Genomic DNA, 57,671 nt, shown 5'->3' with positions numbered 1-57,671 from the left:
GGCTCGCGCAATAGTTCAAGGCCTGATCGCGCAGGCAGTGGCCTTCCTCCAGCAGCAAGAGGTTCTGGCTCCGGATGTCGTCCGGACAAACCCTTGCTCTCGGATCGACCTCATCAGAAGCCTGCCGGGCCAGCAGGAACCTGTCCGTGAAAAGCGATGCGCTGCACAGACCTGCTTCCGGGACGGGCAGGGCAACGATCATGGCATCCAGTTCCCCGGCCATGAGTTCACGGGTCAGGGGATCCGTGAGGGTCTCGCGGATGGTCAGGTCCAGTTGCGGATGGGCCCGGTTAAGGGCGGGCAGGATACGGGGCAGCAGATAGGGCGCGATGGATGGAATGATGCCAAGCCGAAGCGGACCGGACAGGGGGCTGGACAATTGGCGCGCGTAGTCTGCCAGGTCCCGGACGTCGGTGAGGATCTTGCGGGCGCGGCTGACAATTTCCTCGCCTTCCCGGGTCAGACGAACCGCATTGGGCTGCCGCTCGATCAGCTTGAGACCAAGCTCTGCTTCCAACTCCTTGATTTGCATGGACAAGGCAGGCTGGGATACGGCGACGGCTTCGGCCGCGCGGCGGAAATGCAGGTGTGTGGCGAGGGCTTCCAGATAGCGAAGCTGACGAAGTGAGATCATTCGATAAGAATAACTGATTGCACGTTCTGGTCAATACGATTGGATCTGATGGGGCGTCCCTGTCATGATCCTGCCGACGCCTGAAACGAGGAGGGGCCGGGCGCATCCGCCGGACGGGCAACAGCCACATAAGGTCCATATGGGCCTGCTAAAAAAGATCACTTGCAGATAACAGTTGGAGAGAAACGATGGACGCGAAACTCAAGGATGCCAACAAGGGCATGGGTGGTTGTCCGGTCATGCATGGCAGCATGACGGAAACCGGTACCAGCAACACCTCCTGGTGGCCCAAGGCCCTGAACCTCGACATTCTGCATCAGCATGACACCAAGTCGAACCCGCTCGGCGAAGACTTTGATTACCGCGAAGAGCTGAAGAAGCTCGATGTTGCCGCGCTGAAGGAAGACCTTAAGGCCCTCATGACGGACAGCCAGGAATGGTGGCCGGCAGACTGGGGTCATTACGGCGGTCTGATGATCCGTCTCTCCTGGCACTCGGCTGGTTCCTACCGTCTGGCCGATGGCCGTGGCGGCGGCGGCACGGGCAACATCCGGTTTGCTCCGCTGAACTCCTGGCCGGACAACGTCTCCCTCGACAAGGCCCGCCGTCTGCTGTGGCCGCTCAAGAAGAAGTACGGCAATGCCGTGTCCTGGGCCGACCTCATCCTGCTTGCCGGCACCATGGCTTATGAGAGCATGGGTCTGAAGACATTCGGCTTCTCCTTCGGCCGTGAAGACATCTGGCATCCGGAAAAGGACGTCTACTGGGGTGCTGAAAAGGAATGGCTTGCGCCGTCTGACAACCGCTACGAAGACGTTTCCAAGCCGGACACCATGGAGAACCCGCTGGCCGCTGTGCAGATGGGTCTGATCTATGTGAACCCGGAAGGCGTGAACGGCGTCTCCGATCCGCTGAAGACCGCTGGCCAGGTTCGCGAAACCTTTGCCCGCATGGCGATGAATGATGAAGAAACCGCCGCTCTGACCGTTGGTGGTCATACGGTCGGCAAGGCACATGGTGCCGGTGATCCGGGTACGCTCAGCGCCGAGCCGGAAGCTGACGACATTGCCAACCAGGGTCTGGGCTGGGTCAACCCGAACCAGAACGGCAAGGCAGCCAACGCCATCACCTCCGGTATCGAAGGCGCCTGGACAACCAACCCGACCGTCTTCGACGACGGTTACCTGGAACTGCTGTTCGGCTATGATTGGGAACTCACCAAGAGCCCGGCTGGAGCCACCCAGTGGCAGCCGGTGAACATCCGTGAAGAGCACATGCCGGTGGACGCCTCTGACCCGTCAAAGCGTGTGATGCCGATGATGACCGATGCTGACATGGCCATGAAGATGGACCCGGCTTACCGCGCCATCTGTGAAAAGTTCATGGCTGATCCGGCATATTTCCGCGACACCTTCGCCCGTGCATGGTTCAAGCTGACCCACCGCGACCTGGGCCCGCAGGTCCGCTACGTCGGTCCGGACGCTCCGAAGGAAGTCCTGATCTGGCAGGATCCGGTTCCCGCAGGTGAGAAGAACTACGACATCGGTGGTCTGAAGGCTGCAATCGCGGCTTCCGGTCTGTCCGTTGCCGAACTGGTTTCGACTGCCTGGGACAGCGCCCGTACCTACCGTGGTTCCGATATGCGCGGTGGTGCAAACGGTGCCCGTATCCGTCTTGCTCCGCAGAAGGATTGGGAAGGCAACGAGCCGGCACGTCTGGCAAAGGTCCTCGGCGTTCTTGAGCCGCTGGCAGCCAGGTTCGATGCGTCGGTTGCAGACACCATCGTGCTGGCAGGCAACGTCGGGATTGAGCTGGCCGCGGATGCTGCGGGCTTCGATTTGAGCGTTCCTTTCGAGCCGGGCCGCGGCGATGCGACAGACGAGATGACCGATGCTGCGAGCTTCGCCTCTCTCGAGCCGATCCACGACGGTTTCCGCAACTACGTGCAGAAGGACTATGTGGTCACTCCGGAAGAGCTGATGCTCGACCGTGCCCAGCTGATGGGTCTGACGGGTCCGGAAATGACCGTTTTGCTCGGTGGCATGCGTGTTCTGGGTGCCAACTACGGTGGGTCCAAGCATGGCGTGTTCACGGATCAGGAAGGGGCGCTGACCAACGACTTCTTCGTGGTCCTGACCGACATGGCCTACACCTGGAAGCCGACCGGCAAGAACACCTATGACATCTGTGACCGCAAGACCGGTGAAAAGGTCTACACGGCGACACGGGCTGATCTGGTGTTCGGGTCCAACTCGATCCTTCGTGCCTATGCCGAGGTCTATGCCCAGGACGACGGCTTCGACCGTTTCGTCAACGATTTCGTTGCCGCATGGGTGAAGGTGATGAACGCCGACCGGTTCGATATCGCCTGAAACACGGGTTGAAACGGGCCGGTTCGAACCGGCTCGATGACCGGAAATTGTTAATTTGACTTCAGAAAGGCGGCCTCTTGGTCGCCTTTTTGCTATCAAAACGTTCACTCTTAAGTATTTCCGCGTGTCTCAAAGATAATTTTTCAAATGCATGACGTTTCGTAAGTTCTACCTTTGCGGGTAATCTTTACCCTGCCTTGATGATGGTTCCCCCGAAAAATGATGGAAACGAATGGAAAAATACTCCGCGAAACATGAGGCTTGATCCGAAAAAGTTCAATTATTTCAGTTTGATAATTCTTTTCCGGATATGTCCAGAATCGGGTGTCTAAAGTTTGATATAAATTTGGGTTTATTCCGGTATTTTCCGTTTTTTCGATCTTTAATCTTGCCGGACATGATGCAGCGTCGCCCCCGTAATGAATCAGGTGCCGAAGCATGACCAAAGAGTTCAAGACCGAACTTGTCAATTTCCAGGAACTGGACGGATCCACCGGACAGTCCCGCAGCGCAGAACTTGCCCGGCACGTGGCCACTCTTTTTGCCTTCACTTCAGACCGCTGCTCCGATGAGCAGGTCCAGACCTATGACGGGGTGCTCTTGCGCCTGATCGGCATGGTGGAGGTCGAAGTGCGCCGTTATGTGGCTGAACAACTAGCCAGCCTCAAGCGCGGTCCGGGTGCGACCATCCGGTGCCTGGCTGAAGACGAGATTACAGTTGCCGGACCGATCCTGCGGGAGTCTCCGGTGCTGGGCGATGCGGAACTTCTGAGCATCGCCGAGAAGAGCGGCAGCAGCCATCTCTTTGCCATCGCACAGCGCGGCAGCCTGTCCTCGGGTGTGACGGATGTCCTGGTCGAGCGCGGCGATCTGCAGGTCAAGCGGCAGCTTGCCGGCAACGCGGGCGCAGTCTTTTCCGACGAGACCTTGATGCGGCTGATCGGCGAAGGGGCTGCCGATGCCACGATCCAGCTTTCTCTGAGCGACCGCGGTGATCTGGCCGAGCATCACATCCGCAAGCTTGTGAGCGTTGCGAGTGATGAGGTGCGCCGCAAGCTGCTGGGGCAAGGCGAGAAGCACGAGGCCGATCGTCTTGGCGATGTCAACGACGTGGTCGCCCAGCGGATTACCAATGAATATTGGTTGTCCCGCTATGATTTCGAGACCGCTTGCAAGCGCGTCCTGCTCCTGGGCAAGCGCGGCATGGTCAATGAGGCCACCTTGCGCCGTTTCGCTTCAGAGGATGCTTTTGCAGAAGCCGTTGCTGCTTTTGCCTGGATGGTTCGTTGCGGTGTGGAAGAGGCCAGCCACTGGATGGTCCGGGCCGATCCGGAGCCGTTCGTGATCGTGGCACGTGCCGCTGGTCTGTCGGCAATCACCGTTTCCAGCCTTCTGTCCGTTGGCCCGTGGCGCCAGCGGCTCACCCCGGAAGTCCGGAGCGAGGCCATGCGCACGTTTGAGCGTCTGAGCTCCGGGGAAGCCCGGCGGCGGATCGCCCACTGGAGTCATGTCGTTCTGAATTGACAATGGTCGTCATTTGCAAATCTTCAACTTGCGGCAGTCTACTAAGTGGGCTGCCGCTTTTGTTTTGCGATACATTGCGGCATGGGGGCTGCCGTGAGGCTGCCAGATCAGTTTCGTTTTGATGGGCAATCATCGGGGGGTATCGATGAGTAACCAGATGCATCTTGCGGCATTCGGCAGCATCCTTTCCATTTTTCACGGCCGCCTCAAGGGCGCAGATACGGGAGCAGACACGGGCGCACTGAAGCGGTCCGCTCATTTGCGTTTCTGCGGCATTCTTCTGGCAGCCCTTGTCGTTCTGGCAGGAATCGGGGCGTCTCACAGCCAGGCGCAGGGCATTCCGGGTCTCTTCTCCAAGATGGCGGCTAAGAGCGAGGCGCCTGCAACTGCAGCCACGCCAACTGAAGCGCCGGTTGCAGTCGCTGAAGCCGATATGGAGGAAATGACCGACCTTTATCTCGATCGCGGACTGGCGGCACGGGATGCGGCGCGCAATATCTTTGCAATCGCACCGGATCTTCCGGGGTCGGTCGGCGAGATGCTTCGTGCCAAGGGCGACAACGGCACGCTTGACTGGATCGGCACAACGCTGTTCGTGACGGCTATTGGCTTTGCAATTGGCGGCTTCTTCATGCGCCTGGTCGGCAAGTGGGGTCTGCGCCAGTTCGACAACCTATTGCGTCGGGACAACCGGCACAGGTCCGACCGGATTGCCTATCTCTTCCTTCGGGCCGTGGCGATGCTGATTTCCATCGTTGCCTTCGTTGTGGTCAGTGGCGCGGTTCTTCTGGCTCTGAGCCGTGGACCTGCGGTGGCCCATCAATCGGCCATGATCCTGCTGGGTGTGGCGGCGCTGTTCCTGGTTGTCCGGGTTGTCTATATGGGGCTCCTGTCTCCCTATGATGCGCGGGCCCGCATGGTGCGCCTGAGCGACCAGGAAGCAGGCTCGCTCTACCGCGCCCTGCTCTTCGGTACGGCAGTCACAGGGCTCTTCTTCGCTTTGACAACCTTGATGAGCCGGCTGGGACTGGAACCGGATGCGCTCAAGCTGACCCAGGTCGCCTCTGCCTTTGCCTGCTCCATGATCCTTGTGTGGATCGTCATTGCCTTCCGGTCGCCCGTCCGGGCCCTGATCGAAGGTGAAGCGGGCGCGCAAGCCCCCATGTGGCGCAGGCTGCTCGCCAAAGGCTGGCATTTCATTGCTGCCGGCTACTTCATCGCAGCTTTCCTGATCTCCTCGGTCCGCATTCTTCTGAGCCTGCCTTCGGCGACCGGACTGGTCATTGCACCGATCGAGGCTTTGCTGGTGACGGGGATTGCCTATGGGATCTTCGTGCTGATCATTGACCGGTTGCTTCTGCCCCGGCTGGATACGGAGCTGTCGGAGACCGGCATTGCGCAGGACATCCGCCGGGCGGAACAGACCGAGGGGGCGGATGAAGATCCGGCGGCGACGATCGCTCAGGCCCGCGCTCTTGCAGAGGACCGGGAAGCGCAGCGGGCGCCGTTCCGGAACTTGCTGGATCACGGAGCCGGTATTCTCGCCGGTTTTGTAGGTCTGGAAGTGCTTCTGAAGTCCTGGAGCGGGGCTGCCGGGAAGGAGAGCCTGCTTGAAGAGTTCTCCGATGTACTTCTGGTTGCGTTCCTTGGCTACATGGCCTACCGGGCCGTGGAAATTGCCATCGACCGGCACATCAATTCCTCTGAAAAGGGGGATGGGCACAATGACGAACAGGAAATCGGGGGCGCAGGTGAAAGCCGGATCGCTACACTTCTGCCCATCTTCCGCAACTTTCTGCTGATCACGATTGTCGTCATCGCCGGCATGGTCGCCCTGTCCCAGATGGGCGTGAACATCGGCCCCTTGTTCGCTGGTGCTGGTGTGGTTGGCCTGGCGGTTGGTTTTGGCGCCCAGACCCTGATCCGGGATATCTTCTCGGGTGCCTTCTACCTGATCGACGATGCCTTCCGGAAAGGGGAATACATCGACATCGGCCGGGCCAAGGGTGTGGTCGAGAAGATTTCCATCCGCTCCATGCAACTCCGTCATCACCGGGGAGCGCTGACCACGGTTCCCTTTGGCGAGATCCAACGGGTGGAGAATTACTCCCGTGACTGGGCGATCATGAAGCTTGCCTTCCGCGTGACCTATGACACGGATGTCGAGTTGATGCGCAAGATCGTGAAGAAGTTCGGCCAGCAGCTTCTGGACGATCCCTATTATGGCCCGATGTTCCTGCAGCCGCTCAAGTCGCAGGGCATCATGTCCATGGAGGATTCTGCCATGGTCGCGCGGGTGAAGTTCACAACACGTCCGGGCAAGCAGTTCGAGCTGCGCAAGGTGGTTTATGCCGGTCTTCAGGATCTGTTTGAAAAGAACGGCATCAAGTTCGCGCATCGTCAGGTCACGGTGCGCGTTGCCGATGTTGATGGTGCTTTGACGCCTGAGCAGCGGGCTGCCGCTGGTGGAGCTGCGGTGCGGGCGATTGAAGAGGAAGAAGCCAATCCACAGGCGTAGAGCGAAACCCAATAGATGAGCCAAAGGGCGCGGAATGCTTTGAGACAGATCCGTGCCCTTTGCTTTTGGGGATTCAGGTTCAAGATTCACGCACTTCCACAGCCAACTAGCAGACAACCTTTCAGGCGTTTGCGGCTTGTGTTTTGTCGATGTGTCGTATAAAGATATCTTTATATCGACATTGATGGTTCATCTTTATGGCTGACGAACTCAAGCTCTCCGTTGACGATACCCTCGCTGCCCTCCGGGCGGTGGGTGAATCAACGCGTTTGCGGCTCATTGCCCTGCTCTCTGAAAGCGAGCTGACCGTGAAGGATGCGACTGCGATCCTCGGTCAGAGCCAGCCGCGCATTTCCCGCCATCTGAAGCTTCTGGCCGAGGCCGGATTGATCCTGCGGTTTCCAGAAGGTTCCTGGGTCTATTACCGCCTGGCTGATGGTCCTGCTGCCGATGCGGCGCGGGATCTGATCTGCCGGATCTCCAAGGACGATCCAGTTCTGACCGGCGACCGGGAACGGTTCCAGGCAATCCGCAAGGCCAAGGCTGAGGAGGCTGCCGCTTACTTTGCCGCAAAGGCCAAAACCTGGGACACGGAACGGTCGCTGCATGCTGCCGACAGTGATGTCGAAAAGGCGCTTCTGGCCGCACTGGGCGACAAGCCCTTCCAGAGCTTCCTGGATCTCGGCACCGGCACGGGCCGTCTGCTGGAGTTGCTCTCCAGCCGGTACACCTCGGCGCTGGGCATCGATGCGTCCCATGACATGCTTTCTGTCGCCAGGGCCAACCTGGCCCGCAGCGGTCTCTCCAATGCGCAGGTGCGTCATGGGGATATCTATGCGCTGAATGTTCCGCCCCGTTCCTTTGACGTGGTGGCAGTACATCAGGTGCTCCACTTCCTGGACGATCCCGCCCGCGCTCTGGCGGAGGCTGCAAGAGCTCTGCGCCCGGGTGGACGCTTGCTGATCATCGACTTTGCTCCGCACGAGCTGGAGTTCCTGCGTGAAACCCACGCCCACCGCCGTCTGGGCTTCGGCCATGACCAGATGCGCCGCTGGGTGGAAGCGTTGGACCTCGAAATGGAGCAGGTTACTGACCTTGCTCCGCAAACCGACAATGACACCAAATTGACCGTGACACTCTGGCTTGCCCGCGACCCGCGTATCGTGACGGATCTGCCGCTTGCCAATACTACCCGAGAGGTTGCCTGACCATGTCCGACGCTCACGCTTCGCGCCGTTCCCGCGAAACAGAAGCCGCGCCGATTAACGCCTCCTTCGAGTTCTTCCCGCCGAAGACCGACAAGATGGCCGAAACGCTGTGGGCAACCGTCGAACGGCTCGCGCCGCTGCGCCCGTCTTTCGTCTCCGTGACCTATGGCGCGGGTGGTTCGACCCGCGAGCGTACCCACAAGACCGTAGACCGGATCCTGAAGGAAACCGATCTTGCCCCGGCTGCGCACCTCACCTGCGTCGGTTCGCCGCGCGAGGAAGTCGATGCGATCATCCGTGACTATTGGGAGATGGGCGTCCGTCATATCGTCGCCCTGCGCGGCGATCCGCTGGAAGGCATCGGCGAGCCCTACCGCCCGCATCCGGAAGGCTATGCCTATGCCTCCGATCTTGTGGCCGGCATCAAGAAGATCGGCAATTTCGATGTTTGCGTGTCCGGCTATCCGGAGCGGCATCCCGAAAGCGCCGGCTGGGACATCGAGATCGAGAACCTGAAGCGCAAGGTGGATGCCGGGGCCGACCGGATCATCACCCAGTATTTCTTCGACAATGACCTGTTCGATGAATACCGGGAACGCCTCGCCAAGGCGGCGATCACCATTCCGGTGGTGCCGGGCATTCTGCCGATTCAGAATTTCGAGCAGACCGTCCAGTTCTCCACCAAATGCGGTACCAGCATTCCGGACTGGCTTGCCCGCCGTTTCTCGGGCCTGACCGAGGACGCCGAGACGCGCAAGCTGGTCGGTGCGGCTGTTGCTTGCGAGCAGGTAATGGATCTGGTCGACAAGGGAATTTCCGACTTCCATTTCTACACCATGAATCGTGCCGATCTGACCTATGCCCTGTGCCGCATGCTCGGCATGGGGGGCGACAGCTCCGAACAGCAAGCTGCCTGAGACCGGACCCGGAAGGACTGAAAAGTGAAAAAGAACGACGCTTTCGCCCTGCTTGAAGTGGCTGCAGCCTCCAGGATTCTGGTCCTGGACGGGGCGATGGGAACCGAGATCCAGCAGCGCAAGTTCAGCGAAGCGGATTACCGCGGCGCCCGCTTTGCCGACTGGCCGAGTGATGTGAAGGGCAACAACGACCTTCTGAGCCTGACGCAGCCCGATGCGATCCGCGCCATCCACGTGGACTATCTGGAAGCCGGCGCGGACATCATCGAGACCAACACCTTCTCGTCGACCACGATCGCTCAGGCCGACTACGGCATGGAAGCTCTGGCCTATGAGCTGAACGAGGTCAGTGCGCGGCTTGCCCGTGAAGCCTGCGATCAGGTGAGCGCAAAGGATCCGTCCCGGCCGCGGTTCGTGGCTGGCGCTCTCGGGCCGACCAATCGCACCGCGTCCATTTCGCCGGACGTGAACAACCCGGGCTTCCGGGCCGTGTCCTTCGATGACCTGCGCATTGCCTATGCGGAGGCCGTTCGTGGCCTGATCGCTGGCGGTGCGGACATCATCCTTGTCGAGACCATCTTCGATACGCTGAACGCAAAGGCGGCATTGTTCGCCATTGACGAGGTCTTCGAGGAAGTCGGGCTTCAACTGCCGGTGATGATTTCCGGCACGATCACCGATCTGTCCGGCCGCACGCTGTCCGGCCAGACGCCGGAAGCGTTCTGGAACTCGGTTCGTCACGCTCAGCCGCTCACCATCGGCCTCAACTGTGCGCTTGGCGCCAAGGAAATGCGGGCTCACGTGGACGAGCTTGGCCGTGTCGCGAACACGCTTGTCTGCGCCTATCCGAACGCGGGTCTGCCGAACGAGTTCGGCGAGTATGACGAGAGCCCGGCTCACATGGCGGGCCTCCTTGCAGAGTTCGCGGATGCGGGCCTTGTCAACGTGGTCGGCGGCTGCTGCGGCACCACGCCTGCCCATATCAAGGCCATTGCCGAAGTGGTTGCTGACAAGGCGCCGCGCGTCATCCCGGATGTGCCGCGCCATATGCGCCTGTCTGGTCTGGAGCCCTTCGTCGTCACGCCGGAAGTCAATTTCGTCAACGTCGGCGAACGCACAAACGTGACAGGCTCGGCCCGGTTCCGCAAGCTGATCCGTGAAGGCGAATATGCGACGGCGCTGGAAGTTGCGCGCGATCAGGTCGAGAACGGCGCGCAGATCATCGACGTCAACATGGATGAAGGGCTTCTGGATTCGGAAGCCGCCATGGTCACGTTCCTGAACCTGATGGCGGCCGAACCGGATATCGCCCGGGTTCCTGTCATGATCGACAGCTCGAAGTGGACCGTCATCGAAGCCGGCCTGAAGTGCATTCAGGGCAAGGGCGTGGTGAACTCCATCTCGCTGAAGGAAGGCGAAGAGGCCTTTATCGCCCAGGCCAAGCTGGTGCGCCGCTATGGTGCCGCTGTCGTGGTCATGGCCTTTGACGAGACCGGTCAGGCAGACACCTACGAGCGCAAGATCCAGATCTGCGAGCGCTCCTACAAGGTCCTGACCGAGAAGGTCGGGCTGGCGCCGGAAGACATCATCTTCGATCCGAACATCTTTGCGGTGGCAACGGGCATCGAGGAACACAACAACTACGGCAACGACTTCATCGAGGCGACAGGCTGGATCCGCGAGAACCTGCCGCATGCGCATGTGTCGGGCGGCGTGTCGAACCTCTCGTTCTCCTTCCGGGGCAACGAAGGGGTGCGCGAAGCCATGCACTCCGTGTTCCTCTACCACGCCATCAAGCGTGGCATGGACATGGGAATCGTCAATGCCGGTCAGCTGGCGGTCTATGACAAGCTGGAGCCGGAACTGCGCGAGCTGTGCGAGGACGTCGTCCTCAACCGTTCACCGGAAGCAACGGACCGTCTTCTGGAAGCTGCCGAGCGCTGGAAAGGCGAGGGCGGCAAGAAGAAGGAAGCCGACCTGACCTGGCGCACCCTGCCGGTCGCAAAACGGCTTGAGCATGCGCTGGTCAACGGGATCGACGATTACGTTGTCGAGGATACGGAAGAAGCTCGCCAGAGCGTTGTCCGTCCGCTGCACGTCATTGAAGGTCCGCTGATGGACGGCATGAACGTGGTTGGTGATCTGTTCGGCTCGGGCAAGATGTTCCTGCCGCAGGTGGTGAAGTCTGCCCGCGTCATGAAAAAGGCCGTGGCTCACCTGATGCCCTTCATGGAGAAGGAAAAGGAAGAGCAGGGCCTCACCGGCGTTTCCTCCGCAGGCAAGATCCTGATGGCAACGGTGAAGGGCGATGTGCACGATATCGGCAAGAACATCGTGGGCGTCGTTCTCCAGTGCAACAACTTCGAGGTCATCGATCTCGGGGTGATGGTGCCTGCCACGAAGATCCTGGAAGTTGCCAAGCAGGAGAAGGTCGACATCATCGGCCTCAGCGGTCTCATCACGCCGTCTCTGGACGAGATGTGCCATGTGGCGGCCGAGCTGGAGCGCGAGGGATTGGATGTTCCGCTGCTGATCGGCGGGGCAACGACAAGCCGCGTCCATACGGCGGTAAAGATCCACCCGAACTACGACCGGGGCCAGGCCATCTATGTGACCGACGCCGGCCGTGCCGTTGGTGTGGCGTCCCGTCTGATGAGCGAAGGTGGCCGTGCTCCCTATTATGCAGAGGTCCGGGACGAATATGCCCAGATCGCCGAGGAGCATGCCCGCAGCCGTGGAGCCTCCCAGCGCGTGACCATCGAGGCGGCCCGGGCGAACAGCCTGAAGCCGGACTTCAAGGCCCATCCGCCGGTCAAGCCGTCGTTCCTTGGAACCCGGGTGTTTGACAATTTCCCGCTGGAAGAGCTGGTCCCGGTCATCGACTGGACACCGTTCTTCTCGACCTGGGAAATCAAGGGCCGTTATCCGGAAGTTCTGACAGACAACCGTTATGGTCCGGCGGCCAAGGCGCTCTACGATGACGCCCGCCGGATGCTGGACGAGATCGTTGAAAAGAAGCTTCTGACTGCACGCGGCGTGGCAGGTTTCTGGCCTGCAGCCGGGCGCGGGGATGATGTCGTGCTCTACACGGACGAAAGCCGCACCACCGAGCGGACCGTTCTGCATGGCCTGCGCCAGCAGATGAGCCGCACGGCAGGCGGCCGCGCCAACGTGGCGCTCGGTGACTTCGTCGCCCCTGTGGGCAGTGGCATTGCCGACTGGATTGGCGGTTTCGCAGTGACGGCTGGTCATGGTGAGGAAGAACTGGCGGCCCGTTACGCCAAGGCAGGGGATGACTACAACAAGATCCTCAGCCAGGCTCTGGCGGATCGCTTGGCCGAAGCCTTTGCCGAAAAGCTGCATCAGATCGTCCGCAAGGAACTCTGGGGCTATGTGCCTGGCGAGACCCTCAGCAATGAGGAGCTGATTGCCGAGAAGTATCAGGGCATCCGTCCGGCTCCGGGGTATCCGGCCCAGCCGGACCACACGGAGAAGCGGACCCTGTTCGATCTGCTTGATGCGGAAAAGGCAACTGGCATCGAGTTGACCGAGAGCTACGCCATGTGGCCGGGATCTGCCGTCTCCGGTCTGTATTTCTCCCATCCCGAGAGCCACTATTTCGGGGTCGGCAAGATCGAACGGGACCAGGTCGAGGATTATGCGGCTCGCAAGGGCTGGGACGTCGCCCTGGCCGAACGCTGGCTGGCTCCGATCCTCAACTACGATCCGCGTCGCCTTCAGGCTGCCGAGTAACCTCAGCCATCTTGGCTGATATCCGAAAACAAATGCCCCGCAGACCTATGGTTCTGCGGGGTTTTTGTTTGTGCGGGGGGTCAGCGGCCATCCGGTCCGATCGCGATAAAAGCGAAGCTGCGATTCGTGTGATCGCCGCCGGCACCGCCCACAATGGCTGTGGCGCCGTTTTGGTTCAGATAGGGGAAGACCACATTGTCCAGCGGGCTTTGGTTCAGGTTGCCCCAGAGAACCTGCGATCCGGTAATCGCAGGCATGCCTTCGAAGTCGTCGTTGAACTGGATCTGATACGTTCCCGCGGACTGGTTCACGACGTTGAAATTGTAGCCGGTACCGTTGCCCGTGCTGCCGGAGAGGATCGTTCCGTCAGCTTTGACGACACCCCAGATAATCGTAGACATGTTCACTTTCCCTTTTGGAAGTTGGTGACTTCCTTGGGACGTGGCATCGGTGGAAGTGTGAAACGAGAAGAGCGGGCGCACAAACAAAATCCCCGCCTTGCGAGAGCGGGGATCAGAAACACGTATTTTTATTTGGTGAACCTCCGGCTTCCACACTGGCCGGATGGTTGAACTCTTAACCGGCATCCGCTGCTGCGACCCAGTCGGATGCACCTGTCCTGCCCGAATACCTGCCTGGGCAGTTTCACCTTCCTTTAGACGACCCCCAGCACGATGGCTGCGAGGAATGCAAAGGCGGCGAAAAAGGCAATCATGTTCAGGTTGCGCGTCAAAGTCATGTTGGCCTCCCGATTACCTTCAAGTTTGCAGGACGGATTTTAGGCGAGCAGGCGGCCAATCCGAAGCAAAAAAGTTGCTGCAATGCGAAGGGCTGGGGATTGCCTTCATCCTGCTGCCTGACTTCAGGAGAAAAAAGATCCGTTCTCTCAAAGGCCTGGCCGGATTAACGATTATTGTAGCTTTGCGCGTGTTTCGAATTGTCGCAGCTTGAGGCTGTGGCGGCGGGAAAACGGGAAAGTCTTTGACGTCGTTGCGTAAGCTCTTGTCCGCCTTCGCTTATTCGGAATAACCCCAATGGAACCTGGCACGTGCGCAGTAGTAAGTTGTTAATGACGGCTCCCTCATAATTCCGGGGCGGGAGGCCGGAGTGTCGGGGGTGGTGGATGCATAGCCTGTCAAGCTTGTCAGAGCTGGCAAAGGATAGAAGTGTGACGGGGCGCAAGACGCTCGTGACGGCGCTGTCTGACTTGTTTGTCTCAACCGACCCCGAACATGCCGAACAGATGAGCATTCTTGTCGGCGATATCATCATGCAGGTCATGGATGAGCTGGAAGAGGAGACCCGCATCTCTTTGGCTTTGAAGATGTGCCATCATCCTGCGGCCCCACATGATCTGATGGCGCGTCTGGCCAATGACTGTTTTCCCGTGGCCGAAGCGGTCCTGCGCAATTCCGATGTCCTGGATACGACTGACCTTGAAGGCATCGCCCGGTCCTGTTCCATGGAGCATCTGGAAGCAATTGCCTCCCGCCGCAAGGTCGAGGAGGCTGTCACGGGCATCCTGGTGGACCGGGGAGATGAAGTGGTTCTGACCACCGTTGCCAGCAACAACGGCGCGCAGATGGCCAATGAAACCTTTGACCGGCTCGTCAGCATGGTGAAGACCTATCCGCGGCTGCAGAATGCGCTGATCAGGCGCAGCAACCTGCCGCAGACGGCAGTGCGCATTCTGGCCGGACTGCTGACGGAGGAAATGGCCGAGCGGGTCCAATCCATGGGCGGCGACAGTGAGTTGACACGGGCACTTGCGGAGCGGGCAGTCGATACGGTCAAGGAACGCGCCGCGAAGCTGGAAGCCAGCCGCAAGGAAGCCATGGCTTTCATTCAGAAGGTCGTGGATGGCGCGGTGTCTCTGGATGAGGGTATCCGCCACTTCATCCGCAACGATGGATTGGCCGAGCTGGGAATTCTGTTGGCCAAGGTGAGCCATCTTCCCATGGCCAGCGTGTCCCAGCTGATCTATGGCAAGTCGGAAAAGACCCTGATTGTCGTCTGTAAGGCCACTGGGGTTTCCGATGAGGGCTTCAAGAACATTCTGACCGTCCGGGCACGGAAGGTGGGATTGACCGGTCAGGAAGTGGCCGAGGCGATCAAGCGCTACAAGAACTTCTCCAAGGAGAAGGCCGTCGAGGCGCTCGATGCGATCCGGGCAAAGACGGAGCCAAAGGAAGAAGTCCACGAGGAATTGCCACCGGAAAAGGAAGGCGTCTTCCGCAGATCCTTGCCGAAAAAACCCAAGCCTGTGGCCGTCTAGACCTTCAAGTTTTGCAGGGTCCTGTCAGCGTCCTGCCCGAGAAGCCGGCTCAGTCTCACCCTCTCTGCAGACTTGCGGTCATTGCCGCGGCGGACATCAGGAAGCCTCCGCCGATCCTGTTGATGGCCTTCATCAGTGATGGGCTGCGCAGCCTTTCACCAATCGCCGACGCGGCATAGGCATAGACTGCAGCATTCAGGATCCCGAGGACCACGAAGGTCGACCCCAGCAGCAACAGCTGAGGAGCGACAGGGGCTTGCTGGGAAATAAAATGCGGCAGGAAGGCCATGAAAAAGATGATGCCCTTCGGGTTCAGGGCGGTCACCACATAGGCATGCAGGAAAATCTTGCGGGCGGGTGCTTCTTCGACCACGCCTGCGGTCAGTCCGTCCGATCGGCTGCGCCACATCTTCAGACCGATCCAGAAGAGATAGGCTGCCCCCACCCATTTCAGCAGGGTGAAAAGGAAGGCGGAGGTTGCCAGAATAGCCCCCAGACCCAGAAGGGAGGCTGTTGCCGCAGTCGCATCCCCGAGACCAACGCCCAGAACGCAGGCGGCTGCGGACTTCTTTCCATGGGAAAGCGCGTAGCTGATCACCAGCAGAATCGTTGGCCCGGGAATGGCCAGCAGCACAAGTGTTGCAACCACATAGGCGCCAAAGAGTTCCATAGACATGAGCATTGTGTCGCGTGTCCTGAGAGCTGATCCGTTTCGGGGGCACCGATCGTCGAGATGAGCGGAAAACCGAAAGGGAAGTTAGCCCATGAAGACCTTCCTGCGTCAACGCCCGGATGCAAGCTTGAACCGCAGTCATTCTTCTCGAAAGAGGGATCTGCTCGTGCAAGCCGGACTGGTATCCCTCGTGTTCCTGAACGGGATGACGGTGGTGCCGGAGGAAAGCCTCGCCGCCAAGGGGTCTGTCACTTCGTTTCCTTCGGCCGTTCGGGAACTGGTGAAGCCATTGGAAGAGCTGCTTTCACCGGAGGACAAGAAGAGGCGGCCGGTCCGGCGCCGGAAGGCGGCTCCCTTTCCCCAGGCCAAACCGCTTACGATGAAGGATGTTGAACCTGTTCCGCTGGAAAAGCCGGAAGGCAAGGAACCAGTGCCCGCGCCTGTTGTTCCGGCCCCTCAGCCAGAAGACATGGCAAAGGAATTGGCCAAGCCTGAGGCGGCTCCCTTGTCTGACGCAGTGGAAAAGACCCGGGAAATGGACGAGGAGCAGGCTGTGCCCCCGTCCGAACCGGCGCTTGCCGTTCGTCCTGAGGCGAAACCTGAACCTGCTGCGCCCACAAAGTCTGTTTCCCCAGCATCTTTGGAGCCTTCTCAGGCTGCTGAAGCCGCCCCGGAGGAGCCAGCCGGTCCGAAAGAGGCCTGCAAGATCGACTGGGCGGAGTTTGAGCCCAAACTTCCGGTCGAAGGGGAAGGGGAGTGCGGATTCGAAGATGCAGTTCAGCTTTCAAGCCTGCAGCTCACGCCTGAAGCCAGCTTTTCGCCTCAGCCGACGGTGACTTGCGCCTTGGGGGAGAAGGTTGCCGAGTGGCTTGCCAAGGATGTCGCGCCGCTGTCCAAGACCCTGCTTGGAGAGGATCTGGTCAGGATCCAGACCGGTCCGGGCTATTCATGCCGCCTGCGCAACAACGGCAAGACCGGCAAGATCTCCGAACATGCCCGTGGCAATGCGCTGGACATTGCCGGTTTCGTGCTCTCGTCCGGGGAAACCGTGACGGTTGCGGACGACTGGGACAAGAACGCGATTGAAGCGGAGCCGAAGGCGCGGTTCTTGCGGGCGGTGCATACGGCGGCCTGCCAGCGGTTCACCACGGTTCTCGGGCCGGAGGCGGATGTGCATCACAAAAGCCATCTCCATGTCGATATCGGCTGCCACGGCAAGAGTTGCACTTATCTGATCTGTCAGTAGTGCAGCCTTTCGTGGCTGGGCGCGCAACAGCGCGAGGGGCCGCGGCAGCGGCCCCTCTTGATGGCTGGGAGGGCGGTGGCCAGTTCGGCTGACCTGAAGCACTCAGGGGCAGTCCAGCGCATCGGCTGTGCCAGTGGGGATTACTGGCCCGGTTACTGGCAGAAACGCTGCTCACCCTGGTAGGTGGTGAAAGTGCCGGTCGACGGGTTGAACGAACGGTAGCGGTCCGAGCAGTACTGGTACCAGGCCGGGCTCCACGGCTGCAGGCCGGAGGAAACGGTGCCCGGGTAAGGTGCTGGCGGATAGTAGGACGGTGCGGGCGCAGCGCGGCTCGGCTGGTTCATAGATCCGAGCAGGATTGCGCCAGCTGCCAGACCGATCACGCCGGCTGCCACGGCAGCACCTGCATTGTTGTTGTGACGGCGGTGGTTGTCATGACGCGGCGGGCGCGGGTTGTGGTTCCAGCCGTGGCGGGGGCCGTCGTTCCAGCCGTGACGCGGGCCGGCTTCGGCCAGGTTCAGGCCGGACATCAGCAGGGTGCCGGACAGGATGGCCGTCAGAATGCGCTTGGAAAAGGTCATATCCAGTCTCCATCTCTCTTGCGGCTGGCTTGGTCTAGCCTTCGGTTTGAGCCGCCTGGCGCAGGGCGCCGTGTTTCGATGACTGGACTATGCCACTGGCGGACTGAACCGGTTCTGAGACCCTCGTTCATCTGGCGTTCATGTTCGCAAATGGCCCGAAACTGGCGGGAAAGCTTTGTTTTCTGCCTGTCCCTATCGTAAAAGAGGCACGGAGAGACACTACGGGCAGGCGCGGCCCGTTCAGAAAGCCTGCAGAATCTGCAGGCCGGGAAGTGACGAATGACGACCACAGAGAGTTCTCCTGCCAGTGAGAAGCCCCGCAAGGAGGTTCTGCGTCCCCTGGATGACGAGGCGCGCAGACTGGCGCGAGGGCTGATCCGCAGCGCCAGGTTCGGGGCGCTGGCTGCCCTTGAGCCAGACACCGGTCACCCGATGGCAAGCCGGGTTGCCCTGGCGCCCGACATGGACGGTACGCCCTATATCCTGATCTCGACGCTTTCGGGTCATACTGCGGCCCTGAGCGCAGATGCCCGTTGCTCGCTGCTGCTTGGTGAACCGGGCAAGGGGGACCCGCTGGCCCATCCTCGCATCACTCTCATGTGTCATGCGGAAAAGGTGGAACGGGGCACGCCGGATCATGACCGGATGCGCCGGCGCTATCTTGCGCGTCACCCGAAGGCAGAGCTCTATGTGGATTTTCCGGACTTCGCCTTCTTCAGGCTGAAGCTGGAGCGGGCAAGCCTCAATGGCGGATTCGGCAAGGCCTTTGTTCTGGAGCAGGGCGACCTCGTGCTCGAGGAAGCGCTTTGCGCAGCCTTTTCGGAGCGGGAGACCGGTGTTGTCGATCACATGAACTCAGATCACAGCGATGCGGTTTCTCTCTATGCGGAAAGACTTGCGAAGGCGGGGAAGGGAGCCTGGAAGCTCGTGTCGGTGGATCCGGAAGGCATCGATCTCAAGGCTGCAGATGACATGGCGCGGATCTGGTTTGACCAACCGCTCGCCAGCCCGGATCAGCTGAGGTCAGAGCTTGTGCGTCTTGTCGGGATCGCGCGGGAAAAGGCAGAAACTGCCCAGGCCAGCTAAAACTGCCAGTCGTCATGTTGGCTCAGGCGCCAGCCGGATGCACCTCACAGGTGCGCGGCTGGCGTTTTGCTGTCTGGAGCGTGGATCACGGAAGAGTGACCGGAACGGGCCTTAAAAGGGGCATGGTCTTCCTGATCTTCAAAAGTGCATCTGGCAGGCCGCAGTGCCTATTCATTGGTACACGCTGGGATGGTTTTTCATTCGCGTGTGCAATTTTAAAATCACACCCAAATGTAAACATGTGCTGGACTGTGGGTTATCTTTGTCGGGCTTGGTGGAGTGTATAAGTAATTCTTTGTATTAACTTGTACGAATACGATATAGTATGTATTCCTTATCATTTTAATACGTGAATATACGTATTAAAATTATGAAATTTCTCGTATTATGACTGATAATGGCCCTCCGAATATTTTCATCTAAATCACTTATTAAATTTTGATGGCGTATCTACGGGTGACCTTATTCGGTATGGCACCTGGGGGACGCGATGTTTGGTGTGAGTGGCATTGGTAAGAAGAACAGTTTGATCCTTGAGGCGTTCAGCAGGTCTCAGGCGATGATCGAGTTCAAGCTCGATGGAACCATTGTCGATGCAAACTCGAATTTTCTTGACCTTCTCGGATATAAAATTTCGGAAGTGAAAGGTAAGCATCACCGTATCTTCGTTGATCAGGCGACATCTACCTCGGATCGCTACAAGAGTTTCTGGAGAAACCTTGAGAAGGGCGAGTATCAGAGTGGCGAATTCATGCGTGTGGCGAAGGATGGCAGCGAGGTCTGGATCCAGGCTTGCTACAATCCGATCCTCGACAAGGCAGGTAAAGCCATCGGCGTGGTCAAGATCGCGAGCGACATTACTGCCGCTAAGCGTGTCTCTTCTGATCATGCCGGGCAGGTTGCTGCAATCAACAAGTCGCAGGCCGTCATTCATTTTGACCTGGATGGCTCTATTCTGGATGCGAACGAAAACTTCCTGTCGGCGCTTGGCTATGATCTGGAAGAGGTCAAGGGCAAACATCACAAGATCTTCGTGACGAAGGATTACGCCAACTCCGCAGAATACCAGGCCTTCTGGAGCCAGCTGCGGCAGGGCAAGTTCCAGTCCGGTGAATACGAGCGTATCGGCAAGGATGGCGGCTCTGTCTGGATCCAGGCGACTTACAATCCGATCCTGGATGCGGCCGGCCGGCCTTTCAAGGTCGTCAAGTTCGCCACGGATGTTTCGCCGCGCGTCAGGGAGCGCAAGCGCCGGCTGAAGGTGCAGTCTGAAATCAACGCGGATCTGGGCGAGATCAGCCAGGCGCTGGAAAATGCGGGTCTGCAGGCAGAGAACTCAGCAGCCACCTCTATCCAGACAGCTTCCAGCGTGCAGACTGTGGCTGCCGCGGCCGAGGAACTGGTGTCTTCGATTCATGAGATCAGCCGCCAGGTGCAGGTCGCGCTGGAGATTTCCCAGTCCGCAGTTGGTGAAGCTTCCCAATCGACGACGATCATGGCGGGGCTGGCAGAAGATGCGAAGACCATCGGCAGCGTCATCGAGCTGATCGACAGCATTGCAAGTCAGACCAACCTTCTGGCGCTCAATGCAACGATTGAAGCTGCCCGTGCTGGCGAGGCAGGCAAAGGCTTCGCGGTCGTGGCTTCCGAGGTCAAGAACCTGGCCTCCCAGACCAGCAAGGCGACCGAGGAAATCTCTGCGCAGGTTGTCTCCGTGCAAGGGACGACGGAGCAGGCGGTGAAGTCGATCGAAGCGGTGATGGAGATCATTGGCCGGATCAGCGACATCTCGGCCAGCATTGCCTCTGCCGTCGAGCAGCAGTCCATGGTGTCCAACGAGATTTCCTCGAACATGCAGATGGCGGCTTCTGGCGTTGAAATGGTCAGCAGCAACATTCAGGCAATCTCCGCTTCAACAGCGCAGATCGATGCTTCTGCCCGCAAGGTCCGCGACGCATCGGCATCGATCCTCTAGGGCGTTCAGCGCAGACACTCAGAGTTCCCAGACCAAAAGGCGGCGTTTTGCAGAACGCCGCCTTTTGTATTTTGAAATGCTCTCAAAAAAGCTCCGGCAAAGAGACCTTGCCGGAGCTTGAGTTGGTCTTGGGAGCTTAAAAGTCTCAGGCGGCCCGGATGTTCAGCAGGAAGGCATCCAGCTGGGAATTGAGCATGTCGCTCTGACTGGCGAGGCTTGCGACGGTTGCCCGAAGTTCCTCGGAAGCCGCGCTTGCCGAGCTTGCGCCCATGCTGACATCCTTGATGTTTTCCGAGATGTTCGTGCTGCCGCTTGCCACTTCCGTCACGTTCCGGGAAATTTCGCTGGTCACTGCCGTCTGTTCTTCAACGGCGGCGGAAATTCCTGCGATCTGCTGGTCCATTTGTGAAATGGCTTCCATCACCTTCAGCATGGCGTTGCGGGTGTAGTTTGATCCGGCCTGCAGCTCTTCCACCTGGTTCCTGATGTCCTCGGTTGCCTTGGCGGTCTGGGTTGCCAGAGCCTTGACTTCGGAGGCCACGACAGCAAAGCCCTTGCCAGCCTCGCCTGCGCGGGCTGCCTCGATGGTGGCATTGAGCGCAAGCAGGTTGGTCTGGCCGGCAATGTCATTGATCAGACTGACCACATCATCGATCCGCTGGGCAGCGCTGGTGAGGTTCTCGACCGTCTCGGTGGAGGCGCGGGCCTGGTCGGATGTGGAGTTGGTTATCGTCAGGGCGTCGGTGACCTGGCGGCTGATTTCCTGAATGGAGGAATTCAGCTCCTCTGCAGCGCCTGCGACTGACTGGATGCTGACGGAGGATTGCTCGGCAGCGGCTGCCACCGTGTTGGCCCTATCGGACGTCTGGACCGAGTTGGCGGCAATTCCGGCAGCTGTCTGTTCCAGATCCCGCACGGCGTCTGCGACGCTGTCGGAGACAGACTTCACCGTCCGCTCCAGTTCATCCGCCAGTCTGAGGGTCGCATCGCGTTTTTCCTGTTCGATGCGTTGCTCTTCCTCGATGGCTTCCTGGCGCAGGCGTTCGATCTCGATCAGGGTGATCTTGAACTTCTCATAGGCATCTGCAACGAGGCCGATTTCGTCCCTGGACTTGATGTTCAGCTCGATCGTCATGTCACCGGCGGTCAGCCTGCCAAGGGCAGTGGCGACCGATTGCAGCGGCTGGGATATCTTGATCCGGGCAAACAGCCAGGCTCCGGCCGCGCCGATCAGGATCGACAGGATGGAAATGATCATCAGGTTCCGGGTGCCGGCGATTTCATGCTCTTCGGCAGACCTGGCGGCATTGGCGGTAAAGGCATCCAGTTCTGTTGCCATGTCGGTCAGGGATTTGGCGAAACGCTTTTCTTCCTCAACGAGCATTTCGGCAAGTTGGGACGCGCCATCGGCCTTGCCGTCATTGATGACCTCAATGATCTCACGTATGTGCGTATCAAAGGAGACATAATCGGTCTCGATGGCCTTCAGCCTTTCCAGGGTCAGCCGGATTTCTTCCCGTTCTTCTGCTATCGTTGAATGTCTCAGCGCCTCCGCAGCGATCTCTTCACTTTCCTTCAGTTCGGATTTCACTGTTCCTGTCAGCTCGACAATCCGGTCTTCCAGTTGTTTGAGACGTTCATCGGTCACCTCCACTTGAATGCCGCCCAGGCGGAGCATGCGTTCCAGGAGAATGGACTGCTCAAGCTGGTGGGCAGTGACCGCATTGACGTTTTTTGTCAGGGGAATGTCGTTCTCGGCAATGGAGGTCAGCTCTGTGCCGATGTCTTTCATGGTCAGGATGCCGATAGTGGCGACGGTGATGGTCGCAAGGCAGACAAAACCAACCAGACCCAAGATTTTGGTTGAAACAGAATTCAGGGTGGCGGACACCATCGAAAGGCCCTCTTTGGACGCTGTTGTTGCATCCAGTTAAGCCTGCTCATATTTACAACCGATAAACATTCATCGCTGTAATCGGGTGCAGTTTGGTTTGTTTTTAATTAATTCTATTGAATGTAAATTGAATAAAATAAGCTCTTGCAGAAGGTTCCAAGAAAAGACTGTCATAAATGACGAGTTATTTTTTTAGGGTCTTTCTATGCGCTTTCAAGAAGTGCGGGTCTCTGGGGCGGGGGTTGGCTGTGCCGGTCTTGATTTCTGCCAAATAGAGCGGCTGAGTGGAAATAAAATATATTTATTATCTATCAATTCGATGCCGCAAAATGCCATCACGCCAACTGGCCGGAGCGGATTGCGGGTAATACCAACCTCAAGAAATAGCGACCTATTTGATGGCCTCAGCCGGGTTCCCGGCTAGGCGCGGTGCGCCGCCCGATGCCGGGCATCGGGCAAGCAGCGTAACGACGTCCGGGGAGCCGGAAGTGGCCACCGGAGGCCGTGTTTTCGAACCGCCCGGGCTACGTCGCGTTCCTTGGAAGATGCACCGCATCTCCCTGCGAAACGCTTCTTGCCGGACAATCCGAAAACGCGGTCAAATAGGTCGCTATTTCTTCAGGTTGGTATAAATCCAGTCCATCTCCCTCGTTCTGCTTGAGGTTCTATGTTCGTGATCGGCGGGCGCAAAAGAAAACCCCCAGCCAGGACAAATGCTGGCTGAGGGGAGCTGTTGTGGCATGGGCCGTCAAGATGAGGGGCGACTATTCGGTGCCCTGGATCGCGGCCAGAACCCACTCGCCGCCATTGACGCGCTTGAAGGTCCAAAGCTCTGTGCTTTCCTGCGGTTCCGTCAGGCTGCCGGACAGGAGCTGGCCATTTGCCCGGTCGACGACCGCATCCACGGCCGAATACCGCATGGCGACGGTGGCATAGTCTTCCTGACCTTCACTCCAGGCTTCGGAAACGTCGCCTTCAAGCAGCTTGACGTCGGTCACCGTGTTGCGCTTGCCGGTCGAGGCAAGCTCGCCAAGCTCTTCGGCAAGGAAGGACATGGCTTCCGGCGTTGCCAGCTTGCGCAGGGCTGCATAGTCCTCGCGGCTGTAAGCATCCTGGACTTCCGCCAGCATTTCCTCGAACCGGTCCAAATCGGCCGGTTCCACGGAAATCGGCATCTCGGCCGGTGTCTGCTGCTGGCTGGCTGCGGCCTGGCTGTTGCCGCCGCCAAAACCGAAGATATTGTTCTGTTGGGTACCAGCGGAGGGAGCCTGCTGGAACGGGTTGGCGGAGCCCGATGCCTGATTGGCGTGGCCCGCCGCCTGGGGCTGCTGGCGCGAGCGGAAGTAGCGCAGGGCCAGCGACACGATGAGGCCGATGACAAGCATCTGCACGATCATGCCGAGGAAACCGGCTGCGCCACCAAATCCGCCGCCGAACATCATGCCCAGAAGGCCGCCCATGAGCAGGCCTCCCATGAGGGCGCCGCCAAATCCGCCGAAAAGGCCGCGGCTCTGCTGGGCCGCACCTGCAGCGGGCGTGCCTGCTGCCGGCTTGGTGGTCTGCTGGGGTGTCATGGTCCGCTGAATGGGAGCGGCCTGTCCCGGGGTCGTCTTGGTCGGCGCGGGAGCGGAAAAGGTCTTCATCCCGCGGCTGCCAAAGCCGCTGGATCCCGCGCGGCGGGCCTCCGCAAAATCGGCAGCTGCGAACAGCGTTGCCAGGCCAAGAATGAAAACGGCTGTCGTCTTGCGCAAAGAGCGGGCGGCAGCAGGCATCGGGAACTCCTCCTAAAAGCCCCGGCGGGGCAGGTCGATGCCGATGTGGGGATTTGAAGGAAAAAATGCCAGAGGTGGAGACGGAAAAAGGACGTGACTTCATCCGCCTTCACAGGGAAGAAAATTTTAGTAAGGCGGTCGAGGTGAGATAATTGAGTAGATATTCCCTATAATTATTAGGGATCCAGTTAAAATTCCCAATATATTCCAGTGATTGAATTTTGAGTTCTTTCTGTAGGCTTCACTGTCGTTTTTATTTATTCTGTTGACTGTCACAACAGCGGGTAAAAATCCAAGAGAAGCTGTTAGCGTAAGCCCGAGGACTAAGATGGCTTCAATTTTTGTCATTCTGAAGTCAATGAATATAGGAAAGAATATAGCAAACGCAAAGTACGCCGCTCCAACTATGCCCATTGTGCGGGGAAGCTTTGCGTCATCTTCGGAAGCGTGTTTTTGGGCGGTGTTAAAGGCGGGGTATAGCCAGAATACAGAGAACATCATTCTCCATGCGGGAGATATTTTTTTATCGGTGTTCTTTCTTTCCCAATTCCAGAATTTCAGCGTCCAGAAAAGTGTATAAATATTGAATGTAAATAAACTCAATATCAAAAACTTGAATATACTCACGGGGAAATACGTAGCTTGATCCCTGTATTCCTTGTCTTTCCTTAGGCCGTACCTGAGGCCCATGAACAGGAATAGAGCAATTGTACAGTAAAGAGCAAAAGTGATTACCCGTTCGATATTTCTCGCATTTGCCATGCGAGAATCAATCTCATCATCAATTTCATACTCAAAGCGTCCATCTTGGCCTTTCGAGTACGTGTTCTTGAAATCGAAGTTTAGATAAGCTGCGTCGGAGAAAGTGTTTCTGTCTGCGAGATATGATCTTGCGTTGGATGCGGGTATGTCGTTTCCGTTTTTATCGAGTGTCCATATTACGTGGAGATTTGCTCCAGATTCCAATGTTTCACGCTTAAAATCAAAAGCCTCATTAGAAATGGTCACGGTTTCTGGTGGCTGGAACCCGTTCACGACATCGATCATCTTTATTTCATGAATGTATGAGCCTTTGTTTCCAATGTATATTGGGGACCGTCTGTCAGTCGTGTTGGGTCTGGGTAGTTCCGACGAGAGACTCGTTGCGCCGACGTTGAAATCAGTCAATAGGTCTGGCTCTTCGAATGCTTCAAAAGGGAGTGAGTAATACTCGAAAGTTGTAATCCGATTTTGATCTCTGTCATCGACGACGCGAAATGGTCGCGTGTCCATGATGCCTGGATAGAGCTTTTCATAATATTCGCGGAACGATCTTCTGATCTCACGTTCACCACTTGCAGCAACCTCGTACCGGAAGTGGTCAGCGCTCCGCCCGGATAATGTAGTGGTGACTTCTAGCTTGATAGGCTTGGTGGTCTTCCTGGGGGGGAACGTAAAGATTTCAGATGAAGACGATTTGAGGTTTGACGGGCCGTTGTGGGGGACTGCCTCCAAACCATTTGCCGAACCATCGATCACAAGTGCGTAAGCATAGTTAGGGAGGGGAATGGCTTGCCCGCGCCCACCCTGATGTGATTGTGTCGGGTCAAGCCAAAAGATGTCTGAACCAATCGAAGCTTTGACTATCGCATGATTGAATACTCCAGGGGCCGGAAGGCGGTCGGGTAGGCCCTTACCATCTCTGGAGTGAACAAGTGCTACGTGAGACTCGATTCCCATCTCCTTTAGGATAGATACAAGCAACAGAGCTTTATCTTTGCAATCACCATAGCCGCTTTGAATTACTTGCTCAGGTGAGCGCGGGATGTAACCGCCAGCTCCCATCGCGAGGCTCATGTACCGGATCTCGTCCTGCACAAGCCTTAGAGCCTCAGTGATCCTATCCGTTGGGTCAGAGAAGTTGAGCTCGATCTTAGAGATCTTATCTGCATAGGCAGGTACGTGGACTTCAGACGGTTGATAGTAGTCTTCAAGAGTTGAGGAGATTTCCGCCCAACTTTGCCAAGTCGAAAACTCAAAGAATCCGAATTGCGGGAACTCACTGGGAGCATCCTGCTCGAATGGAACAGCGGGAGAATTTTCTCGTTGCCAGTCGTAGGTTCTAAAACCTGCCTCGTCGACCACGCTACTTCCTTCAGGAAGCTTGGTCGTTCTGAACTGCGCTTCTAGGTCGGTTGGGATGGAGACAGAGAAATGTTGCCTCCCGACGGGAACAGAAAAAGCGCCATTGAGTGCGGTCGCGAAGTCATTGCGGAAAACGGGGTCTGTCGAGATCGTGCTGTACTCGAAATCAACCTCATCCCCAATCTTTAGATTTTTCAGATTGATTAGTGCCGTAATTCTTCCGTCTATGACGCCTTTGGTGAGATCATTTTCGCGTCGTATGAGATCGAAATCGGTGGAGTTGGTGACTTCTTCCCAGGTATTGTCATGCTTGATCTTGATCGAATGGATTTGTATTTTTTGAAAGCTTGGATCAAACTCTATCGATATTTGGCCGGCTGCTTCCAACCCGCTCCGGTCTATGACCTTCTGAACACTTCTTTCGTAACTGATGCTGTTGGAAGGCTGCCAACGGATCTGGCTATCAAGAACCAAATCATAAACACCGTCCCGTGCTTCGGTGAGGAGATCCGGAGACGCCTCTTCGATATCGATTGAGGTGACCCAGCTTGGGCGTTCTACTTTGCTGATGTCTTGAGCTTGAGTGATTTCACTTGAAATGAGCAGCAGTGCAGGAACTACGAAACAAAACGCATTGATCGTTTTCATGGAAAATCCAGAACGAGCGACTGGCGAGGCGTAGGATCAACGCCAATCCAGGAGCAGAAAAATGATATGGGTTACAGAGATTTAGTTCACTGTTTCGGATGTTTGCTGAGACTAGATGCTGATTGCAATGCTCGCAACTCTGCAACTTGACGGGATCTAACCGTATGAGTTGTCTTACACAAAAAAATACCCCCGGAAGCGATTGGCCTCCGGAGGTGTTCTAAATACTTCGCTCTTTTCAGTTTTACGCCTTGCCCCAGCCGCCAGCGGTCGGGGTGATGACGGTGACGGCTTCGCCAGCTTCCAGGATGGTCTGGTCGCAGCCTTCCAGAACTTCCACCCGGCCATCCAGGCGGCGCACTTCCGTGCGGCCCAGTTCCCCGTCAGAGCCACCGTCCAGCCCGCGCGGAGGTAGGGTGCGGTGGGAGGCGAGAATGGCGCAGTCCATCTTTTCCAGGAACCGAAGCGTGCGCTTGGTGCCGTCGCCTGCGTGCCATTTGCCCTTGCCGCCCGAACCCTTGCGGATGTGGAAGTCCTCGAGCAGGACGGGGAAGCGGAATTCCAGCACTTCCGGATCGGTCAGGCGGGAATTGGTCATGTGAACATGAACGCCGTCAGTGCCGTTGAAACCGGGACCGGCGGGTGAGCCGGAGCAGATGGTCTCGTAATACTGATAGGTGTCGTTGCCGAAGGTCAGGTTGTTCATCGTGCCCTGGCTGTTCGACATGGCACCTAAGGCTCCGAACAGCGCGTTGGTGACGTGCTGGGAGGTTTCCACGTTGCCAGCCACCACGGCCGCCGGATAGGACGGGCGCAGCATGCAGTCATCCGGCAGGATCACGTTGATCGGCTTCAGGCAGCCCGCGTTCATCGGGATGTGGCCATCCACCATGACACGGAAGCAGTAGAGCACGGCCGCCCGGGTCACCGGTTCGGGGGCGTTGAAGTTGTTCGGCTTCACTCCACTGGTGCCGGTGAAGTCGACCGTTGCCTCGCGCTTGTCCTTGTCGACCGTGATCTTCACCTTGATGATGGAGCCCTGGTCGGTCGGATATTCGAAGGAGCTGTCGGTCAGGGCGGAAATCACCCGGCGGACGCTTTCTTCCGCATTGTCCTGCACATGGTTCATGTAGGCCTGCACCACGTCCAGCCCGAAATGGCTGACCATCTTGCGCAGTTCCTGAATGCCCTTCTCGTTGGCCGCAATCTGGGCCTTGAGGTCGGCGACATTCTGGTGCGGGTTGCGGGCCGGATATTTGTGGTCCGTCAGGAGGTGCACCAGCTCTGCCTCGCAGAAGCGGCCCTCATCGACGATCTTGAAATTGTCGAAGAGAACGCCTTCCTCGTCCACGGTCGTGGCGCGCGGGGTCATGGAACCCGGAGCCGACCCGCCGACATCCGCATGGTGACCGCGGGAGGCTGCCCAGAACAGGATCTCCTTGCCCTGATCATCGAACAGGGGCGAGACCACGGTGATGTCCGGCAGGTGGGTGCCGCCGTTATAGGGAGCGTTCAGGGCGAAGACATCGCCCGGTTTGATCCTGCCCTCGTTCAGCTTGATCACGGTTTCCACGGACCGGTCCATGGAGCCAAGGTGCACCGGCATATGCGGCGCATTGGCCACCAGCGCACCGTCAGCGTCAAAGACCGCGCAGGAGAAGTCCAGACGCTCCTTGATGTTGACTGAATAGGCCGTGTTCTGCAGCGTCACGCCCATCTGCTCGGCGATGGACATGAAGAGGTTGTTGAACACCTCCAGCATGACAGGATCGGCATGGGTGCCGATGGCTTCTGCGCGCTTCAGGGGCACAACGCGATTCAGGATCACGTGGTCCTTGGCGTTGATCTCCGCCTGCCATCCGGCTTCCACCGCAATGGTCGCGTGGGGCTCGATGATGAGGGCCGGGCCCATCAGCCTCATGCCGGGCTTGAGGTCGCGGCGCAGATAGACGCCGGCATCATGCCATTCGCCATCGGAATAGAACCGGGACCGGGTGGCAGGTGCTGCCCCGTCCTGAGAAAGGCTCAGATCCGGTTCCGCGATACCTGCGCCGCCGCCGAAGGTTTCCACTTCCAGCGCTTCGACCACCACTGGCTTTTCTTCATAGGCAAAGCCGAACTGCTTCTTGTGGGCGTCCTCGAAGGCTGCCCGCATTTCCTTCGTGCCAGCCAGAAGCACCGGCAAGGGCGTGTCCGTGCCGTCATAGCGAAGATGGGCGGTTGCGCGGGTCTCGCGGCCATCGGCCTTGATGCCCTGGGCTTCCAGTTCCGCTTCGGTAACCGTTGCCAGTTCGCCGCGCAGCTTGTCCAGTTCCGGCAGCAGGCTGTCTTCCAGCCGTTTGATCACCGCCTGCTGGCGGTTGGCGCGGATGTCGGCGAGGCCCATGCCATAAGCCGACAGAATGCCGGAGAAGGGGTGCAGGATGACAGTCTTCATGCCGAGGCTGTCGGCAACCCGGCAGCCGGCTTGACCACCTGCGCCGCCAAAACAGGTCAGGGCGTAGCCGGTGACATCATAACCGCGCTGGACCGAGATCTTCTTGATGGCATTGGCCATGTTCTCGACGGCGATCTTGAGGAAGCCGTCGGCGACATCTTCCGGCTTGCGGCCGTCGCCGATCTTCTCGGCCATCTCGGCAAAAGCGGAGGTGACAGCCTCTGCGTCCAACGGCTCATCCCGGTTCGGGCCGAAGATCTTCGGGAAGAATTCAGGAGCCAGCTTGCCGGTCATCAGGTTGGCATCGGTGACGGTCAGCGGGCCGCCACGGCGGTAGCAGGCCGGTCCCGGATTGGCGCCGGCGCTGTCCGGACCGACCTGGAAGCGGCCAGCCGTGTAATGCAGGATGGAGCCGCCTCCGGCAGCCACCGTGTGGATCATCATCATCGGCGCGCGCATGCGCACACCGGCGACTTCCGTCTCGAAGGCGCGCTCGTAATTGCCGTCATAATGGCAGACGTCCGTGGACGTGCCGCCCATGTCGAAGCCGATGATCCGCTCGAAACCGGCCATGCGGGAGGTCTCGACCGCACCAACCACGCCGCCGGCCGGACCGGACAGGATCGCATCCTTGCCCTGGAACAGGTCCGCTGCGGTCAGACCGCCATTGGACTGCATGAACATCAGGCGCGGGCCTTCGCCCAACTCTTCCTGAACCTGGCGCACATAACGGCGCAGGATCGGCGAAAGATAGGCGTCCACAACCGTCGTGTCGCCGCGCCCGACCAGCTTCATCAGCGGTGAGACTTCGTGAGAAATGGAAATCTGCGGGAAGCCGATCTCGCGGGCGATCTGCGCCAGGGCCACTTCATGGTCCGGATAGGCGTAGGCATGCATCAGGACGATGGCGATGGAGCGGATGCCATCGTCAAAGGCTGCCTGCAAAAGCTTGCGGGCTCCATCCTTGTCCAGCGGCAACTCGATAGTGCCGTCAGCCTGAACCCGCTCGGAAATCTCATAGACGGACTCATAGAGAAGCTCCGGCTTGATGATTTCCTTTGCGAAAATGTCCGGGCGGGCCTGATAGCCGATCTCCAGAGCATCGCGGAAGCCGCGGGTGATGAAGAGAGCGGTGCGTTCGCCCTTGCGTTCCAGCAAGGCGTTGGTCGCAACCGTGGTGCCCATCTTGACCGTGGCGATCTCCTGCGAGGGGATCGGCGCGCCGGTCGCGACGCCCATCAGTTCGCGGATGCCCTGAATGGCAGCGTCCCGATAGGCTTCCGGGTTTTCTGAGAGGACCTTGTGCGGGTGGATGGTGCCGTCAGGTGCGCGGCCAACGATATCGGTAAACGTGCCGCCACGGTCGATCCAGAAATCCCACTTCGCGTTCATTTCGTCAGGTCCCTCTTTCGGATTTTTCCTTCCGCGATCACCGCTTTTTGCGAGCTGGAAGAGGCTCTGGGTGCCGCGATTTCAGAAATGCTAGCGCGTTGCTGATAAAATGTCGATAAAATATCAACGTTCATTGTTGCTGATTTTTTCAGCCTCGAATTTCAGGAGTGTCAGACCGCTGGTTCCCCAGCCGAACCCGCGCCATCGGCCGGTTTCGTGATAGGCAGCGGGCACCGCATCGATCATGTCCTGCATCTCGGTCTTGCCGGAGTGACAGATGAGCAGCCAGACCTCCGGTTGATCAAAGGCGGCCGCAAGGTCTCCGGCCGTGGCTACGAGAACCGGCTGGGCCTGATCCTTCAGGTAATAGGCAAGGGCGGGCAAGGCGAAGGGTTTGTGCAGCAGGATGGGGGCGTCTTTCCCGCGGTCCTTCAGGTATGTCTCGGCGATGGAGCGCCACTCGGGTCTTATCTTGTCCCTCAAGGCGTGATTTAGCGGTCCGGCTGTCCACACGAGCATGACCGACAGCAGCGCGAGTGCTCCACAGCGGCTCAGCAGTCTTTCTGCCCCCGCGCTTGCCAGCAGAAGAAGGACAGGAAAGGCCGCGATCAGGTAGCGGTCGAAGAGAATGGGTCTGAGGGTGACGGAGATCAGATAGGCGATGACCCAGGGCGCAAGGGCGAAGCCAGCCAGCACGAGGGCGGACGAATTCGCACGTTTTCTGGCTGTGCCGGGCAAAAGGAGGGCAAGGGCGGCAAGGACAACTAGGATGAGGAAGGCATATTCGGACCCGGTTATCTCCCGCACCATGACGGTCAGGAAATTGAGGTCCGGATAGGCAATCCAGAAACCGCCATCCACCACGTGCCTGGCACGGGCAAGAAGCACGGCCAGCCAGGGCAGGAAGGCAGCGCCTGCCAGTGCGGTCGCTATCAGTGCCAGGAGGAGAGACCGGTTGTCTCGCCGCTCCCCGGTGCTGCGCAACAGGTTGAATCCCACAAGCAGAACAAGCACCGCGCCCGCCCCGGCGATAGAGAAGGGCGCATAGGCGTGGCTGTAGAGGAACAGCACTCCGCCGAGCGTTGCCAGACCGGCATTCCTTGTCTGGGGCGCATGCGGGGATGCTGTCAGGAGGCGGGCGATACCCAGGAGATAGAGCAGGCCTGTTGCCGCGAAGACCGAATACATGCGTGCTTCGGTGGAATACCAGACGTGAAATGGAGACAGGGCGAGAAGCGTAGCTGCCAGCAGGCCCGCAGTGCGCGAGAAGACCGTCTTGCCGAGAAGATAGACCAGCCAGACGGCCAATAATCCGCAGAGGGCAGAGGGCAGACGCAAGGCTATCTCGCTGTCGCCACCCAGCTTCATGGTGGCCCAGAGCATCAGGTTGTGAAGTGGCGGATAATTGTCGCCGGCAACCTGCGCAAGGAGGCCAGTCAGCGTGCCCTTGGACTGAGACCACGAGACGGCCTCGTCGTACCACAAGCTGGTGCGGTCGAGGTAAGGGAGCCGCAAGGCTGCGGCCAGAAGGAGAATGCCCCCAATCGCCCACGTCCAAAGCTGCTCGCGCCGGCTCCCCGGAGAGAGTTTCGGCGCGAGGGTGTCATGGCTCATTCGTTGATCCTCCCGCAACGGGAGGGAGATTGGCAGGTGTTCCCATCTCTGGCAAATGAATGCAGCCGGAAATGGTTCCCTCATTCAGCGGATCAGGAGCGGCATTTCCTGGACACCTGTCCAGCTGATGTGTCCCTTTTCATCCTTCCGGATCGGGGGGAAATGCCCGGGCACAATGACCTTGCCCCGCCGCAGAACCTCCTGAATGGAGGCAGCTCCCCGTTTGTGCGGATCGATTTCAAGATCCGGAATGCCGGTGCTGGCCTCGCGCGCGGTCTTCAGCGCATCGGCAGCCAGAACGACCGGTCCCTCATCACAGGCAAGTTCAAGCGAGACATGGCCCGGGCTGTGTCCCGGCGTCGGGAACAGGGTCACGCCGGGCAGTACATCCGCCTCTCCTTCCACCAGCTGGACATTGCGCTTGTCCAGAAGGTCGCCAAGGAACACCGGCGTGACGAGATCATGAGCGAAGGGGGCGTGAAGATAGTCCCGCTCATCCCGGCTCATGAGGATAGGTGCGTCCGGAAAGAGATCCATGTTCAGAACATGGTCGAAGTGGCCATGAGAGAAGATCAGCAGATCAATGTCGCCCGGCGTCAGGCCGCGAGCGGCGAGTGCTTCCAGAAGCAGACGCCGGGTGACCCCGTGGCCGCAGTCGAAAAGCGCCCGCTTGCCTCCGCTGGTGACCAGCACGATGGACGAGATGCCGAAGAACCCGCCCTGAAAGGCGAGGCTGGAGCCTTCGACGAGAATATCAAAGCTGGGAGCAGGGGTTTTGGAGGACATGAAGGGGCCTGTCTGACCGGGAAAAGGGGCGGGGTGAAATCGATGCTGACAATTTACCGATAAATTGTTGCTGTTTCCGATTTCTGCGGTTAGCTTAATTTATGTCCGTGACTTTCCATTGAGCAAGGTGCGGTCCAATGAGGGCAAAAATGCCCCACCCACATGAGGAGAACAGCATGCTGCAGTTTCGTAGATTTTCCGCGGCTGGCAAAGCCCTTGCCATGTCCGCAGCCTTTGGCCTTGCATCGCTCAGCGCGGTGAATGCCGCAGAGTGGAACATGGCGACGCCCTATGGCGACAGCAACTTCCACACCCAGAACATCATTAAGTTTGCCGATGAGATCAAGGAAAAGACCGGTGGCTCCCTGACGATTCAGGTCCACTCCGCCGGTTCCCTGCTCAAGCACCCGGAAATCAAGAACGGTGTGCGCAAGGGCGTCGTGCCGATGGGCGAGATCCTGATCTCCCGTCTGTCCAACGAAGACCCGGTCTTCGCCGTGGACTCGGTTCCCTTCATGGCGAACTCCTATGACGCGTCCTGGAAGCTCTATCAGGCGTCCAAGCCGGTGATGGAAAAGAAGCTGGCCGAACAGGGTCTGCAGTTGCTCTACACGGTGCCGTGGCCGCCGCAGGGCATCTACACCAAGAAGGACGTCAACACGATTGACGACCTCAAGGGCCTGCGTTTCCGCGCCTACAATGCGTCGACCGAGCGTCTTGCCCAACTCGCCGGCGGCATTCCGACCCAGGTTGAAGTGCCGGATCTGCCGACCGCTTTCTCCACCGGCCGCGTCGAAGCCATGATCACGTCTCCGTCCACCGGTGCTGACACCAAGGCATGGGACTATCTGGATCACTACTATGACACCCAGGCCTGGCTGCCGAAGAACATGGTCATCGTCAACAAGGAGGCCTTCGACGGCTTGAGCGAAGACGAAAAGGCCGCTGTTCTTGCTGCTGCTGCAGATGCGGAGACCCGAGGCTGGGAAGCATCCAAGGCTGAAACCGCCGACAAGACCAAGGTGCTGGAAGACAATGGCATCAAGGTCGCCGCTCCTTCCGAAGCTCTTCAGGCTTCCATGAAGGAAATCGGTGCGACCATGGTCAAGGAATGGCAGGAAACTGCCGGTGAAGATGGCGCAGCCATCGTCGAGGCTTTCAACAAGTAAGCCTTGCATGGTTCGGGCCGTTCCGAGGGGACGGCCCGTTTTCACAATCGCGGCACCGGAGACGCCACCGATGCGAAGATTTTTGAACGTGCTTTACAAGAGCGCGGGAGCCTTGGCTGCTGTCTGCCTTGTTTTGATTGCCCTGATGGTCATCGTCCAGGTGTTCGGCCGGATCTACGATGGTCTGCTCGGGCTGCTCGGGTATCCGCCGTACGGGTTTCTCGTCCCCTCGCTGGCTGAAATCGCGGGCTTCCTGCTGGTCGGTGCTTCCTTTCTGGCTCTGGCCTCGACACTGCGTCTCGGCGACCATATCCGCGTGACGATCCTGTTGCAGCAGGTGCCCAAGCGGCTTGCCCATGTGCTGGAAGCCTGGTGCCTGCTCGTCGCTCTCGGGATCATCGGCTATTTCGCCTGGCAATCCGGTCTTCAGGCCAGCGACAGCTACGTCTATCACGAGGTCTCCTTCGGGATCATTCCTGTGCCCCTGTGGATTCCCCAGGCCGTCATGACGTTCGGCCTCGCAGTGTTCGCGGTGTCCATTCTGGACGATCTCTGCCGTGTCCTCTTTGGCGGCAAGGCGAGCTATCAGACCGCAAACCGCGCTGATGCCATTGAAGGAGTGGAGTGATGGATCTGTCTCTCGTCGCCTTCCTGCTCGGCATTGGCATGCTGGCAGCACTGGCCACCGGCATCTGGGTGGGTGTTGCTCTCTTTGCAGTCGCTCTCAGCGCCATGATGCTGCTGGTCTCCGCCCCCACCGGCACCGTGCTTGCCACGACCGTCTGGGGTGCATCGAACTCCTGGGACCTGACGGCCCTGCCGATGTTCATCTGGATGGGGGAAATCCTGTTCCGGTCCAAGCTGTCCGAGGACATGTTTGCAGGTCTCTCTCCCTGGATGCGGAACATTCCGGGCCGTTTGCTGCATGTGAACATTCTGGGCTGCGGCATCTTTGCGGCCGTGTCCGGATCGTCCGCGGCCACGACTGCCACGATCGGGAAGATGTCCCTGCCGGAGCTCAAGCGCCGCGGCTATGACGAGCGCATGGCCATCGGAACCCTTGCCGGGTCCGGGACGCTGGGGCTCCTGATCCCTCCGTCGATCATTCTGATCGTCTATGGTGCGGCAACCGAACAGTCCATCGCGCGGCTGTTCATTGCCGGAGTGCTTCCGGGCATCCTGCTGGCCTGTCTGTTCATGGGCTATGTCATGGTCTGGGCGCTGATCAACCGGGACAAGATGCCGGAAGCCGAGGAGCCCGTGCCGTTCATGGAGCGCCTGCGGGCAACACGGCGCCTGTTCCCGATCATTGGCCTGATTGCCGGTGTCATCGGGTCGATCTATGCCGGTCTTGCCGCTCCGACGGAAGCGGCGGCCATCGGCGTGCTCCTGTCCTTGCTCCTGTCCTGGGCAAGCGGAACCCTGACACGCAAGAACTTCATCGACGCCCTGATGGGGGCAACGCGCACCTCTTGCATGATCGCCTTCATCCTGGCGGGTGCTGCCTTCCTGACGGTCGCCATGGGTTTCACCGGCATTCCGCGTGAACTTGCCACCTGGATCGGCACTCTGGGCCTTTCGCCCCTGCAGCTTCTGGCGGCTTTGACCGTGTTCTTCGTGGTGCTCGGCTGTTTCCTCGACGGGATTTCCGTCGTGGTTCTGACCACCTCGGTGATCCTGCCGATGGTTCAGCAGGCCGGGTTGGATCTGATCTGGTTCGGCATCTATCTGGTGCTGGTCGTGGAGATGAGCCAGATCACGCCGCCGGTCGGATTCAACCTCTTCGTGCTTCAGGGCATGACAGGCCACAACATCTTCAAGGTGGCCTGGATGGCGATGCCGTTCTTCCTGCTGATGATCCTGGCCACGGTCCTGATCGTCCTGTTCCCGGAACTGGCGCTGTGGTTGCCACAGACGATGCTTTCAGGGTAAGCGGGCTTTGGGCAGGCGCGTCATGCGCCTGCCCTTTTTGATAGAGAAACGCGAAATGCCGGAGAGACAGCGGTCATGCCGCTGACTTGAACCTGGCGGGTCAGGAGAGGTCATGTCGGACGAGGGATCTGAGAACAGTCACGCTGGTGCCCGCTCGATTGGCCCTGTCGTGTCCGCCGCGCATCTGGCCAGCGGTGCCATGCCGGCGCTGTCCGAACTCGAATTTGCCGTCACCATGATGGTGAATGCCTATTCCCGCTGGATGGTCCGTTGCATGGCCGCGACGGGAACGGCGGGCCTCAGCCCACTGGATGTGCAGGTGCTCCACTCGGTCAACCACCGGGGACGGGCCAAGACCCTGGCCGACATTTGCCTCGTCCTGAACATCGAGGACACGCACACCGTCTCCTATGCGCTGAAGAAGCTGGACAAGGCGGGCCTGATCCGCTCAGGCCGCCAGGGCAAGGAGAAGACGGTCTCGATCACCAAGGACGGGGAGGAGGCCTGTGTGGAATACCGCCGCCTTCGCGAAGCCCTCCTGGTCGAGCCGATGAAGGCGCTGGGCCTTGATGAGCGGGAGCTGTCGCGTCTCGCTGCGACCTTGCGGCTTGTTTCCGGCAATTACGATCAGGCAGCCCGCGCCGCAGCCGCCATGTAAATCTCTTCCGCTTTCAGAGTGCAGCCGGTCTTGCGAAAATGCTGCTTTATTATTTAAAGATTTCTTGTAATGTCGAATTATGAATGAAGCTCACGCCATAGAAGCCCTGTCTGCGCTGGCGCAGGCTGACCGGCTTGCCGCTTTCCGTCTTCTGGTCCAGGCCGGTCCGGAAGGGCTGGCAGCTGGCGAGCTGGCCGAGAGGCTGACGGTTGCGCCAGCGCGCATGTCATTTCACCTCGCTGCCCTGGAACGGGCCGGTCTGATCGGCAAGCAGAGGGATGGGCGGAAGATCATTTATTCGGCCCATGTCGATGCGATGCAGGGGCTGATCGGATTTCTTCTGGAAGACTGTTGTCAGGGCAATCCTGCCCGGTGCGGTCTGCCAGAGCTGGAGTTGCCAAGAGGAACGAAACCGATGTCTGTCACCATCTATCATAATCCCGCATGCGGCACGTCCCGCAACACGCTCGCCATGATCGAGGCTGCTGGCGAGATGCCGGAAGTCATTGAATACCTGAAGACCCCGCCAAGCCGTGATGAACTGGCAAGTCTGATCCTGCGCATGGGCATCTCCCCGCGCGATCTCCTGCGCCAGAAGGGAACGCCTTATGAGGAGCTGGGTCTTGGGGAAGACACGTTCTCTGATGACCAGCTGATCGACTTCATGATGGAGCATCCCATCCTGATCAACCGGCCAATCGTCGTGACGGACAAGGGCGTTGCCCTGTGCCGTCCCTCGGAAAAGGTTCTGGAGCTGCTGCCGGAAGGCGCATTGGCCGAATTCGTCAAGGAGGATGGTGAAGTCGTTCGCGGGGCGAAGGGCGACTGATGGCGGAGGTTGAAAAGCCGGACGCGCAAGCGTTTCCAGCGCTGGAAGAGAGCTGTTTCCATCCTCTGGATGAGGAGCAGCTCTTGGCAAGGCATGAATTCAGCCATCCGCCACGGGTTCTGCTGCTCTATGGGTCGGTGCGCGAACGCTCCTATAGCCGGTTCCTGACACAGGAGGCTGCCCGCCTGCTGGAGAGGTTCGGGGCGCAGACGAGGATCTTTGATCCCTCTGGCCTGCCTCTGCCCGATGATGCGCCGGTGGATCATCCCAAGGTCGCCGAGCTGCGGGATCTGGTGGCTTGGTCAGAGGCTCAGGTCTGGTGCTCGCCCGAGCGCCATGGTGCGATGACCGGCATCATGAAGGCGCAGATCGACTGGATTCCGCTCAGTCTTGGCTCCATCCGCCCCAGTCAGGGCAAGGTGCTGGCTGTGATGCAGGTCTCCGGGGGTTCCCAGTCCTTCAACGCTGTCAATCAGATGCGGGTGCTGGGACGCTGGATGCGGATGGTCACCATTCCCAACCAGTCGTCGGTTCCCAAGGCCTTTCTCGAATTCACCGAGGAAGGCCGGATGAAACCGTCACCCCTCTACGACCGGGTGGTGGATGTGATGGAAGAACTCATCAAATTTACGGTGCTGCTGCGCGGGCGGACCGATTATCTGGTCGACCGTTATTCCGAGCGGAAGGAAAGCGCGGAGGAATTGTCGCGCCGGGTCAACCAGAGCGCGGCAACCTGATCCAACGCTCTGAAATCATTTAAATCTCTCGGTGGGCCCTGACGGAAGTTTCAGGGCCCTTCTTGTTTGAGCGTGTCTGGAAAAAGGTGTGTGCAAGCATCCTTGCAGATCAGGGCTGCAATTGCGAAAGTAATTTATGGTTGTGTTCCCGAGGGTTATTAAAGCTTGAGCGGGAAAATCTTTTAAGGAATAGTGAATTTTCACAGCGTCCAGTTTCAGGATCGGGACGTTGAAAACGCACAAATATTCCTGGGGGACCTCCGTTATGACACCAACGCATTCCATAGAAGATCAATTCTATCGCTCGCTCTACACAACGGCGGAAACAGCCTATCTCGCGGCTGGGAAGTCCGTTGCAGAGCAGGACCTGCCCGACGTCGTCGAGGCAATTCTCGAACGGCGCGTCGCCGGAGAGGGCGGCTTGTCTGCGGCCGAGGCGGCAAGTCTGCTGAGGCTGGTGCGCGATGCGCCCGATGCAAGGCTCCGGGATCTGGTAGTGAAAGCTGCCCGGAAGGTGCGGCATGCCAGTTTTGGTGATGGCGTGGCGACCATGGTGCCGATCGAAGTCACGTCCTTCTGTTCCAGCACCTGCCGGTTCTGTGGCTGGAGAGCGGACAACAAGGACATGATCCGGCTTGCCATCACCGAGAGTGCAATTCGCGAGCAGGCGCAGATCCTGGCCCGCAAAGGCTTCTCTCATTTCGAGATTGCCGGGGGAGATGATCTCAAGTTCCTGAAAGAGAACCTCCATTCTCTGGTCCGGAACCTCAAGACGGAGACAAGCGCCGTCAATCCGGATGCGCGGGTCTCTCTCTGCCTCGTGCCCATGCATGAGCCGCATTACCGGAAACTGCGGGCGGATGGCCTCGATTGCGTGCTTACCTGGCAGGAGACCTACAAGGAGGATCTCTACAATCATCACATTCCGTCCGGCCCGAAGGCTTCCGGGATTGATCTGGACCTGAAACTGCAGAAGCGGACCGGTGAGAGCATCGGCTGGCTGCATCGGATGCAGTCCCAGGAAATGGCGGTCCGGGCAGGGCTTCAGGTTGGGCTTGGGGTCATGATCGGCCTCGCCGAGATTGCCGAAGCTGACATTCTCTCCGTGGTCCTGCATGGCCAGAAGCTGATCGAGACCTATCCGGATCAGATCGAGCCTCTGATCATCGGCATGCCGACCTGGAACCCGATCACCACGGAAGCCTTCGACAATGGCAAGACCGAGCGGCCGCCGTTCGATGCCGCCAGCAATTTCGAATTTGTGGCGGCGGTCTACCTGCTTTCCTTCCCCAACCGTATGGCCTGGGTTTTCGCCAATGGCCGCGTCAGCCCGGAAATTCAGACCAACTGTGTCGAGAACGCCGCCTTTTTCACGTCGACCCTCGTGCAGATCGCACCGGGCGCCTATCTCGGCCTGGATGGAAAGCCAGTCCCGCGGGCCATGTTTGACCGGGTCCGGGGACTGCCGGAGGGCGAGTTGAACCAGGAGGACGTTCTCTCCGGTGAGCAGTTCGTCCACTATTACGACTCTCACGAGAATTTTGTTGCCCGGTTTGAAGGACGCGGCCTGTCCGTCGTGTCCGATCAAAGCATGCTGCGGTCGCAGGTCCCAGCCGTTCCCGCAAGTCTTGCACTTGCCTGAACCTTACTCCGCCGGACCGGGGCGCCCTCGAGCGGTCCGGTCCGGCGTATAGACAAGACAATCAGCTTTTGGTGGCCGTGAAATCATGAAGCAGGCACTTGTAGTGGGCGGCGGCATTGGCGGGCTGGCGGCAGCGCTTTCCCTCAGCCGGGAAGGCATTCAGTGCCGGATCCTGGAGCGCAATTCATCCCTTGGAGTGGGGGGGACCGGATTGACGCTGTGGCCGAATGCACTCCGGCGGCTGGACCGGCTTGGGCTGCTGGAAAAGATCCTGGCTCATGCCAGTCCCCTGAAAAGCGGCGAGATCTATGATGGACAGAACCGTCTTTTGTCCCGCGTCAATCTTGCCGCGATTGAAGAGCAGTCCGGGCTGCCCCTGATCTGCGTCCGGCGCACGGACCTCTATTCGGTTCTCCTGTCTGCATTGGAAAACGTCGACATCAGCACGGGGGCGATCTGCACCGGATATGAACCGCGCGGTGCGAAGGTGGCCGCGCTTATGGACGGTGGAGAGGAAATCGAGACGGATCTTCTGGTCGCAGCTGACGGCATCCGCTCCAGAATCCGGTCGCAGATGCTGCGGGAAGACCCGCTTGTCTATGCGGGCTGGATGACGTGGCGCGGCGTTGCCGAACTGCCGGAGGGAACATTTCCTGCCGGGCTTTACCGGGAGTTCTTTGGCCGTGGCAGCCGTTTCGGTATTTTCGCGATCAAGAACGATCTCGTCTACTGGTACGGGACACGGAACGGGCCTCACGATGACCGGGCGCCGGTGGATCCTGCGCACAAGCAGGAAGCGCTGAGCTGGTTTGGCGGTTGGCCGGCGCCTGCCCGTATCGTTATCGATGCGACGAAGCCTGAGGATCTTGTCCGGACCGGTGTGTTCGACACGCGGCCTTTGCCACGCTGGTGTGACGGGCCAGTGCTTCTGCTGGGGGATGCCGCTCACCCGATGACCCCGGATCTGGGGCAGGGGGCTTGTCAGGCGCTGGAAGATGCCTTGAGCCTGGGAGAATGCCTTCAGCGTTCCGGCAGCATTCCGGTCGCCCTTGCCTCCTATGAAAAGCTGGGCGGGGAACGAACCGGGCCATTGGTTGCCCGGTCCCGCAGGGTGGGGCGGATGCGCCAGTGGCATCATCCCCTTCTGGCAACCTTCCGGAACACGCTTATGAGCACCATTCCCCCGGGCATGCTGCTCAAATTGTTCAATACCCGCTGAGCTGGAGACGTCGCAGGTGTGGATCTTGAAGCCCTTGCTTTGGCCCGGCAGCGCGGAGCGCCTTGTGAAGCCGCAAGCCGGCAGGATCGAGCAACGGTCCAACTGGACCAGCCTTCAGATGGAGGCTCGGCCGGATATTGAACCGCCTGGATGTGGCTATGCGCTGGAAATCCTCACCGGGTCGAAGTCTGAGCCGCTGGGGCTTTCCTCCAATCATGGCCATGCCTGGATCCGGCTCTGGCAGGAGGATGGGCGCTATGCCAGTCTTGGCTTCTATCCGGATGAAAGCACGGGCATTGATCCGGAGCGGGTGCCGGGGCTCCGGTATCCGGGCATGCTACTGTCGCCGGACAAATACGACCGGGTTGGCTGGCCGGGACAGAGCACGGTCATTCCCCTGAGCCGCGAGCGGTTCGAGGCGCTAGTCGCCTGGATCGAGCACCTGCAGGCCGGACGTCAGAAGGGCGCTCTGGTGTTCGATATGGTCGACCGCAACTGCGCCGGTTTCGTTGTCGAGGCCGCAGCACAAGCCGGGGTGAAAGCCAGGGCCGATCAGCCCATCCTGGCCTTTCTGCCTGCCTGGATGCATTTACCGCCGGGGCTTACGGGTTGGATACGGCCAGTGCGGAGGCTTTTCTACCGTCTGGGATTGGCGGTCTTCGGCGGATTCTCCACGGTGAACTGGTACTGGAGCCGGGGGGAGGGCGGGGACCTAATCCGCTGCCAAGTGTCCGGACAAAAGCCGCTCTTCGAAACTGTCCGGGACCTCTTTTCGAAAAAGGTGCCTTTCAACCACGTTCTGGCGCTGCAGCAGTGGCAGAAGCGGCAGGCCGGCACCCATCCGATTCACCTTCGCACGGAACGACCGGCTCCTGAACACCGCTTGAGCACGGCAGATGGCAAGGCGATGGGGGAGGCCGGATGAACAGCAGCGCCGATTACCTGGCCCTTTGCCTCTTTGTCTTTCCATTGATGTTCAGTCCGGGGCCCAGCAATCTCCTGAGCGCAGCCGCCGCTTCCCGTTTCGGAGTGCTCGGAACAGTTCCCTTCGTGATCGGAATGGATCTGATGGTCCTCTTGCCTGCGCTTGCGGTGGGCTATGGATTGGTCAACCTCCTGGCACTCAATCCAGATGTTCTCATGGTGCTGCAGCTGGCGGGCATCGCCTTCATTCTCTTTCTGGCGGTCAGCTTCTGGAGGGCGGAGCCGGAGGAGGCGAAAGCGAGCCTGCAGCATTCTCCGGGGCTGGTTCATGGGGCGATCGTGCAATTCGCCAATATCAAGGGCCTGGTGTTGCTGCTCCTGGTCTACTCGCAGTTTCTGGATAGTCAGACAGTGGATGGGCAGACGGTTCTGGCCATCAGTCTGGCTCTCACCGCCCTCAGCCTCGTCTCGCATTTTTCCTGGGCCTTCTTTGGCGACCTTCTGGCCCGTTGCGCCAACACGGTTCCGGCCATCCGCCTGCAAAACCGGATCTATGCGGTTCTTCTGTGCCTCACGTCCCTCTGGATCCTGCTGAAAGGTTTGGGCTGACATGTACCGGACTGCCGCCTTTTTCTGTTTCGCATGTGCCATCAGCTATCTGGCGACAGGAGCGTTTTTTCTGCTGGATCCGTCTGCGCACTATCCGGCAGGGTCAGACACCTATTGGCAGGAACTGGCGAAAGGTCCCCTGGCGCGGCAAGGCTTTCTGTTCTCGTTCGGCCTTGCTGGCCTCTGTGCCCTGGGTGTGATCCCGCCGGTCCGAAGGTTTCTGGATCTTGATGAGCGGCATTTGGCATACTGGGGCTGTACTGTTGGCATGCTCGGATATGCGGTGACGTCCATCACTTATCTCCGCCTCCTTGGGGGAGAAGCGAAGCGGGCAGAGGTGGTCGCCTCTGGTGATGCGCTCACCTCGAAAATCATCCAGTCCTTCTCGTTGAGCCTGGATACCCAGGGCTGGCTGATCTTCGGCTGCGTTGGGCTGTTTCTGCTGTTGGTGAACCTGCATAGCCTCAGAACGGGTAGATTGCCGAAGCTGCTTTGCGTGTTGGGCCTGGCCTGTTCAGGGCTTTATTTTGCGGCTTTCGCAGGATTGTTTTTTGCCGTTCCCGACCTGACGACACTTGCTGCGGCTGCCGGAGGGGTTGTGCTCGGCCCTGTCTGGTGGATCTGGCTCGGGGCCTGTCTGTTTCGCTCCGAGCCTTAGATCAAACTGCCGCGCTGCTTGACTTGACGACGGGGACGGTTGCTTCCAAGTCCCGCGAAACAGCTTCGGCCTGTTTGCGCAGACGGCTTTCCTGGTGGTTCCGCACGCTGTCCGGCTTGCCGAAATAGTAGCCCTGGACCAGATGGCAGCCGGCCGCGCGCAGCAGGGTGACCTGGTTTTCGGTTTCCACGCCTTCTGCCGTGATCAGCACGTCGAGAGACCGGCCAAGACCAATGATCGAGGTAACGATCGCGTCGGTGCTTGTGTCATCGCCGAGGTTCTGGATGAAAGCCTTGTCGATCTTGATTTTGTCGAATGGAAAGCGGCTCAGGTAGCTCAGGGAAGAGTAGCCGGTTCCGAAGTCGTCCATGGCGATGGCGACACCCATGTTACGGATGGCCTTGAGCGTCTCCACCACCGCATCGGTGTTGGCGATCAGCAGGCTTTCGGTAATTTCGATTTCCAACCGTTCCGGCTTCAGGCCGCTTGCCCGAAGGGCGTTGGCGACCTTGCGCTCCGTGATGCCGGGTTTGAACTGGGCGGCCGACACGTTCACGGCAACCTTGAGGGTGTTGTCCTCCCAGTTGGCGGCTTCCTGACAGGCCCGGTTCAGAACCCAATCGCCAATATCCTCGATCAGGCCGCAGTCTTCTGCGACCGGAATGAAAAGATCCGGCGGGATCCGGCCCTTGACCGGATGCTCCCAGCGGATCAGAGCCTCATAGCCGGTCAGGCGGTTGTCCTTGAGCGCATATTGCGGCTGGAACAGAACGTCGAACTGATCGAGACGCAGGGCCTTTGCCAGGCCTTCCTCAATCTCCTTGCGGTGCTGGGCGTCGGCATCCATTTCGGCGGTGTACCAGGAGAAGGTCGAGCGGCCGGAATGCTTGGACCGGTAAAGGGCAAGGTCGGCGCAATGAAGCACGCGGGAAGAGCGCCAGTTGCCGTCGCTTGCCCGGGCAATGCCGATGGAGAGGGAAATCTTGATTTCCTTGCCATCGACCACGCAGGGCGCCTTGGTGGCAGAGATCATGTCCGTTGCCAGCTTGGTCAGGCGGGCAACATCCGCGACGGACTGGAACATGACCGCGAACTCATCGCCGGACAAGCGGGACACAAGATGATCACTAAAGACGGAGCGTAGCCGGTCGGCGATCACCTGAAGGAAGATGTCGCCCGTCGCGTGCCCATAGGTGTCGTTGATTTCCTTGAACTTGTCGACGTCGATCAGCATCACCCCCATGTTGGTCGCCTTGGCATGGGTGATGCGCAGAGCTTCCGTCAGGCGGGCATTGAAGACCGCTCGGTTGGGTAGCCCGGTCAGGGCGTCGTGATGGGCCAGGAACTCGATATCCCGGTTCTTCTTCACCTGGTCGTGGAAACGCAGCCAGAGGAGCAGACCTGCCATCAGGAAGGAGACGATGCTTAGGGCCGAGAGGACGAGGGTCGCAACATTGGCGATCACCTCGAGATCGGCGATGCGCAGATCATGGTCGAGGCCCACCAGGAGGGCGCCCTTGGGCTTGCCGTCTACCAGGTTGGGGATCACGACGACGGAATGGGTCTGCAGCTTGCCGGTATTGCTCAGCTTGACGGTCGTATAGGGCTTTCCGGCCGTGTCGAGCTTTGCCAGTGCCAGATAGAGATCCTGCCAGGGAACGCCGACTGAGCGCGCAAAACGGGTGAGTTGGCGGTTCAACGGGCTCCCTACGGTGAAATCCGTGTCCTTGACCACCGTGTAGGCGAGCGAAGTCGATGGCGACAACAGCTTTTCCAAAACTTCCGTCAGTTCGGCAGATAGAGTCTTGGGGGCTGCTTCATCTGAATTGGGGTCGGTCCCAGTCAGGCGCATGCCAAAGCTGTCAACAGTCGGTTCGGGCTCAGCAAAGAGGTCCTGGAACTCGAGGATCTGGTTCGTTGTCAGCAGGGTTGGCTGAACTTGCTCGAGAGATTGCTCGAGACTGCGGACCAGAAGCCAATGGCTGAAAACCCGGTTGGCTGCATAGACGCAAAGGGCCAATGCCAAGGCCAGCCCCAAGGTGGAGAGGCCGAAGACAAGATTGTGGCGGGCACGCGATGCAATCATACAGGGATAGCTTTTCTACAGTCTCTTTATCAGGACTTCTGTGTAGCTGAGATAGGTTTCGCCATAGTGAATCTGATCGATGAGAACGTAGCGTCATCTGAAACAGTGGATGGGTCTGTGGACGACTGGGACAAACGGTCCTGCGCCCCCGTGACGCGGCGCTTTTTCTTTTCATCATGTGCGTCAGCCGATAGAACTTGAATGAGATTGACGAGAATCGAGGATCCGCATTTTGGCTGGATTATCCTCTTATTGAACAAGGCCTTGGCTTTCGAGCAGGCCGTATGGGGTCTGGTTTGGGAGTTTGGTCGAGCCTCGCGAGCATCGTAGCGGCGATCGGGTCCGGGGGCGTTCAGCTCGTCGACCGGCTGGTGCAGCTCGTGCTGACGCGTCCGGAGGGCACGAGTTCCGTTGGCTTCACTGTCGCGATGATTGCCTTGTCCGCCAAGATGGCCAAGGCCGATGGCGTGGTGACCACGGACGAGATTCTGGCGTTCCGGGAACTGTTTGAGGTTCCGGAAGGAGAAGAGCGCAACGTTTCCCGCTTGTTCAATCTGGCCAAGGAAGACGTTGCCGGCTTCGACGTCTATGCGCGCAAGCTTGCCGATCTCTTTCCCTATGACACCAAGACCCTGAACGACATTCTCGATGGCCTGTTCCATATCGCCAAGGCGGATGGGGTGCTCCACGAGAGCGAGATTTCGTTCCTGGCCGAAGTTGCGAAAATCTTCGGACTGGATGAGCGCGAGTTTCAGCGCATGCTTGCCCGTCATGCCAGGGGCGGAACTGATCCTTATGCCGTGATCGGATTGGCGCCGGAGGCCACCAGCGAGGAGCTGAAGGCCCAGTACCGCAAGGAAGTGCGCGAAACGCATCCGGACCGGCTGATCGCTCGTGGTGTGCCGGAAGAATTTGTGCGCATCGCAAATGACAGGCTGGCTGCCCTGAATGCAGCCTGGGCGCAGATCTGCGCGGAAAGAGGACTATGAGCGTCACGACCGATACCGGGGTGAAGGCCCGGGTGCATCCTTCCCCCAATCATGGCGAGCGTCCGGAAGGCGTGCCGATCGATACGGTGGTGCTTCATTATACCGGCATGCAGGATGCGGAGAGTGCCTTGCGCCGCCTGTGCGATCCGCGTGCGGAGGTCTCTGCCCACTATCTGGTCTATGAGGATGGCTCCATCCTGCAATGTGTGCCTGAGGCCCGGCGCGCCTGGCATGCCGGAAAGAGCTTCTGGAAGGGCGAGACGGACCTGAACTCCCGTTCCATCGGGATCGAGATCGTCAATCCGGGACATGAGTTCGGCTATCGTCCCTTTCCGGCAGTCCAGATCAATGCGGTCTGCGAGCTGACGGCGGATATCTGCAAGCGGCATGGAATTCAGCCCTGGCGGGTTCTGGCCCATTCGGATGTGGCGCCCGACCGCAAGGAAGATCCGGGCGAACTGTTCCCGTGGGACGTGCTGGCGGGGCGCGGAATTGGGCACTATGTGGCGCCGGCTGCCATGACAAGCGGCCTCTTCATGCAAGAAGGCGAGGAAGGCCAGCCGGTCGAGGCAATCCAATCCATGTTGGCGATCTACGGGTATGACGTACCGATTTCAGGTGTGTTTGATCGTAGGACACGGGATGCAGTGACCGCATTCCAGCGACACTTCCGCCAGGAAAAGGTGGATGGAGTTGTCGACCGGTCGACACTGGAGACGCTCCATCACTTGCTCTCCACGCTTCCCGCCCTATAGTCCGTTTTACCGATATTGAAAGCGCTGCCTGTCGATGGTTCCGGGATCGGAACTTTCGGCGGGATGATGCGTTGGTGTGTGCAGTGCAAAATTCTACCGGGCTGCCTCTGGCCCGATTTGCGCCGGATTGCGCCCCTTTGCCGTCGAAAGCCTGCCTTTTTCTGCAGGAACTGCGTAAGAATTAACTGAAAACCTGACAATTTTCTGTAATTTTTTGAAATATTTCGTGATCAGTCGAGGCTGATTTTCGTCAAACCACCCCGTCATTCCTCCGCCCTCAGAAAAACACCTCTCGAGGTTCAATACATAAGGGCAATGACTGAATGTTGCGGTCTGCAAATTCTCTGGTAAAGGCTGTGTGCCTGATCTTACCTATTCTCACTCCAGTAACGCTTACTTCGACCGCATATGCCGGTGGCGAGGTTATTCGTCCCGTCGCAGTAAAATCTGACGATGCCGAGACCAGGAAACCCGAACCGGCCAAGCTGGATGTCATCGGTTCCGGACAAAGCTCCGGTGAGGTGATCCGTGTCGTCAATGCCGGGAAGGCAGTGGCAAGCGTTGCTGACGAAGACGACAAGCCTGCAGCAAAGAAAAAGTCCCTGCGCCATTCTCGTGGAACATCCTCGAAGAGCGCTCCGGCAATTGCCCGTTCCTCCACGAATTATGCCGAGCTGATCCGCGCCGCTGCCAAGAAGCATGGCGTGCCGCTTGAGATCGCCCAGGCTGTCGTCCGGATCGAAAGCAATTTCAACCCGCGCGCCCGTGGCAGTCACGGCGAAGTGGGTCTCATGCAGATCAAGCCGGCAACGGCACGTGGCCTCGGTTACCGTGGCACGACCCAGGCGCTTTACGATCCCAAGACCAATCTGGAATGGGGCATGCGCTATCTGGCGGGCGCGCATCAGCGTGCATCTGGCGACGTTTGCGGCACCATCCTGCGCTACAATGCCGGTCACTTTGCCAAGCGCATGAATGCGCGCAGCCGCAGCTATTGCAGCCAGGTCAAGCAGCTGATCGCCTCGAGCTGATCGCGTCTGACAATCTGGTTGGTTTGAAGGGCCTGCCCCCCGGGGCGGGCCCTTTGCCGTTGGAAAAGGTCTTGAGACGTTGCGGGAACCCGGCAAATATGCAACCGCCCACTGACCGTCGCTGACGGCAGGGCGCGTGCACTGGAGGTTTGCTTGGAATCGGAATTGACACTGGCCGCATTGCTGGGCCTCGGCTTTCTGTTCGTCTCGGTGGTCTTGCCGATCATGCTGGCCTTCAAGGTGCGCAAACTTGGCCGGGAGCTGGACGTCGTCCGGCAGGTGGTTGCAGCTCTCAGAGCAGAGCGGGCCGGACCGGAGGCTTCGGCGGCAGCGCCAGTTGCTCCGGAAGCGCCCCCGGCTGATACGAAACGCCGGGTGATCCCGCCTCTGCCTCTGCCGCCAACTGTGCAGCAGGATGATGCGCCGCCGTCCGGCCCGCCGCCCGCCGATAACGTCTCTGTCGGTCCCTGGGGCTCCGGAGCCGAGGGCGCGCCAGAGGAGACCTCTGGACCTGCCGAAGACGCACCCCGTCCCGCATCGGGGCAGGCAGCCTCCCAGGCTGCCGGTCATTCCGGAACAACCAGGGAAACTGGTGCAGAGCCTGGAAAGGGCGGGCGCAAGGCTGCCCGCGAACAGGTGATCGGGGCCAGGTGGAGCGTCTGGGCTGGTGGGATCACGCTGGCCTTTGGCGGTGTTTTCCTGGTCAAATACGCCATCGACAACGGTATTCTGGGCCCCGGCGTTCGCGTTCTGCTGGGCCTGCTGTTCGGAGCGCTGCTGATGGCTGGTGGGGAATGGACCCGCCGCCGTCCGAAGTCCTTCAGTGTTCCGGGGTATGAGAGCGCCAACATTCCGGCGATGTTGACCGCCGTTGGCTCGCTTTCGCTCTTTGCCTCGATTTTTGCCGCCCACGCACTCTACGGTCTGGTCGGCCCGGCCATTGCCTTTCTGTCTTTGGGGGCAGTCGCTCTGCTCACCATGCTTGCGGCCTTGTTGCATGGACCGGGTCTTGCGGTGCTCGGGCTTCTCGCCAGCTATTGTGTTCCCTTCCTGATCAATTCCGACAGGGGAGAGATCCTGCCTGTTGCCATTCTGGTCCTGGTGGTTTCCGCCAGCGCGGTGGCGATCGGGCGTTACCGGATGTGGCTCTGGCTTGCCGGGTCGGCGGTGGCGGGTCTGTTCCTGTACGCGATGGGCTTTGAAGTTGCGGCCTCCAGCGGCGACCGGATCATCGTGACGGGTTATCTGATGGGCGCCATTGCTGTTGCCTATTGCGGCTTTGTGCTGGGGCTTCACCCGCGCGCTCCGGAGTGGCAGGAAAAGTCTGACCGGGTGGCAACCCTTGCCTTGTCCGTCTTTGCCCTGCCGCTGGCCTGCAACGTTCAGTTCGGCGCCTCCATGAGCGGGACAGTGATCGAGGCCCTGCTGCTGATCGGCTTGCCGGTGCTCGCAGTGATCTTCCACAGCAGTCTGCGGCATGTGCTCTGGTTCCCGCTGCTTGCTGGCCTCTGGACGGTCTACTGGTTCGGCGCATCCTTCGATGTCGAAGGGCTGATGATGCCGATGGAAAGCACCTCGGACATCATTTCGCCCTTGCCACGTCAGGTCGGAGAGGCGACGGCTCAATATGCCGCGCTGCTTCTCGCACTTGGGGTGCTGGTCGTCGGTGGCGGCATTTATGCTGCGTTCCGGTCAGCTGCGCGAGCATCTCTGGCCGCCAATGCGGTTCTGTGCTGCCTTGCCTTGCTCTGTCTTGGATATCTGCGCATCGAGACCTGGCAAGTTTCCGTGCCCTTTGCCGTGGTCGCCTTGCTGCTTGCGGCCGGGTTCTACGGTCTGTCCGAGTGGCTCGCGCCGACCCTGCGGCAAGGTCCCGGCGGGCCGCAGTCGCTTGCGGCCTGGCTCACCGGGGCTGTCATGGCCCTGGCGCTGGCCGCCTGCTTTGCCTTCACCGCGGGGGCGCTGACTGTTGCCCTTGGTCTGATCATGCCGGCCTTCACGCTGGTTTACCTGCGTCACCGCTTGCCCGAACTTCGGGTTCTGGCGCCTTTCACGGCCATTCCCTATGGCTTGCGGCTTCTTTGGGACCCGTTCATTGCAGGGGCTGATCTGGGCACGACGCCGGTCTTTAATGCTTTGCTTTATGGCTACGGCCTGCCCTGTGCGGGGTTCATCTTCTCGGCGGTGGTTTTCACCCGCAGCCATCGCGACCGCTGGTCGGAAGCCCTGCAGGCCATCTCGATTGTGTCGGGTGTCGTCACCCTCGGGATGCTGGCGCTTCATGCCATCGATCCGTCTTTCCGGTTCCTGTCTGACGAAAGCCGCTTCCAGGCATCGGCCATGCTGATGCTCATCGGCGGGTCCGTGTCTCTTGGTCTGACGCGGATGTTGCCGGGAACGCGCTACTCGGTCCTTGAAAATGGTGCCATGGCCATCAGCCTTCTCGGCATGATCCTCGGTGGGCTGGCCATGCTTGTGGCCGAAAATCCACTGTTCACGGAAGCGGATGTCGGGTCTGGTGTGCTGGTGAACTGGATCACCTTCGGCTACGGCCTTCCGGCGCTGGTCTATGGCCTTCTGGCATTTGTGTCGCGGATCCACCGTCCCAGGATCTACTGGATGACCGCTGCGGCCTTTGCGGCGGCCCTTGCCTTCTGCTTCGTCAATCTGACGATCCGCAACCTGTTCAGTCCGGGCGTGCTCACTCTGGAGCCGGTCGGCGAGCTGGAGCATTACGTCTACTCCTTCGTCTGGCTCGCGGTTGGGGCTGGCTGCCTGTTCTATGGCATGCGCCGCGGCTCGTTGCTTCTGCGCAAGGCGTCGGGCGTGATCATCGCCTTGGTTGTGCTGAAGGTATTCCTGATCGACATGTCGGCACTGGAAGGTGTCCTCAGGGCTCTGTCCTTCATCGGCTTGGGTGTGACCCTGATTGGCATTGGCTATCTCTATCAGCGGATGATCCTCAACCTTCCTGCAGATGCCCCAGGGGCAGATGCTGGCGCCGAGTGACTCCGGCTGGAAAAGCAGCACAGAACGGGAGCAGGGCTCGCTTGACCTTTCTCCCGTTCCCACATAAGGCAACGTGGCCAGTTGGCCGGACAGCCGCTGCCGCAAGTGCCGAAAGGCCGCGGGGGAGGAAAGTCCGGGCTCCAAGGAAACACGGTGCCGGGTAACGCCCGGCGGGGGCGACCCTAGGGAAAGTGCCACAGAAAGCAAACCGCCCCGGACCTGTCCGGGGTAAGGGTGAAAGGGTGGGGTAAGAGCCCACCGCGCGGACGGTAACGGACGCGGCACGGTAAACCCCACCGGGAGCAAAACCGAATAGGGGTGGCGCGGGCGCTTGACGCCCAGGCCGGTTTCCAGGCCAGTCACCCGGGTTGGTTGCGAGAGGCGTCCGGCAACGGCCGTCCCAGATGAATGGCTGTCGCGTGCGGATCTTCGGGTCCGTGCCATACAGAACCCGGCTTACAGGCCAACTGGCATTTCTATCCCCCTGACCTCCGTCTGCATGATGCGTTGGGCTCGCTGCTGCAAATCAGCAGTGAGAGCGAACGCCTGTTCCCATGTCCGGCGCGTCGAATTGACCTGATTTTTTGCTGTCAGACCGGGTTGAAGCTGCAGTGCAGCAATCGGCTGTTGGCTGTCCCCCGGATGTCCACAAGTTTAACCAATTTCGAACTGTTGATTCCGCAACGTCAATTTGGCAGCGGTCAGGGGCTTCCGGGACTCCGATTCTTAAGTGAAGTCAAGCCTTCGTTAACCATATTGTGGCATCAAGACAGGAGGGCGGTGACCGGTTCAGGGCCAGAGGATTCCAGTCCTTTCCATTGACCTCCCATGAAATCCCATGTTATCCCATATAGACCCAGAACGGGGAGTTTCGGCCCATCTTTGGACCGGACGCAGGGACCAGATGGATCCGCCGCGTGGCCGCAGTTGGCCGTTCTTTCCGTTCATCAGGGTATTTGGGCTTCGTCAGACCTGAAAGGTCTGCCTAGAGAGGGTTTATGGCCGGCTTCGTCTCGCACTTCACTAACCGGCTGGATGCCAAGGGTCGCGTGTCGATCCCTGCGTCTTTCCGCGCGGTGCTGGCCAAAGACGGATATGAGGGCCTCTACTGCATTGCCTCTGCCCATTCTCAGGCAGTGGATGCCGGTGGCAATGACCTGCTGGCGCAGATCCAGACCCGATTGGATGCCTTTGCCAAACTCACCCCGGATCACGACGCTCTTGCCATCGCCCTGTTTGGTGCGAGCGAGACGCCAAAGATCGACGGGGATGGACGTGTCGTGATCTCCGACATGATCCGCGACCACACGGGCATCACCGATCAGGTCACCTTTGCCGGACTTGGTTACAAGTTCCAGATCTGGGAGCCGGAGCGTTTCCGCGAGCATCGCGCTGAGGCCGCAAAGCGCGCGCTCGCAATGTTGTCGGGGCAGGTCGTCCCGGCACAGGCGCAAGGGGGGCTGGCATGACGGCGCGCGGCGAAACAGGCGCTGCCTCCCTGGCAGCAAATGACGCTGGCGGACCAGCGCGTCATGTGCCGGTCCTCCTGGGTCCTGTCCTCGAGCATCTTTCCGCGAAGCCGGATGAAGTCATCATCGATGGCACCTTTGGCGCAGGCGGCTACAGCCGTGCGCTGCTGGAAGCTGGTGCCCGTGTTATCGGCGTTGACCGTGACCCGGATGCCATCGCCGGTGGTCAGCCGCTGGTCGAGGCGTCGAACGGCCGCCTGACACTTGTTCCGGGGCAGTTTGCAGATCTGGAAATGCATGCCCGTTCGCTCGGGCATGAGGGTGTTGACGGGGTCGTTCTTGATCTCGGCGTTTCGTCCATGCAGCTGGATCAGGCCGATCGCGGCTTTTCCTTCATGCGCGACGGACCGCTGGACATGCGCATGGAGCAGGCAGGGCCTTCTGCTGCGGACGTGGTCAATTCTCTGCCCGTGCGCGACCTGATCCGCATCATCGGTCTTCTGGGTGAGGAAAAGCGTGCAACGACCGTGGCGCATGCCATCGACAATGCCCGCAAGGAAAAGCCGCTGACACGCACGGCGGACCTCGCCAACCTGATCGAGAAGGTGCTTGGCCGCTCGCCCAAGAAGGCGCAGATCCACCCGGCGACACGGACGTTCCAGGGATTGCGCATCTATGTGAACGGCGAGCTGCATCAGGCGGCGAAGGCGCTGTCTGCTGCCGAGCGGATCCTGAAGCCCGGCGGCCGTCTGGTGATCGTGAGCTTCCATTCTCTGGAAGACCGTCTGGTGAAGAAGTTCTTTGCCGACCGCACCAAGGTCCGCGGCGGCGGCTCCCGGCATTTGCCGGAAGAGGATGTTCCGCCTGCAACTTTCGAACTGATCGCCCGCAAGGCTGTGGAGCCGACCGAGGCAGAGACCGCCGCGAACCCGCGCGCCCGGTCCGCCAAGCTCCGCGCCGGCAGACGGACCGCAGAGGCGGCCCGCGATCTCGACATCCACTCCATCGGCGTGCCGCGTCTCGCCGAGTTTCACGGGCTAGGGGGCTGAGCCATGGGCCGCTATCTCAATTTCGTCTTCATCCTGCTTGTGGTGGTCGGTGCGGCCGCCGTTTACGACATGAAGCTCGCGGCGACCAAGTCCGCGTCGCATGTGTCCGAATTGCAGCGCGAGATCGACGCAGAACATGCGGCGATCCGTTTGTTGAGGGCTGAGTGGAGCACCCTGAACCAGCCTGACCGGCTGCAGCATCTTGTCGACCGTTACAACGAATACCTTCAGCTGCAGCCCCTTGAAGTGAAGCAGATCGTGACGCTGGACGAATTGCCGCCGCGCCCTGTCACCCTTGAGCCGATCGGCGGAAGCGAGCCGCTCAGCGGCTATGCTGGCGCCACTGCAGCCGTGATCCGGTGAGGCCAGCATGACACTCACCGCCGAAACCCAGTCCTTCCTTCAAGTCCGCCGGTCCCGGCCGCGGGCTTCTGCCGGTTCCATATCTTCAGGCGCGGTGAAATCCCGCGTCTATATTGTCATGGCCAGTTTCCTGATGGGTTTTCTGGTGATTGGCGGACGGCTGACCATGCTGGCGCAGATGGAAGAGCAGCCGTCCCAGGCGCTGATCTCCGCGCAGGATACGGTCGCAGCCTCCCGGCCCGACCTGCTGGACCGGAACGGCGAGATCCTGGCCACCGACATCAAGACCTCGTCGCTCTATGCCGAGCCGCGCCGCATCGTTGATGTGGATGAGGCAGTTGATGGCCTGACGCGTGTCTTGCCGGATCTGGACCGGGACATCGTGCAGCGCCGTCTCGACAGCCGCGCGGGGTTCGTCTGGCTCAAGCGCGAACTGACACCCGACCAGGTGACCAAGGTGCATAACCTGGGTCTTCCCGGTATCGGCTTCCTGTCGGAAAATCAGCGCTTCTATCCGGGCGGTCCGACTGCCGGTCACATCATCGGGTCGGTCAACATCGACAACCAGGGTCTGACCGGTATCGAGCGACATATCGACCAGCAATGGCTGTCCGATCTGCAGAAGCTCGGCTTTGCTTCCGACCGTCCCATGGAGCCGGTGAAGCTGGCGATGGATCTGCGTGTGCAGCATGTGGTGCGGGATGAACTGGTCAAGGCCATGGACCTCTATCAGGCCATTGCAGCAGTCGGCATCGTTCTGGATGTGAAGACCGGTGAAGTGGTCGCCATGTCCTCATTGCCGGACTATGACCCGAATGACCGGTCCCAGGCGCTCGAGCAGAAGCGCATGAACCGGGCGACCGGCGGCGTGTTCGAAATGGGCTCCGTGTTCAAGACCTTCACGACGGCCATGGCGCTTGATTCTGGGGCTGTCCGGATCACCGACAGCTTCGATGCGAGCCGTCCGGTGCGTGCTCACGGGCGGACGATTTCGGATTTCCACGGGAAAAACCGCATCCTTTCCGTGCCGGAAATCTTCATCTACTCGTCCAACGTCGGCACCATCAAGATGATGCTGACGAGCGGTATCGAGAAGGAGCAGGAGTTCTTCACCCGCCTTGGGCTCACCACCCGGCTGAAGACCGAACTGCCTGAAAATGCCGCCCCTCTGCTGCCTCCGAAATGGAACGAACTGGCTGCCATGACCATCTCTTTCGGTCACGGCATTTCGGTTACTCCGATGCAGACGGCTGTGGCTGCCGCTGCCCTCGTCAATGGCGGCACCCTTCTGCCCCCGACCTTCTTCCCGCGTACGCAGGAGCAGGCCAAGGCATTGGGAACGCGCGTTGTTTCAGAAGATGTGAGCCGCAAGATGCGCTACCTCTTCCGGCTAAACGTCACCGAACGCGGGGGGTCGGGCAAGCGGGCGGAAGTGCCCGGCTACGTGGTTGGCGGCAAGACCGGAACGGCGGAAAAGATCGAGCATGGCCGCTATGTTTCGAACAAGCGCCGCAACTCCTTCCTGTCCGCTTTCCCCATGGATGATCCGCGCTATGTGGTGCTGACGGTGATCGATGAACCCAAGCCTGAACGTCCGGGTTTGCCGGCGACCGCGGGCATGAACGCTGCCACGATGGTTGGAAACATCATCCGCCGGGCGGCTCCCATGCTTGGTGTGATGCCGCAGTTTCAGGACAGTGAAAAGCCGATTGAAGTATCTTATTAAGCGGCAAGGGAAACCGGCGGGGTCGCAGCCGTAATCCGGTTTCCAGATTGCCATATGACGACGCACAAACCGGATCGACGAATGACATGCAACTGCAACAGCTTGCTGCGGACCTGACGGTTCCGGACGGGGCCGGCAGCCTCGCAATTTCGGGTTTGACGGCAGACAGCCGCCAGGTGTTGCCCGGCTTTCTCTTTGCCGCACTGAAGGGTGTGCATGCAGATGGCGCAGGCTTTGCCGTGCAAGCCGCTGCAGCCGGGGCTGTTGCCATTCTCTGTGCGCAGGATGCCGTTGCAGGGCTCCGCGGCCAGCTGCCTGAAACTGTCGTGCTGCTTGGCTGCGAAGATCCGCGCCGCAGCCTTGCGCTTATGGCTGCCCGTTTCCATGCCGCCCAGCCTCAGGTCGTGGTCGCTGTCACCGGAACCAGCGGCAAGACATCTGTTGCAGAATTCACCCGCCAGATTTTCCAGAGTGCCGGTCACAAGTCCGCAAGCCTCGGAACGCTTGGAACCGTCACGGCCGATGGTCAGGGCTATGGCGGACTGACGACGCCGGATCCGGTTGGCCTGCACAAGGAACTGGATCGTCTGGCGCGTGATCACGTCACGCATCTGGCACTGGAGGCCTCAAGCCATGGCCTTGATCAGCACCGGCTGGATGGGGTGCGCCTGACGGCTGCCGCCTTTACCAACCTTGGCCGCGATCATATGGATTACCATCCGACGGTCGAGGACTATCTGACGGCCAAGCTGCGCCTGTTCCGCGACCTGTTGCCCAAGGGCGGCACGGTGGTGGTGGATCCGGGCGAGAAATATGCCGACCGGGTGATTTCAATTGCGCAGGACCGTGGACTTCAGCTTCTGACGGTTGGCGAAACGGGCAAGACCCTCAAGCTCACGGGATTGCGTCCCTCGGGCTTCGGTCAGGTCCTGACGCTGGAAACGCCGCGCGGCAACTACACTGTCACTCTGCCGCTGATCGGCCGTTTCCAGGTTTCCAATGCGCTGACGGCTGCAGGCCTCGCCATTGCCTCGGGTCTCGATACGGGGCCAGTGCTGCGGGCGCTTGAGAACATCAAGGGGGCTCCGGGCCGTCTTGAGTTTTCGGGCAAGACCAAGAGTGGCGGCCTCGTTGTGGTCGACTATGCCCACAAGCCGGATGCGCTGGAAAACGCCCTGGCGGCCCTGCGCCCGTTTGCGAGCGGCCGCCTTGGTGTGATCATCGGTGCTGGCGGCGACCGGGATCCGGGCAAGCGCCAGCTGATGGGCAAGGCTGCTCAGGAGCGGGCCGACTTCGTGATCGTTACCGATGACAATCCACGTTCCGAAGATCCGGCCCTGATCCGCAAAGCGGTTCTGAAAGGGGCTCCGGCTGCGCGCGAGATCGCG

General features: G+C 59.6%; 41 protein-coding genes, 1 other RNA gene and 1 pseudogene (2 of these 43 only partly in view). 32 read left to right on the top strand and 11 right to left on the bottom strand.

The genetic code is table 11. The features are described 5' to 3' along the window. On the bottom strand, nt 1-634 hold the 5' portion of the coding sequence (locus BUA94_RS10665; RefSeq protein WP_084081928.1) for a LysR substrate-binding domain-containing protein. 326 nt of this gene lie to the left of the window's left edge; 634 of the gene's 960 nt are visible here — the first part of the coding sequence; its start codon is at nt 632-634; its stop codon lies beyond the left edge, outside the window. A gap of 188 nt (nt 635-822) precedes the next feature. Between BUA94_RS10665 and katG the strand changes: the two genes are divergently transcribed. The 6 genes from katG to metH all read left to right on the top strand — a co-directional run bounded on the left by katG (nt 823) and on the right by metH (nt 12,926). Further along, the gene (gene katG, locus BUA94_RS10660; RefSeq protein WP_073012809.1) at nt 823-3,006 is read left to right on the top strand and encodes a catalase/peroxidase HPI; all 2,184 of its coding nucleotides are present in this window, start codon (nt 823-825) and stop codon (nt 3,004-3,006) included. Between the two features lie 438 nt (nt 3,007-3,444). Further along, the gene (locus BUA94_RS10655) at nt 3,445-4,530 is read left to right on the top strand and encodes a DUF2336 domain-containing protein (RefSeq protein ID WP_073012805.1); all 1,086 of its coding nucleotides are present in this window, start codon (nt 3,445-3,447) and stop codon (nt 4,528-4,530) included. A gap of 145 nt (nt 4,531-4,675) precedes the next feature. Beyond that, nucleotides 4,676-7,048, top strand: coding sequence for a mechanosensitive ion channel family protein (locus BUA94_RS10650; protein WP_208980049.1), 2,373 nt, complete (start codon nt 4,676-4,678; stop codon nt 7,046-7,048). A gap of 197 nt (nt 7,049-7,245) precedes the next feature. Then, nucleotides 7,246-8,256 carry an ArsR/SmtB family transcription factor gene (locus tag BUA94_RS10645; protein ID WP_073012801.1) on the top strand — a complete coding sequence of 337 codons (1,011 nt, stop codon included), beginning with the start codon at nt 7,246-7,248 and terminating at the stop codon, nt 8,254-8,256. Between the two features lie 2 nt (nt 8,257-8,258). After that, complete coding sequence (metF, locus tag BUA94_RS10640; protein ID WP_073012798.1) at nt 8,259-9,173, top strand: methylenetetrahydrofolate reductase [NAD(P)H]; 915 nt, start codon at nt 8,259-8,261, stop codon at nt 9,171-9,173. Nucleotides 9,174-9,197: 24 nt separating this feature from the next. Then, the gene (metH, locus tag BUA94_RS10635; RefSeq protein WP_073012793.1) at nt 9,198-12,926 is read left to right on the top strand and encodes a methionine synthase; all 3,729 of its coding nucleotides are present in this window, start codon (nt 9,198-9,200) and stop codon (nt 12,924-12,926) included. An 80-nt stretch (nt 12,927-13,006) separates the two neighbouring features. Here the strand turns inward: metH and BUA94_RS10630 are convergent, their stop codons facing one another. Continuing rightward, nucleotides 13,007-13,327 carry a hypothetical protein gene (locus BUA94_RS10630; protein ID WP_073012791.1) on the bottom strand — a complete coding sequence of 107 codons (321 nt, stop codon included), beginning with the start codon at nt 13,325-13,327 and terminating at the stop codon, nt 13,007-13,009. Between the two features lie 767 nt (nt 13,328-14,094). On the opposite strand from BUA94_RS10630, the gene BUA94_RS10625 reads away from it, so the two are divergent. After that, on the top strand, nt 14,095-15,201 hold the full coding sequence (locus tag BUA94_RS10625) for a DUF2336 domain-containing protein (protein WP_073012789.1): 1,107 nt from the start codon (nt 14,095-14,097) through the stop codon (nt 15,199-15,201). Between the two features lie 55 nt (nt 15,202-15,256). On the opposite strand, the gene BUA94_RS10620 is transcribed toward BUA94_RS10625, so the two are convergent. Then, nucleotides 15,257-15,877, bottom strand: coding sequence for a LysE family translocator (locus BUA94_RS10620; protein ID WP_073013818.1), 621 nt, complete (start codon nt 15,875-15,877; stop codon nt 15,257-15,259). An 88-nt stretch (nt 15,878-15,965) separates the two neighbouring features. Here BUA94_RS10620 and BUA94_RS10615 point away from each other — a divergent pair, with 88 nt between their 5' ends. After that, a complete protein-coding gene (locus BUA94_RS10615) occupies nt 15,966-17,120 on the top strand; it encodes an extensin-like domain-containing protein (RefSeq protein WP_073012786.1) in 1,155 nt (384 codons plus the stop codon). Nucleotides 17,121-17,272: 152 nt separating this feature from the next. On the opposite strand, the gene BUA94_RS10610 is transcribed toward BUA94_RS10615, so the two are convergent. After that, the gene (locus BUA94_RS10610; RefSeq protein WP_073012784.1) at nt 17,273-17,701 is read right to left on the bottom strand and encodes a BA14K family protein; all 429 of its coding nucleotides are present in this window, start codon (nt 17,699-17,701) and stop codon (nt 17,273-17,275) included. A 279-nt stretch (nt 17,702-17,980) separates the two neighbouring features. On the opposite strand from BUA94_RS10610, the gene BUA94_RS10605 reads away from it, so the two are divergent. Both BUA94_RS10605 and BUA94_RS10600 read left to right on the top strand, forming a co-directional pair. Then, nucleotides 17,981-18,787, top strand: coding sequence for a HugZ family pyridoxamine 5'-phosphate oxidase (locus BUA94_RS10605; RefSeq protein ID WP_073012781.1), 807 nt, complete (start codon nt 17,981-17,983; stop codon nt 18,785-18,787). Between the two features lie 490 nt (nt 18,788-19,277). Further along, the gene (locus BUA94_RS10600; RefSeq protein WP_073012778.1) at nt 19,278-20,762 is read left to right on the top strand and encodes a methyl-accepting chemotaxis protein; all 1,485 of its coding nucleotides are present in this window, start codon (nt 19,278-19,280) and stop codon (nt 20,760-20,762) included. A gap of 145 nt (nt 20,763-20,907) precedes the next feature. On the opposite strand, the gene BUA94_RS10595 is transcribed toward BUA94_RS10600, so the two are convergent. From BUA94_RS10595 to BUA94_RS10570, 6 genes are all read right to left on the bottom strand, one after another. After that, nucleotides 20,908-22,656, bottom strand: coding sequence for a methyl-accepting chemotaxis protein (locus tag BUA94_RS10595; protein WP_073012775.1), 1,749 nt, complete (start codon nt 22,654-22,656; stop codon nt 20,908-20,910). A 764-nt stretch (nt 22,657-23,420) separates the two neighbouring features. Further along, nucleotides 23,421-24,428, bottom strand: a complete 1,008-nt coding sequence (locus tag BUA94_RS10590; protein WP_073012773.1) for a Tim44 domain-containing protein — start codon at nt 24,426-24,428, stop codon at nt 23,421-23,423. A gap of 126 nt (nt 24,429-24,554) precedes the next feature. Further along, nucleotides 24,555-27,200: a DUF3857 domain-containing transglutaminase family protein gene (locus BUA94_RS10585; protein WP_073012770.1), complete on the bottom strand. Its 2,646-nt coding sequence runs from the start codon at nt 27,198-27,200 to the stop codon at nt 24,555-24,557. A 244-nt stretch (nt 27,201-27,444) separates the two neighbouring features. Beyond that, complete coding sequence (locus BUA94_RS10580; RefSeq protein ID WP_073012767.1) at nt 27,445-31,029, bottom strand: hydantoinase B/oxoprolinase family protein; 3,585 nt, start codon at nt 31,027-31,029, stop codon at nt 27,445-27,447. Nucleotides 31,030-31,152: 123 nt separating this feature from the next. Then, nucleotides 31,153-32,643: a glycosyltransferase family 39 protein gene (locus BUA94_RS10575; protein ID WP_073012764.1), complete on the bottom strand. Its 1,491-nt coding sequence runs from the start codon at nt 32,641-32,643 to the stop codon at nt 31,153-31,155. Between the two features lie 84 nt (nt 32,644-32,727). Next, nucleotides 32,728-33,429, bottom strand: coding sequence for an MBL fold metallo-hydrolase (locus BUA94_RS10570; RefSeq protein ID WP_073012762.1), 702 nt, complete (start codon nt 33,427-33,429; stop codon nt 32,728-32,730). A 176-nt stretch (nt 33,430-33,605) separates the two neighbouring features. Here BUA94_RS10570 and BUA94_RS10565 point away from each other — a divergent pair, with 176 nt between their 5' ends. The 12 genes and pseudogenes from BUA94_RS10565 to BUA94_RS10510 all read left to right on the top strand — a co-directional run bounded on the left by BUA94_RS10565 (nt 33,606) and on the right by BUA94_RS10510 (nt 43,806). Then, the gene (locus tag BUA94_RS10565; RefSeq protein ID WP_073012760.1) at nt 33,606-34,598 is read left to right on the top strand and encodes a TRAP transporter substrate-binding protein; all 993 of its coding nucleotides are present in this window, start codon (nt 33,606-33,608) and stop codon (nt 34,596-34,598) included. Nucleotides 34,599-34,668: 70 nt separating this feature from the next. Continuing rightward, nucleotides 34,669-35,226, top strand: coding sequence for a TRAP transporter small permease (locus BUA94_RS10560; protein ID WP_073012758.1), 558 nt, complete (start codon nt 34,669-34,671; stop codon nt 35,224-35,226). After that, complete coding sequence (locus BUA94_RS10555; RefSeq protein ID WP_073012756.1) at nt 35,226-36,530, top strand: TRAP transporter large permease; 1,305 nt, start codon at nt 35,226-35,228, stop codon at nt 36,528-36,530. Before BUA94_RS10560 ends, BUA94_RS10555 begins: the two co-directional genes overlap by 1 nt. A 112-nt stretch (nt 36,531-36,642) precedes the next feature. Then, nucleotides 36,643-37,188 (top strand): winged helix DNA-binding protein, encoded by a 546-nt coding sequence (locus tag BUA94_RS10550; RefSeq protein ID WP_073012755.1) that lies wholly within the window; start codon nt 36,643-36,645, stop codon nt 37,186-37,188. 79 nt (nt 37,189-37,267) lie between these two features. Continuing rightward, nucleotides 37,268-37,504, top strand: a pseudogene (locus tag BUA94_RS23800) (ArsR/SmtB family transcription factor); the annotation flags it as partial. Between the two features lie 99 nt (nt 37,505-37,603). Next, the gene (gene arsC / locus BUA94_RS23795; protein ID WP_073013817.1) at nt 37,604-38,017 is read left to right on the top strand and encodes an arsenate reductase (glutaredoxin); all 414 of its coding nucleotides are present in this window, start codon (nt 37,604-37,606) and stop codon (nt 38,015-38,017) included. After that, complete coding sequence (gene arsH, locus BUA94_RS10535) at nt 38,017-38,754, top strand: arsenical resistance protein ArsH (protein ID WP_073012753.1); 738 nt, start codon at nt 38,017-38,019, stop codon at nt 38,752-38,754. The genes arsC and arsH overlap by 1 nt, the downstream gene beginning before the upstream one ends. A gap of 265 nt (nt 38,755-39,019) precedes the next feature. Continuing rightward, nucleotides 39,020-40,396: a hypothetical protein gene (locus tag BUA94_RS10530; protein ID WP_139251082.1), complete on the top strand. Its 1,377-nt coding sequence runs from the start codon at nt 39,020-39,022 to the stop codon at nt 40,394-40,396. A gap of 85 nt (nt 40,397-40,481) precedes the next feature. Next, nucleotides 40,482-41,615: an FAD-dependent monooxygenase gene (locus BUA94_RS10525; protein WP_073012749.1), complete on the top strand. Its 1,134-nt coding sequence runs from the start codon at nt 40,482-40,484 to the stop codon at nt 41,613-41,615. A 25-nt stretch (nt 41,616-41,640) separates the two neighbouring features. Next, nucleotides 41,641-42,540 carry a hypothetical protein gene (locus tag BUA94_RS10520; protein WP_073012747.1) on the top strand — a complete coding sequence of 300 codons (900 nt, stop codon included), beginning with the start codon at nt 41,641-41,643 and terminating at the stop codon, nt 42,538-42,540. Continuing rightward, complete coding sequence (locus BUA94_RS10515) at nt 42,537-43,148, top strand: LysE family translocator (RefSeq protein WP_073012744.1); 612 nt, start codon at nt 42,537-42,539, stop codon at nt 43,146-43,148. Before BUA94_RS10520 ends, BUA94_RS10515 begins: the two co-directional genes overlap by 4 nt. 1 nt (nt 43,149) lies before the next feature. Continuing rightward, entirely contained in the window at nt 43,150-43,806 is a 657-nt protein-coding gene (locus BUA94_RS10510) for a DUF4386 family protein (RefSeq protein ID WP_073012741.1), read from the top strand. A 1-nt stretch (nt 43,807) separates the two neighbouring features. Here the strand turns inward: BUA94_RS10510 and BUA94_RS10505 are convergent, their stop codons facing one another. Further along, nucleotides 43,808-45,892 (bottom strand): putative bifunctional diguanylate cyclase/phosphodiesterase, encoded by a 2,085-nt coding sequence (locus BUA94_RS10505; RefSeq protein ID WP_073012738.1) that lies wholly within the window; start codon nt 45,890-45,892, stop codon nt 43,808-43,810. Between the two features lie 296 nt (nt 45,893-46,188). On the opposite strand from BUA94_RS10505, the gene BUA94_RS10500 reads away from it, so the two are divergent. The 10 genes from BUA94_RS10500 to BUA94_RS10455 all read left to right on the top strand — a co-directional run. Continuing rightward, on the top strand, nt 46,189-46,881 hold the full coding sequence (locus BUA94_RS10500) for a TerB family tellurite resistance protein (RefSeq protein WP_139251120.1): 693 nt from the start codon (nt 46,189-46,191) through the stop codon (nt 46,879-46,881). After that, the gene (locus BUA94_RS10495) at nt 46,878-47,636 is read left to right on the top strand and encodes an N-acetylmuramoyl-L-alanine amidase (protein ID WP_073012732.1); all 759 of its coding nucleotides are present in this window, start codon (nt 46,878-46,880) and stop codon (nt 47,634-47,636) included. The genes BUA94_RS10500 and BUA94_RS10495 overlap by 4 nt, the downstream gene beginning before the upstream one ends. Nucleotides 47,637-48,187: 551 nt before the next feature. After that, a complete protein-coding gene (locus BUA94_RS10490) occupies nt 48,188-48,667 on the top strand; it encodes a lytic transglycosylase domain-containing protein (RefSeq protein ID WP_408011942.1) in 480 nt (159 codons plus the stop codon). Nucleotides 48,668-48,820: 153 nt separating this feature from the next. After that, nucleotides 48,821-51,676 carry a DUF2339 domain-containing protein gene (locus BUA94_RS10485; RefSeq protein ID WP_073012729.1) on the top strand — a complete coding sequence of 952 codons (2,856 nt, stop codon included), beginning with the start codon at nt 48,821-48,823 and terminating at the stop codon, nt 51,674-51,676. Nucleotides 51,677-51,753: 77 nt separating this feature from the next. Then, an RNA gene (gene rnpB, locus BUA94_RS10480) (RNase P RNA component class A) lies at nt 51,754-52,151 on the top strand. A 523-nt stretch (nt 52,152-52,674) separates the two neighbouring features. Beyond that, complete coding sequence (locus BUA94_RS10475; RefSeq protein WP_073012727.1) at nt 52,675-53,145, top strand: division/cell wall cluster transcriptional repressor MraZ; 471 nt, start codon at nt 52,675-52,677, stop codon at nt 53,143-53,145. Continuing rightward, complete coding sequence (gene rsmH, locus BUA94_RS10470) at nt 53,142-54,194, top strand: 16S rRNA (cytosine(1402)-N(4))-methyltransferase RsmH (protein WP_073012724.1); 1,053 nt, start codon at nt 53,142-53,144, stop codon at nt 54,192-54,194. The genes BUA94_RS10475 and rsmH overlap by 4 nt, the downstream gene beginning before the upstream one ends. A 3-nt stretch (nt 54,195-54,197) precedes the next feature. Beyond that, entirely contained in the window at nt 54,198-54,557 is a 360-nt protein-coding gene (gene ftsL / locus BUA94_RS10465) for a cell division protein FtsL (RefSeq protein WP_073012721.1), read from the top strand. Between the two features lie 7 nt (nt 54,558-54,564). Further along, nucleotides 54,565-56,283 carry a peptidoglycan D,D-transpeptidase FtsI family protein gene (locus BUA94_RS10460; RefSeq protein WP_073012718.1) on the top strand — a complete coding sequence of 573 codons (1,719 nt, stop codon included), beginning with the start codon at nt 54,565-54,567 and terminating at the stop codon, nt 56,281-56,283. An 86-nt stretch (nt 56,284-56,369) separates the two neighbouring features. Beyond that, nucleotides 56,370-57,671, top strand: the 5' portion of a protein-coding gene (locus tag BUA94_RS10455; RefSeq protein WP_073012715.1) for a UDP-N-acetylmuramoyl-L-alanyl-D-glutamate--2,6-diaminopimelate ligase. Its footprint extends 183 nt past the window's final position; 1,302 of the gene's 1,485 nt are visible here — the first part of the coding sequence; the start codon lies at nt 56,370-56,372; the stop codon falls past the right edge of the window.

Origin of the sequence: Roseibium suaedae, assembly GCF_900142725.1 — a bacterium.
Classification (GTDB): Bacteria; Pseudomonadota; Alphaproteobacteria; order Rhizobiales; family Stappiaceae; genus Roseibium; species Roseibium suaedae.
This window is presented reverse-complemented; position numbering and strand designations above follow the sequence as displayed.

Coding starts and splice junctions, on each gene's coding strand:
- katG (WP_073012809.1), top strand. CDS start 823: ATGGACGCGAAACTCAAGGATGCCAACAAGGGCATGGGTGGTTGTCCG.
- BUA94_RS10655 (WP_073012805.1), top strand. CDS start 3,445: ATGACCAAAGAGTTCAAGACCGAACTTGTCAATTTCCAGGAACTGGAC.
- BUA94_RS10650 (WP_208980049.1), top strand. CDS start 4,676: ATGAGTAACCAGATGCATCTTGCGGCATTCGGCAGCATCCTTTCCATT.
- BUA94_RS10645 (WP_073012801.1), top strand. CDS start 7,246: ATGGCTGACGAACTCAAGCTCTCCGTTGACGATACCCTCGCTGCCCTC.
- metF (WP_073012798.1), top strand. CDS start 8,259: ATGTCCGACGCTCACGCTTCGCGCCGTTCCCGCGAAACAGAAGCCGCG.
- BUA94_RS10630 (WP_073012791.1), bottom strand. CDS start 13,327: ATGTCTACGATTATCTGGGGTGTCGTCAAAGCTGACGGAACGATCCTC.
- BUA94_RS10620 (WP_073013818.1), bottom strand. CDS start 15,877: ATGTCTATGGAACTCTTTGGCGCCTATGTGGTTGCAACACTTGTGCTG.
- BUA94_RS10615 (WP_073012786.1), top strand. CDS start 15,966: ATGAAGACCTTCCTGCGTCAACGCCCGGATGCAAGCTTGAACCGCAGT.
- BUA94_RS10610 (WP_073012784.1), bottom strand. CDS start 17,701: ATGACCTTTTCCAAGCGCATTCTGACGGCCATCCTGTCCGGCACCCTG.
- BUA94_RS10605 (WP_073012781.1), top strand. CDS start 17,981: ATGACGACCACAGAGAGTTCTCCTGCCAGTGAGAAGCCCCGCAAGGAG.
- BUA94_RS10600 (WP_073012778.1), top strand. CDS start 19,278: ATGTTTGGTGTGAGTGGCATTGGTAAGAAGAACAGTTTGATCCTTGAG.
- BUA94_RS10595 (WP_073012775.1), bottom strand. CDS start 22,656: ATGGTGTCCGCCACCCTGAATTCTGTTTCAACCAAAATCTTGGGTCTG.
- BUA94_RS10590 (WP_073012773.1), bottom strand. CDS start 24,428: ATGCCTGCTGCCGCCCGCTCTTTGCGCAAGACGACAGCCGTTTTCATT.
- BUA94_RS10585 (WP_073012770.1), bottom strand. CDS start 27,200: ATGAAAACGATCAATGCGTTTTGTTTCGTAGTTCCTGCACTGCTGCTC.
- BUA94_RS10580 (WP_073012767.1), bottom strand. CDS start 31,029: ATGAACGCGAAGTGGGATTTCTGGATCGACCGTGGCGGCACGTTTACC.
- BUA94_RS10575 (WP_073012764.1), bottom strand. CDS start 32,643: ATGAGCCATGACACCCTCGCGCCGAAACTCTCTCCGGGGAGCCGGCGC.
- BUA94_RS10570 (WP_073012762.1), bottom strand. CDS start 33,429: ATGTCCTCCAAAACCCCTGCTCCCAGCTTTGATATTCTCGTCGAAGGC.
- BUA94_RS10565 (WP_073012760.1), top strand. CDS start 33,606: ATGCTGCAGTTTCGTAGATTTTCCGCGGCTGGCAAAGCCCTTGCCATG.
- BUA94_RS10560 (WP_073012758.1), top strand. CDS start 34,669: ATGCGAAGATTTTTGAACGTGCTTTACAAGAGCGCGGGAGCCTTGGCT.
- BUA94_RS10555 (WP_073012756.1), top strand. CDS start 35,226: ATGGATCTGTCTCTCGTCGCCTTCCTGCTCGGCATTGGCATGCTGGCA.
- BUA94_RS10550 (WP_073012755.1), top strand. CDS start 36,643: ATGTCGGACGAGGGATCTGAGAACAGTCACGCTGGTGCCCGCTCGATT.
- arsC (WP_073013817.1), top strand. CDS start 37,604: ATGTCTGTCACCATCTATCATAATCCCGCATGCGGCACGTCCCGCAAC.
- arsH (WP_073012753.1), top strand. CDS start 38,017: ATGGCGGAGGTTGAAAAGCCGGACGCGCAAGCGTTTCCAGCGCTGGAA.
- BUA94_RS10530 (WP_139251082.1), top strand. CDS start 39,020: ATGACACCAACGCATTCCATAGAAGATCAATTCTATCGCTCGCTCTAC.
- BUA94_RS10525 (WP_073012749.1), top strand. CDS start 40,482: ATGAAGCAGGCACTTGTAGTGGGCGGCGGCATTGGCGGGCTGGCGGCA.
- BUA94_RS10515 (WP_073012744.1), top strand. CDS start 42,537: ATGAACAGCAGCGCCGATTACCTGGCCCTTTGCCTCTTTGTCTTTCCA.
- BUA94_RS10510 (WP_073012741.1), top strand. CDS start 43,150: ATGTACCGGACTGCCGCCTTTTTCTGTTTCGCATGTGCCATCAGCTAT.
- BUA94_RS10505 (WP_073012738.1), bottom strand. CDS start 45,892: ATGATTGCATCGCGTGCCCGCCACAATCTTGTCTTCGGCCTCTCCACC.
- BUA94_RS10495 (WP_073012732.1), top strand. CDS start 46,878: ATGAGCGTCACGACCGATACCGGGGTGAAGGCCCGGGTGCATCCTTCC.
- BUA94_RS10475 (WP_073012727.1), top strand. CDS start 52,675: ATGGCCGGCTTCGTCTCGCACTTCACTAACCGGCTGGATGCCAAGGGT.
- rsmH (WP_073012724.1), top strand. CDS start 53,142: ATGACGGCGCGCGGCGAAACAGGCGCTGCCTCCCTGGCAGCAAATGAC.
- ftsL (WP_073012721.1), top strand. CDS start 54,198: ATGGGCCGCTATCTCAATTTCGTCTTCATCCTGCTTGTGGTGGTCGGT.
- BUA94_RS10460 (WP_073012718.1), top strand. CDS start 54,565: ATGACACTCACCGCCGAAACCCAGTCCTTCCTTCAAGTCCGCCGGTCC.